This is a genomic window from Lentzea sp. NBRC 102530 (assembly GCF_030269365.1).
Classification (GTDB): domain Bacteria; phylum Actinomycetota; class Actinomycetes; order Mycobacteriales; family Pseudonocardiaceae; genus Lentzea.
Map to the genome: position 1 here is coordinate 395,876 of NZ_BSTF01000001.1, position 55,864 is coordinate 451,739.

Genomic DNA, 55,864 nt, shown 5'->3' on the forward strand with positions numbered 1-55,864 from the left:
ATCAGGGTTGAATGGTGCGATGGGGATCGGCAGGGCGAGGCGCATCGCACGGCGGGCACACCGGGGACAGCTCACCCGCGGGGGTGGGCTGTTCCTGGAGGAGCTGGAGCAGGTCGTCCGCCGGGTCGAGGAGAACGGCGGCGGCAGGCTGGCAGTCCAGGCGGCCTGGCTGCACGCCGCTCCGGCCGCCGGGGTGGACCTGGAGAGCGAGGGCGTGTCCCTGCGGGTCCGGCAGGTGGTGAAGTCGCTGCGCACGGCGCCCGGACGGTCCCGGCCCGAGTCGGCCGGGGTGGCGCGCGCCAGTGAACTGGTGCGTGCCGCGATCGTCGCGCAATGGCGTGTTGTCGCGCAGGCCCAGGGGGACGACACCCCGGCCGCGACGTTAGTGGAACTGCTCGACCGGTACCGGGCTCAGCCGGAGCCGGAGGTCAGGCAGGCGATCCACGCCCTGGTCGAAGAACTGGACGGGCCGGCGACCCCCGTCGTGGCCGGGCTCGTCGAACGGTGGTGGGACTCCGAGGACTCGTGGGAGGCCATGGTCGCGGTGATGGCGGCGCGCCGGGTCGGCCTGCTGGACCGGGAACGCCTGCTGCGCAAGGTGGCCGACGGTCCGCTCTGGGTGGCGGCTGAGGCGGTCAAGGCGGTGAGCGGGGGCGGCGAGGCCGAGATCGCGGCGCTGCGCACGGCCTTGCTCAGGCCGGGGGACGACGGCCGCTGGGTGCGCCGCGAAGCCCGGTCGCGGCTGCTGGCGATCGGCGGCCCCGCGGCGGAGACCGCGTTGGACGACTGGTTCTTCCACCCCATGGACGTGCCGTGGGGTTACGACAGGCGCTGGTTGAGCCGGAACGCGAGCAGCGTCGTTCCCCGGCTGATCGAGGCGCTGGGTGACCCGGCCTGGCGATACGAGGCTCCGCGGGCCCTGGGGTCGCTGAAGGTCGAGGAGGCCGTGGGGCCATTGTGCGACCAGGCGCGTGCCGCCGAGGACCCGATCCCGTTCCTCCAGGCGCTGGGTTCGATCGGTTCTCCCGCCGCGGGCCCGGCCCTGGCGCAACTCGCCGGTCACGCCGAGGCGGAGGTGCGCGTGGCCGCGCTGCGGGCGCTCGGCAGAACCGGCGGCGCCGACGTGACCGCGGTGGCCTTGGCCGCGTGCGACGACCCGGACGTGCACGTGCGTTACCGGGCCGCTCGCGTGCTGGCCGAGCTCGGCGACGAACGTGCGGTGATCACGCTGATCCGCCTGTGCGACACCGAACACGCGGCCGTCGCGGCGGACGCGCTGGCCCGCATCGGCGACCAGCGGGCGGTGCCGACGCTCTGGCACCTGTTCAACCACCACCCCGAGCGGGCGGCCAGGCACGCCGCCGGGCGGGGCCTCGCGCGCATCGACTGCGAGGAGCGGTGGCCCAGGCCCGAACCGGTGATCGAGCGCGCGTACGTCTGGCTGCTCGGGCACAAGCCGGAATGGTCCCGGTTCTACCTGGAGACAGGCACCCGCAACGCCGACGCCATGGTGCGCGTCCGTGCCGTCGAAGCGTTCGGGCGTCTGCGTGATCCCGGTGGCATCCCGCACATCCGCCCACTGGTCACCGACCCCGACCCGCGGGTCCGGGCGGCCGCGCGGAACGTGCTGGAGTTCCTCGAAGACATCGCTTGACCTTGACCCTGGGTCAAGGTTCGAGGGTGTGGGCATGGACAACGACTTCCTCGCCCGCACCGCCGCCCGCTTCGCCGTCCCCGGCGCCGCCGCGGGCGTCTTCCACGACGGCCGCGCGCACTACTTCACCCACGGCGTGACCAGCGTCGAGAACCCGTTGCCGGTCACCGAGGACACGCTCTTCCTGCTCGGCTCGATCACCAAGACCTACACCGCCACCGCGATCATGCGGCTGGTGGCGCGGGGCCGGGTGGAGCTGGACGCCCCGGTGCGGACGTACGTGCCGGAGCTGGAGCTGCTGGACGACCGCGAGTTCACCGTCCGGCAGCTGCTCAACCACACGTCCGGCCTCGACTGGGGCACGCTCGTGGACACCGGTGAGGGCGACGACGCGCTGCGCCGGCACGTAGGCGAACTGGCGACGCTCAAGCTCGTCGGCGAGGTGGGGGAGCGGCCGTCCTACAGCCAGTCCGGGTTCAACCTGGCCGGGCGGATCATCGAGAACGTCACCGGCCAGACCTACGAGCAGGCCGTGGCGTCGTTGCTGCTGGAGCCGCTCGGGCTCGGCGACACCCACTTCGACCGGGACGCCGTGATGACCCGGCGGTTCGCCGTCGGGCACGAGAAGGGCGAGGTGGCGCGGCCGTGGCGGCACTGGCGCGCCAACAACCCCGGTGGCGGCATCGCGGCGTCGGTCGCGGACCTGCTGGCGTGGGCCCGGTTCCACCTCGGTGACGGCGACGGGATCGACCTCGCGGCGATGCGCGAACCCACGGCGGTGTTGCGCGGCAGCAACCTCGGCGACGCGATCGGCGTCGGCTGGTTCCTGCGCGAGATCGACGGCGTGCGGGCGTTCGGGCACGGCGGCTCGTCGAACGGGCAGTTCGCCGAACTGCTGGTCGTGCCGTCGCTCGGGTTCGCGGTGGCGTCGATCGCGAACCAGGGGCCGGACGGCATCCCGTTCAACCAGGCCGTGGTGCGGCAGGCGCTGGAGGACCACGCGGGGCTGCTCGACCGCGACCCCGAACCGCTGCCGTACGACTCCACCAAGGCCGCCGAGGTCGTCGGCGGGTACGGCAACGACGCGATGGTGATGTCCATTGAGGACTCATCGGACGGGCTGGTGCTGGAGGTGCTGATCCGGCCGGAGATCCGGGCGTCCGCCGAGGTGGAGCTGCCGGCCGACCACGCGCCGTTCCCGCTGGGTCTGCTGCCGCGCGACGAGTACGTGATCACCGGTGGCGCGTTCAGCGGCCAGCGCGGGTTCTTCACGCGGGACGCTCAGGACGTGATCGTCGGCGTCGATCTCGCCGGACGCGTGTTCGGCCGGGTGCGATGATGCCGCGGTGATCACGATCGGCCAGCTCGCCCGGTACGCCGGCGTGACGATCAAGGCGGTGCGGCACTACCACAAGGTGGGACTGCTGCCCGAACCCGGGCGCGACCGCTCCGGCTACCGTCGCTACGCGGCCCAGGACGCGGTCGACCTGGTGAAGATCCGCACGCTCGCCGAGGCCGGGGTGCCGCTCGCCCGCGTGAAGGAGTTGCTGACCGCCGGGGCCGCCGAGTTCGCCGCGGCGATCGGCGAGATCGACGAGGCGTTGCGCCGCCGCGAGGAGGAGATCCGGCAGGCGCGGCAACGGGTCGTGCGGCTGCGGGCGGGGGACGCGCTGGTCGTCGGCCCGCAGGCCACCGCGATGCTGGACCTGCTGCGGGAACTGGGGGTCAGCGACCGCGGCGTGCGGCTGGAACGCGAGGTCTGGGTGCTGATGCAGGCCGTCGCCCCGGACGAGGCCGCGATCTGGCTGGCCGACAAGGTGGACTCGTTGGCGGACCCCGAGTTCCAGCAGATCTACCTGGCCCACGACGAGGCCTTCGAGTTCGCGCCGGACGACCCGCGGCTGCCCGCGCTGGCGAGGCGGGCGGCCGCGTGGCTCGCGGGCAGGCCGCAGATGCCGGTGGCGGACCCGGAGATCACCGCGCTGGCGATGGCCGCGGCCGGTGCCACCTCACCGGCCTGGGACGCGCTCAGCAAAGCGTCCGCATGAACGCCGGGCCGCCCTCCTCGTCGTTGCGGCCCTTCTCCACGAACGCGATGTTGTGGTGGAACGTGATCCCGCTGATGTTGCGTTCCAGATAGGTCCCTTCGCCGCGCGGATCACCCACCTCCGCCCGGTTCAGGCCATCCACAAAGGACTTCAGCAGGCCCATCGACGTGCCGGCGGTCGCCTTCGGGTGGCCGCCCCAGCGCGGCCAGTACGCGGTCTGCAGGTCCTCCACGACGTAGAGGCCGCCGGAGCGGACGTGCGGGAACAGGGCGTGCAGCGACGTCCGCACGTGCTCGTTGAAGTGGCTGCCGTCGTCGATGACCACGTCGAACGGCCCGAGCTCGCGGCCCAGCCGGTCGAGGAACGCCGCGTCGGACTGGTCGCCCTGGATCGCCGTGATCCGCGGGCCGGTGACGGTCTTGGGCACGATGTCCAGCCCGTGGATCAGGCCGCGCCGGAAGTACCGCTGCCACATCCGCAACGAGCCGCCGCCGCTGTCCGGGGCGTCCCAGCCGCCGATGCCGATCTCCAGCACCTTCACCGGCTCGTCGCGCAGCCGGGCGAAGTGCCGTTCGTAGTGCTGCGTGTACCAGTGCAGGTCGCCCCACTTGTCCGAGCCGAACTCGACGGCCAGCTCACCGAGGTCACGGGGGCCGGGTCGCAGCGCGGACAGCAGCTGCTGCACGGAGTCCGCGAGCCCCTTGCGGCTGTGGAACCAGCCCGCGACGCCGCGCTCGTCCAGGCCGGGGTCGGGCGTGCTGACGGCGAGGCTCGGCCACGGCCGTTCGCCGGTGCCGTAGAGGCCGCGCACGGCGTCGGCCAAGTCGAGCCGGACCACCACGTCCGCGTCGGTGCGCAGGTGGGAGGTGGTGCGGTCGGCGAAGGTGAGGTCGAGGCAGACGTCGTGGTCGTCGCCGATCTCGGCCAGCAGGCAGTCCGCGACGGCGTCCTGGCCGAGCCGGCGGATCGTGTCGTCGAGCAGGTCGCGGCCCGCGGTGACGGCCTGGAGCAGCGGAGCGAGAACCGTCCACCGTGCGGCGTTGACCACCAAGTCCCCCTCGTCCGGCTTGAGTCCGGCTTGAGCGCGTTGTTTTTACGATCGAATCTATGGGGATCCGACGTGTTGCTTGCCTGATCTTGGCTCTAGTTCTGGTTGTGTCGGGTGCGGGTCCGGCACAGGCGGGAGAACGGCAGTTGTTGTACTACAACCACGCATGGGGAACGTACGACCGCGCCACGGCGGACGCGGTGGAGCACTCCAGCTACCTCAAGGAGTTCGCGGACTTCGAGGTGCGCACCACGACCGGCGCCGACGGCAGGTCGTGGACGGGGCGCTACCTGCGTGGCCACCTGGGCTACATGGAGGTCTTCGGACCCGGTGACGTGCCCGGCAAGGACGGCGAGCCCGGTGGCGCGGGGCTCGCGCTCTCGACGGACCACGACGGGGACGTCGAGAAGCTCCAGGCGAAGCTGACGGCGGCCGGGTCGAACCCGATCGAGTTCACCCAGACCCGCGACTTCGGCGACGGCGTGCACGTGCCCTGGTTCGACGCGCTGTTCCTGCACGAGTCGTACGAGCGGTTCGGCACCTGGGCGATGGAGTACCGCGACGAGTACCTCGAGGACCCGCGCGCGCGGGTGGGTCCGCCGAAGTTCCGCGGCGACGTCAGCCGCGAGCGCTACCTGCCGGACACCTACAAGCGCAAGCTGATGCGCGACATCACTTTCCTGCAGTTCGCCGTCACCGGGTCCGACCTGCGCGACACCATGCCGTTCCTGCGCGTCGGCGGCTTCTCGGTGCGCACCGAAGGCGACTCGGTCGTGGCGTCGCGCGGTGGCACGACGCTGCGGTTCGACGAGGTGCCGGCGGCGCGGACCGGGTTGAAGCGCGTCGAGTTCGAACTCAACCGCCCGGTGGCGCGGCACGTCGAGCAGCTCGGCACGTCGACGCTGGTCGTGGGGCCGGGCAAGCGCGCGGTGTGGACGTTCTGACACCCTGGTCCCAACGGACCAACGAACGGGGTGTCGGGGTGCTCGTCGGGCGGGAGCGGGAACGGGAACGGCTGGCCGCGCTGTCGCGCTCGGGCGGTTCGCTGCTGGTCGTCGGCGAACCGGGGGTGGGCAAGTCGGCGCTGCTGGCCACGCTCGACGGCCACCTGGTCACCGGTGTGGAGGCCGAGCACGACCTGCCGCACGCGGGCCTGCACCAGGTTCTGCACCCGTTCCTCGAGCTGTCCACCGTGCCCGGTGCGCGGCGCGAGGCCCTGGAAGTCGTGTTCGGACTCTCCGACGGTCCCGCGCCGCCGCCGCACCTGGTCGGACTCGCCGCGCTCGACGTGCTCTCGGCCGCGCGGTGCGTGGTGCTGGTGGACGACGCGCACTGGCTGGATCCCGCGAGCCAGGACGTGCTCGGTTTCGTGGCCCGGCGGCTGACCGGTTCGGTGCTGGTCGTGGCAGCGCGGACGCCGGTGTTCGCGGGGGTGCCGACGCTGGCGCTGGAACCGCTCTCACCCGCGGACGCCCGGTCGTTGCTGGACGAGGTCGCTCCCACGTTGAGCACCGGACGCCGGGCGTCGGTGCTCGCGCAGGCGGACGGGAACCCGTTGGCGCTCACCGAACTCCCGTTCGGCGGCGACACCCTGGAAGAGGCGTTCGCCGCCCGGTGCGCGGCCCTGCCCGCTGAATCGCGCTCCGCCCTGCTGTCCCTGGCGCTGGGCGGCGCTCCGTGCCCGGAACTCGCGCCCGCGGTCGAGGCCAGGCTGGTCGACCGCGCCGGCGCGTTCCGGCACCCGCTGATCAGGACGGCGGTCGTGCGCGCCGCAGACGAGTCCGAGGTGCGGGACACCCACCGCCGCCTCGCCTTCGCGGTCGAGGAACCCGACCGCCGCGCGTGGCACCTGGCGGAGGCTTCTCCTGGCGCCGACGAGAACGTGGCCTGCCTGCTGGAGAAGACCGCCGACCGGGCGTTGGCCCGAGGTGGCGCGGTCGCGGCCGTGCGCGCGTTGGAACGCGCCGCGGCGCTGGGTTCCGCCGACTGGCGGGTGCGCCGTTCGTTGCGGGCGGCCGAACTCGCCGCCGAGGCGGGCCGGCGGGACGACGTCGACCGCATCCTCTCCGCGCTGCGCGGCCTGGACCTGACCGCCCGTGAACGCGCTCTCGTGACGTGGCTGCCCACGGCGTTCGACGACGGCGTGGGCGTGGCGGGCCCGGCCGAACTGGTCGGCCTGGCCGAAGCCGTGGCGGCCGACGACGTGGAACTGGGCCTGCGGATCTTCTGGAGCGTCGCGATGCGCTGCTTCTGGGTCGAACCCGGCGCGGCCGTCCGCGACCGCATCGCCGCCATCGCCCGCCGGCTGCCGATCGACCCCGGTGATCCCCGCATGCTGGCGATGGCCGCCTACGTGTGCCCGGTGCGGCAGAGCGACGCGGTGGTGGCGGGCCTGCGCGCGGCCACCGGGGTGGGAACCGGCGCGAGCCTCCCCGCCGACGGCACCGCCGCTCTCCGCTCCGCCGGCGACCCGGCGACGCTGAGGTTGCTCGGCAGCGCCGCACTCCAGGTGGGTGCGTTCGCCGACTCGGTCCGCCTCTCGCACGCCGCCGGTCTCGGGTTCCGGGCCCAGGGCCGGTTCGGGCTCCTCGCCCGCGCGTTGGCCGTGGAAGCCTGGAGCCGCACCCGCCTGGGCGACATCGCCGTCGCCGCTCCGCTCGCTGACGAGGCCGCGCTGCTGGCCGAGGAGACCAGCCAGCCGTACATGCACGGCCTGGCCGTGGCCGTGCAAGCCGAGATCGCCGCACTCCAGGGCTGCTACGAGCGTTCCGCGGACCTCGCCGCCCTGGCGGAACGGATCGGCCTCGCCGCCGGTGCCCGCCCGGTGCTGGCCACGGTTCAACTGGCGAGGAGCCTCGCGGCGCTGGGCGAGGGCCGCTACGCCGACGCGTACGCCGCGGTCCTGCGGGTCCACGACCCGGCCGACCCGGCGTACCAGCTGGCGCTGCGCCGCTACGTGCTGCCGGAACTGGCCGAGGCCGCCATCCGCAGCGGCAACGCCGACGAGGCCCGCAAGATCGTCGAGGAACTGGACACCGCCACCACCTCACCCGCACTGGCCTCCGGACTCCGCCACGCGCGAGCACTCCTGGCACCGGAACCCGAGGCGTTGTTCGAGGCGGCCCTGGACGCCGAGAGCTCGCCGTGGGAGCGCGCTCGGGTGCGCCTGGCGTTCGGGGAGTGGCTGCGCCGGCAGCGGCGGATCGCCCAGGCCCGCCCGCACCTGAAGGCGGCGGCGGAGGCGTTCGAGGCGTTCGGCACGGTGGACTGGGCGGAGCGGGCGCGGGAGGAGCTGCGCGCGTCCGGGGAGTCGCGCGGGGTCGCGGGCGAACTGACCGAGCACGAACTGACGATCGCGCGGCTGGCGGCGGACGGGCTGACCAACAAGGAGATCGGCGAACGCCTGCACCTCTCGCACCGCACGGTCAGCACGCACCTGCACCGCATCTTCCCGAAGCTCGGGGTGACGGCCCGGGCGGAGCTCAAGGAAGCGCTGGCGGAGGCCCGCACGGGCGAGTGACGGCTCGGCCGGAACGGCGGCCAGGGGCGATGGTGGAGCCGTGACGTACTCGGCCACCGTCACCTGACGCTCGCGACCCCACCCTCCCCGCCCCTACCGTCGCCCGCATGATCAGCAGGCGACAGTTCTCCCAGGCACTAGCCGTGGCCGGCCTGGCCACACCCCTCGTCACCACCGCCACGGCCCACGCCACCCCGAGCTGGGGTCCGATCAGGCAGATCAGGGCCGGCCTGCTCGACATCGGCTACGCGGAGATGGGCCCCGCCGACGGCCCGGTCACGATCCTGCTGCACGGCTGGCCCTACGACATCCACAGCTACGTCGACGTCGCCCCGGCACTGGCCGCGCAGGGCCGCCGCGTGCTCATTCCGTACCTGCGCGGCTACGGCCCGACCAGGTTCCTCCGCGCGAGCACCACCCGCAACGGCCAGCAGTCCGCGCTGGCGGCCGACGTGATCGCGTTCATGGACGCCCTGAAGATCCGCAAGGCCACCGTCGCAGGCTTCGACTGGGGCGCCCGGACGGCCTGCATCACCGCCGCCCTGTGGCCCGAGCGGGTCAACGCGCTCGTGTCGGTCAGCGGCTACCTGGTCGTGAACCTCAAGCAGAACCAGGAACCGCTGTCCCCGCAGGCCGAACTCGGCTGGTGGTACCAGTACTACTTCGCCACCGAACGCGGCGTGAAGGGCTACGAGCAGAACTCCTACGAGTTCAACAAGCTCATCTGGAAGCTGGCCTCCCCGCAGTGGAACTTCGACGAAGCCACCTACGCCCAGAGCGCCACGGCCTGGCAGAACCCCGACCACGTCGCGATCGTCATCCACAACTACCGCTGGCGCCTGCAACTCGCGCAGGGCGAGCACCGCTACGACGCCCTGGAACGCAAGCTGCAGGCCAAGCCCGTGATCAGCGTGCCGACGATCACGATCGCCAGCGACTTCGACGGACCGAACTCCGACGGAGCCGCGTACCGCAAGCAGTTCAGCGGCCGCTACGAGCACCGCGTCCTCGACGGCATCGGCCACAACGTGCCGCAGGAGGCCCCCGAGGCGTTCACGAAGGCGGTCCTCGACGTCGGCTAGGGCGTCAGGATCCCGCCGGCCTCGCGGCGGATCCGCAACGACGACGCCCGCGCGTCCCTGACGATCCGGCCGACGTCGTGCACCAACCGCCCGCCGCGCTTGATGATCCGCCCGTCGGAGAACACCGTGTCGACGTTGGCCGTGCTCGCCTGCACCGCCGTCGTCTCGACCAAGCCGCCCGGTGCGAGGTTGATGTCGTCGGCACGCAGCAGGATCACGTCCGCGCGCTTGCCGACGGTGATCGACCCGGTGACGTCGCCGAGCCCCAGCGCGCGGGCGCCGTTCAACGTCGCCATCTCCAGGACGTCGCGGAACCCCACCTCGGGCAGGAGCCGCATGGTCTCGAACACGTCCGACGGCGCGATCGACGTGGCGTCCGAGGACAGCGACACCGGCACCCCGGCCTGCCGGAACCTCAGCAACGCCGACCGCGGATCACCGGCTGCGCCGAGCAGGAACTCCGAGTGCGGTGCCCACGAGAACTTCGTGCCGGTGCGCGCGACGATCTCGACGTCGCTGTCCAACGCCGTGACGTAGTGGCACAGCAGGGTTTTCGGGCCGAGCCACCCGCGCCGTTCGAAGTCGGCGGCGTCCACGATCCGCGGTGGTGCCTGCCCGGCGTGGATCGAGACGGGCAGGCCGCGGCCGACGGCCGCGTCCATGTCCGCGACGAACGCCGCTTCTGTGCTCTGCGACGGCCCGCGCACCGCCACCCCGAAGTGCACCAGCCCGGACGAACCGTCCGCGAAGTACTGCTGCCGCACGCGGTCCACGTCCGTGAAGTCCATCGGCACGTCCCGCGGCATCTGGTCGACGTGGCCGTAGGAGAACCGGGCGCGCAGGAACCCGTCGCGGTGCGCGCGCAGCTCGGCGTCGGCGTGCTCGGGCGTGCGGGTGTTGTTGGACCAGTTGTGGACGGTCGTGACGCCCGCGTTCGCGAGTTCGGCGAGCCCGAGCAGCACGCTCCGGTACACGTCGACCGCGGTGTACAACGTGGACGTGGCCCGCTTGGCGGCGAAGTAGGGGAATCCGTCGGCCACGAAGTTGCGGCCCAGCGCACTCCACATGTGGTGGTGGGTGTTGACGAAACCGGGCAGGACGATCATGTCGGTGGCGTCCACGACCTGCGCGCCCCGCGCGGCCAGGTCGGGTCCGACCGCGACGATCCGGCCGTCGTCGATCAGCACGTCCGCGCGCGGCAGCACCCCGAGCACCGGGTCGACGGTGACCACGGCGCCGTCGCGGATCAGGTAACGGCGCCGGCCCGTGTCCGCGGTGGCGGTGCCGGGCACGGCGGACACGGCCAGTGCCGCGCCCAGGGACTTCGTGAGGGTCCTTCGGTCGATCATGCGGCCTCCTCAGGCAGGGAGACCCGTCATGCTCGCCCGGTGGTCAGCGGTGTGTCACGGACGGGGAAAGCGGTTGCTCCGCCCGGCTCAGCGCGCACGCCCGAGTCGCGGCAAGCGGTAGCCCGCGCCGATCACCGCGCCCGGCCCAGACAGCCGGCCTCTGCCCCGGTCACCGCGCCGGGCTCGGTCGCCCGCCCGCGCCCGGCCCGGGCGGCCGTCCACCCCGGTCACCGCGCCTGGTCCAGCGGCCGCACGTGCTCGGCCGAGCCGATCAGCTCGTCGATCTTCGGCCGGGCCGCGGCCAGCCTGCTCTCCTCACTCGCCTGCCGCCGCACCACCTCGTCCACGTTGGACGCCTGCACCAGCAGCCCCGGCGCGACCAGCCACCCCTCGGGCAACGCCCGCCCCTTCGCGTGCTCAGCGAGCAACCACCCCGCCACCGCGCCCTTCAGGAAGTGCTCCGCCGACACCGTCGCGAACAGGTGCCCGTCCCGCACCCCCTGCAACGCCTTCGCGTCCAGGCTGAACGCCCCCGCCAGCCACGTCGCGCCCTTCTCGGCGTGCACGGCGGCCAGGTTGATCGCGTCCACGTCACCGGCGCCGAGCAACGCCACCGCGTCCGGGTTCGCCTGCGCCAGCCACCGCCACGTGTTGAGGTTCGCCCCGAGGTCCCGCCCGGTGTCCAACGGCCCGATCACCTGCAGCTTCGGCAACCGCTCCGCCAGCCGTTCGCGCAACCCGAGCGACCGGGCGTCCAGCGCGGGCATCGCGGGGGAGTTGCTGCCGATCACGACCTTGCCCGCGGAGTCGGCGGGCAGGCGTTCCGCCGTCGCGTCCGCGAGCACGCGGCCGAGTTCGTAGTTGTCGTTCTCGATCAGCAACCGCACGCCGCTGCCCGGCGCGACCTGCCCACCCGCCACCGCGATCACCGGCACGCCCTGCTCGACGACCTGCGCCATCGGCTCGGCCACGAGTTCGGGTGCCACGGCGGACAGTCCGATGCCGCCCTTCGCGCGCGTGGCGAGGTCGCGCAGCAACGTCGCCTGCTTCAGCCCGTCGTGGGTGTCCGGTCCCGTCGTCTCCGTCCGCACGCCCCCGGAGATGGCCGCGCCCGCCCGGAACCCCTCGCTCATCTCCTTCGAGAAGTCGCGGCTGGTGTTCTGCGACACGAACCCGATCGTCGGTGGGTCATCGGACGACTGTTCGGCACCGCACCCCGCCATCAGCAAAACCGCAGGCAGGATCACGAGAGCGGAACGGAACACGGTCAAGCCCCATCAGTCGGCCGGTGAAAGCCGAGGACGTTATCGCACAGCACGCCGAGGTGTCGGCTTGCGTGCGGTCCTTTGGCTGCGTACCAATAGCTACTTCGCAGGGAAGGCGGCACCGATGCTGTCCAACTGGGTCGAGGCCCGCACCACCGTGCAGACGACGGTCGTCAGTCTGACGGTCGGTCTCGCCGCGCTGGCCGGCCTCGCCCTGTGGACGAGCCTGAGCATGCAGCAGGCGGCCACGCACCTGCACGAACTCAACGAGGTCAGCGACCGCTGGGGAGTCGTCGTGCAGAACGTCGACGTCGCCGACCACGCGCTCACCGACTACGTCCGCTCCGGCACGCCGATCATGAGCCAGCCCGTCGCGACCGCCGCCGGTGCCGCCGACGAAAGCCTGCGCTGGCTCCAGGAGCACGGCACCCCCGCCGACGTCCGCGCCGCCACGATCGCCCGCGACCTCTACGACGACTACACGGTGCTGCTGCGCGAGACCGTCATCGCCGCGGATCCCGTCACGACCCTGCAGAAGGCCGACCAGGCCGAGCTCACGCTGGCGTCGTTGCGCAAACAGCTCTCCACGGTCGTGCAGCTCAAACGCCTGGAGACCACGGAATACCTGCGTTCGGCGGAACTGCGGAACGGCAACCTGCGCACCGCCGCGCTCGTCGCGTTCATCGTCGACCTGGGGCTCGTCGGGTTGTGCGGCGTCGTCCTGCTCGGACACCGCCGCAAGATCCTGCGCCAGGCCGCCAAGAGCGAGCACGAGGCGATGCACGACGCGTTGACGGGCCTGGCCAACCGCACGTTGCTCACCCAGCACACCGCGCAGGCCATCCGCCGCAGCAACCAGACCGGTGATCCGCTCGGGTTGTTCCTGATCGACCTCAACCGCTTCAAGCCGATCAACGACACCCTCGGTCACGCGTTCGGTGACCGGCTGCTGCAACTCGTCGCCACGCGGTTGACGAGCGCCGTCCGCGAGGTCGACACGGTCGCCCGGCTCGGCGGGGACGAGTTCGCCGTGCTGCTGCCGTCGGTGAGCACGGCCGCGAACGCCCTGGTCGTCGCCCAGCGCGTGCACAAGGCGCTGGACGAAGCCGTCGACCTGGACGGACTCTCGGTCGACGTGGGGTGCAGCATCGGCGTCGCGCTCTACCCGACGGACTCCGCCGACGCGCACGAACTGCTCAAGCACGCCGACATCGCGATGTACGCGGCCAAGCGCGCCCGCCTCGGCACCGCCGTCTACGAGCCGGGCCTCGACGAGCACAGCGCCGCCCAGCTCACCGTGATCAGCGACCTGCGCCGCGCCCTCGACCAGGCCGAACTCGTCCTGCACTACCAGCCGAAGGCCGACCTGCGCAGCGGCACGGTCTGCGGCGCCGAGGTGCTGTGCCGCTGGCAGCACCCGCGGCACGGCCTGCTCGGGCCGGACCGGTTCATCCCGGCCGCCGAGGAGACCGGGCTCATCGAGCCGCTCACCCGGTACGTCCTCGACCACGCGCTGGCCCAGCACCGCGCCTGGCACCTCGACGGCCGGGACGTGCCGATCTCGGTCAACGTCGGCGCGCAGTGCCTGCACGATCGGACGTTCCCCGAGCAGGTCGCCGCGTCGCTGGAACGCCACCACGTCCCGGCGGGCGTGCTGACGCTGGAGATCACCGAGAGCGCGATCATCGCCGACCCGCACCGGGCGAGCGACGTCCTGACGCGGTTGCGCGACCTCGGCGTGCGGCTCTCGATCGACGACTTCGGCACCGGCTACTCGTCCATCGCCTACCTGCGCACGATGCCGGTGCACGAGATGAAGATCGACCGCTCGTTCACGACGAACATGCGCACGGACCCGTCCAGCGGCGCGATCACCCGCTCGTTGCTGGGACTCGCGCACAACCTGGAGCTGGAGGTCGTGGCCGAGGGCGTCGAGGACGAGGAGACGTGGAACGTCCTCGCCGCCCTCGGCTGCGACATCGTGCAGGGCTACTGCCTGAGCAGACCGCTGCCCGCCGACGAGTTCGCCGTCTGGTTGCGGGACCGGTCTGTGAAGGAACTGATCACTACCTCTGACTAGCGAGGCGGTAGGCGGCCGCGCCGATCAGCTCCAGCGAGACCTGCAACCGTTCCAGGCTCACGTTGTCCCGGATCGTGTCCTCGGGCGTGTGGTAGATCGGTTCCAGGTTCGCCGGACCGGCCTCGCCGCGCCAGCTGAAGTTCGCCGACGCCATGCCCTTCTCGTGGAACGGCACGTGATCGCTCGACCCGCGCGCCACCGGCCCGTGCACCCGCGGGTCGTAGCCGAGTCGTTGCGCCGCCGCCCTCACCGCCGCCGTGGTCGCGTTGTCGGCACCGTCGACCGACAGCAACCAGTACGCGGTCGCGGGGGAGTGGCTGGTGGCGACCATGTCGTTCTGGAACACGCCCTTGATCCGCGCGATCTCCTCGGGCGGCAACTGCGAGACGTAATGGCGCGAGCCGAGCAGCCCCTGTTCCTCCGAGCCCCACAACGCGAACCGCAGCGCCTTGTGCGTCGGCAGGTACCGCAGGACACGTGCGAGTTCCAGGCACAGGACCGTACCGCTGCCGTCGTCGTTGGCACCCGGCGAACCCGGCACGCTGTCGTAGTGCGCGGAGACCATCACGACCCCGTTGTCGCGCCACGGGAACGTCGCCGGCCGGTCCGCGATCACGTTGTAGGACGTCAGGTTCGGGTGGTGCGTCGTCTTGATCGTCAGCTCACCGGTGCCCTGCGCGCGCAGCTTCTCGGTGTGCACCTGGGCGAGCCCGATCACCGGCACGGTGACGGTGCGGTCCAGTGTGGGGGAGAAGGCACTGGACTTGCTCGCGGTGGCGGAGATCCGGCCGAGCACCACGGCCACGGCGCCGCGTTCGATCGCCGCGTGCGTGGGCGCGGAGCCGGTCGGGGCGTTGACGTAGAAGGCGATCTTGCCGGTCAGGTCCGGCAGGGCGCCGTCGGTGACCTCGACGAACGGCGCCCTGACCGTGACGCCGAGCGTGCCGAAGCGCGAGGCGCCGGCCTGCCACCTGCCGTTGACGTCGGCGAGGTACTTGTCCGGCACGGTGAACGGCTGGGTCGTCACCTGGTACCGCAACGACTTCAGCTCGCGCACCAGGTAGTCGCGCGCCCGGTGCTCGGACTCGGTGCCGCCGATCCGCGGGCCGATCTTCTCGCTGAGCACCTTGAGGTGTTCGAGGGCGGAGCGGGCGCGCACCCGTGCCACGACGGGGAAGTCGCCGAGGTTCAGGTCCGGCGGGTGCGAGGCGCCCGGCCGCTGCTCGGTGGCCGCGAGCGCGCTCGCGGGATTGGCCACGACAGCGGCCACTCCGGCCGCCGCTGCGAAGAAGTCACGTCTGCGCAAGTCGTCCCCCATCTCCCGAAGTTCTCAGGGAAACGTAGGCAGGACTTCAACTCTTCGACAACCGACTAGTGGCTGGCTTTCACCAGCTGGTCATCGGCGTGCTCCAGGACGAGGTCCTCCACTTGGCGGCGTGCGTTCGCGCGGGCTTTCTGCACGCACGCCATCAGTTGCGCGGCGAGGACCTCCGGTTCGAGGTCGCGGACCTCGGGGCTCAGGTCGATGCCGGTCGTGAGCCCGTTCGAGTCGACCGTGACGGTGATGCCGCCGCGGGTCGCCTCGCCGCTGACCGCCGCGAGCAGGGAGACCAGGTCGAGGTAACGGCGCTGCTCGCGTTCGGCGGCCGCGTCCCTGCGCTCCTCCCACCAGCTGATCCGGCGGCACAGCAACGCCTGCGCGCCCTCGGGATCGGCCACCGGGACCGTCCAGGACCCCGACGCGGTGTGCAGCGCGATGGCGTTCGCGTGCGCCGAGACGCGGAGGATGCGGGCGAACGAGACCCCGGCGTCCACGCGCCCGCCGTGCCGGGTGGTCCAGTCGACGCGGTCGGTGCCGATCAGGACCCGCGTGCCGTGGCCGTCGAGCACGAGCGGGAACGCCGTGGAGCCGAGTTCCAGCACGGGTGCGGAGAGCAACGACCGGTGGGCCATCCGCGCGAGCGCGGTGGCCGAGCCCGCGCCGAGGAAACCGGCCGCGCACAACGCTTTCACCGCGATCGCGGCGCCGGGGCTGAGCCGCAGCGCGATGCCGGAGCCCGGCAGCACGCCGAGCACCAGCTGCGCGCCGGTCATCAGGGTGGTGGCGGGCAGCCACGAGTGCGGGTCGCTCAACCCGTTGCGGCGCAACCAGGTCAGCAACGCCCATGCGCAGGCCGCCGCGGCGACGGCCGGGATCGCCACCCACCACGGCATGATCCGCTGGCCCGCCGAGGTCATCCCGGCGAGCACGACGCAGACGATGCCGATGGCGACGGGCAGGACCCCGGCGGAGAGCAGGAGCAACGTCCTCGTGCGGCGCCAGCGCGCCGCGAGCGCGTGGACGACCTGGGGATCGTTGATCAGAGGGATGGCGTGAGGAATGAGTGTCATGTGGGCACCCCTCGTCAGCTCTCCGCCGCCACCTGCGTGTGACGTGCGGGCCGACCAGACTTCCCGGCTCACCTGCCCGTTAATATGCCGTAAATGTCCAGATCAGGCAAGCCTCGTCCTCAGTGGACGGTCTGGGTCTCCGCTGCTTTCGCTTTCCTGCCAAGGAGAACGTCGACGAGCAAGAAAGCCAGAAGGCTGATCCCAAGCAGCGGAGCGAACCACCCCGCGAGCAGTGCCGCCGCCCCGAGGCCGATCAACGCCTCGCGCGGCGCCTTGCGCCACTGACCGCGCGGGGTCGGCCGCCCGAAGCCGCTGGTCGGCCTGCGCTTCCACCACATGCGGTAACCGAGCACGACCAAAGCGACCAGTCCGCCGCCGATCAGCAACAGCACCAGCTGGTTGGGCCAGCCGAACAGCACGCCCATGTGCGCGTCGATGCCCCACCGCGTCAGCTTCGCGCCGAGCGGGAAGTCGGCGAACCGGAGCTCACCGACGACGTTGCCGCCCTGGACCGCGACGGAATCGCCCTGCGACGGCAGGCCCTTCTCGATCTCGGCGACCTTCCAGGGGCCACCGGCCGCGGCGGGCAGGCTGATCTCGACGCCGTTCGCGTCGAGGCCCGCGCCCTTCGCGGCGCCGAACACCTCGTCGATCTCGCCGTGCCCGCCGGCGGAGGGGGCGGGGGTGCTCGTGCCGTGGTCGCCGTGGCCCTCGCCGGAGCCGGTGATCTTCAGCGTGGGCGTGCTCCAGCCGACGGCCGTGCGCAGCAGCGCGACGTTCTCACCGGCGTAGGCGGACCAGGTGAGACCGGTGGCGGACAGGAACAACGCGCCCGCGAGCGTCCAGACCCCGATCAGACCGTGCACCTTGACGCGCTTGCTCTTGCGGGCGCGGGAGAACCACAGGACCAGACCGCCCAGCGCGACCACCCACAGCCAGGAGGCGGCGAGTTCGCTGTAGAGGCGGCCGGGTTCGCCGAGCATCAGGTTGCGGTGCAACTGGTCCAGCGTCGTGCGCAGCGGTAGCACGCCGCTCGACCCGTAGACCACGAGATCACCGGTGACGCGTCCGGTGCCGGGGTCGACGAAGACCGCGCGCCGTTCGGACTCGCCCAGCCCCTCCTCGGCGAACAGGACCCGCGTGGTGGCACCGGGTTCGGGGGCGGGACGGACGGCGACGAGTTCGCCCTTCGGGGACGTTGCGAGCGCGGCGTCGACCTGGGTGGACAGCGGAAGTTGTTGTGCGGTGGCGGGAACGCGCAGCTGGTCGGAGTAGATCCACGACTCCAGCTGCGGGGTCAGGGCGTACAGGACGCCGGTCAGCGCGGCGATCAGGATGAACGGGCCGACGAGCACGCCGGCGTAGAAGTGCAGGCGCATCAGGAGTCCCCGCCACGCGAACGACGTGCGTGACGGAGCGGCTGTGGTGGTCATGGCGCTCCAAAGTGGGCGTGAACAGGGGCAGGACCGCTCGTGCGAGCGGACCTGTGAAGGGGACCTCAGACCTGTTCAGCCGGTGGGCCGCGCCACGACAGCACGTGCAGGACGACCGCGGTGCGCGCGATCGACGGCGTGGCGACGCCCAGGGGAGCGCTGGCGGGCAGCGCGGGGAGCCTGCGGGGGAGCACGGCCGCGATGGCGCGGGCGAGCGCCAGCACCGTGCGTTCGGAGGCCGCGAGCACGGTGACCGTCACGACCGTGGCGGCGACGTGGGCCGTGAGCATGCGCGCCGGTTCGGCCTCGTGGACGTGCCGGAACGCGGCGAGCGACACCAGGACGTGCATCGCGAGCTGGCCGCCGCCGATCAGCAGGAACAGCCGCTGCCACGTCAGTTCGTGCCGCGCGAACCCCGCCGTGGCCCACGTCAGCAGCGCCACCAGGGAGAACACGAGTCCGGCGTCGGGTAACCGACCGTCCGCGCCGGAGTGCGCCAAGACCGCGAGCGAGCCGTTGACCACGCCGACGGCAGCACTGCGCGCACGGCGCAGCGGAGCGGTCGGCAAGGGCATGGCCAGGAGCTTAACCGCAGAACCGGCCAGAAAATCCGCTACGCAATCGGCGCCGGGTTGGTTCAATGCGGCGTGATCTCCTACAGCACCGATGTCAGCGGACTGACCGAGGCCGATCTCGCCGGGTTCTTCGTGGGCTGGCCCACCGCGCCCTCACCCGCGCAGCACCTCGCCGTGCTGCGCGGCAGCTACCGGGTGGTGCTCGCCCTGTCCGGCGCGGAGGTCGCCGGGTTCGTGCACATGATCAGCGACGGCGTGCTCACGGCGTTCGTGCCGTGGCTGGAGGTGCGGCCGTCGTTCCAGGGGCAGGGGATCGGCACCGAGCTGATGCGGCGGATCGTGGCCGAGGCCGCCCACATGTACTCGGTGGACCTCATCTGCGACGAGGACCTGCGGCCGTTCTACGAGCGGCTCGGCATGACCGCGCTGACCGGGATGGTGCTGCGCAACCGTTCGGCCCTCTAGATGCCTTCGAGGTCCAGGGTCTGCTGGTGCGGGCCGCCGGTGAACGAGCTGGTGAGCAGTCCGGCGCTGCGGCACCGCCCGCACGTCACCGGTGAGGTCGTCGCCTTGAACCGGGTGAAGTCCCAGCTGCCCGTGCCGACGTGGCAGCCGGGACCGGGCACCTCGAGGCCCAGCCAGCCCTGCAACCGCACCGCGTGCACGACGTCCGAGCCGTCGAGGTAGCCGTTGAGCCGCCCCGCGAACCGGTTGCGCGCTTCCTGCGCGGGCGCGCTCAGTGCCTCCTGCAAGACCGAGATGCCGTTCATGAACCCGATTCAACCTCACGTGGGCGCGTCGAGGCGGGCACCACGCCGCTCCAGCACGGTGAGGCTCTTGGCACACCAGCGCACGTTGTCCCGTTCGAAGGACAGACCCCGCAACAGCGTCAGGTACGGGCCGACCCGCTCCGCGGTGGCCAGGAAGTCGTCCTCGGTCCGGCCGTCGAGGAGCTTGGCCCGGAGGCGTTCGTAACGCTCGACCTTCGCCTCGGCCCACTGCCTGCGTTCCCTGATCGAGGCTTTGACGGCCTCCAGGTCGCCGTGGTCCGCGGCCAGCACGGCGACGAGCAGTTCGTCGCGGATGGCGGTGGGCTTGTGCTGTTGTGCGGTGAAGGCCGTGAGTTCTTCCGCGCCTTTGGCGGTGAGCGTGAACAACCGCTTGTTCGGCCTGCGTTGCTGCTCGACGGTCCTGGCCGTGATCAGTCCGTCGGCCTCCATCCGGTCGAGCTCCCGGTAGAGCTGCTGCGGGGTGCAGATCCAGAAGTTCGCCACGGCCGCGTCGAAGGTCTTGGCGAGGTCGTAACCGGACGCCCCGCCGTCGAGCAGGGCGGCCATCACGGCGTTGCGCAGCGACATACCAGCAGGTTACGGTGCCCTGACCTAGTCAACAAGTTGAGTATGTGAGGGTGTCGCCGTGAACGCATTCCGCAAGGCAGTCGAGGCACGCGACACCGAGGCGATGGCCGCGTGCCTCGCCGACGACGTGGTCTTCACCAGCCCCGTCGCGTTCGCGCCGTACCCCGGCAAGGCCCTGACCGCCGCGATCCTGCGCGGCGTGATGCGGGTGTTCGAGAACTTCCGCTACGAGCGCGAGATCGTCGACGGCGCCAACCACGCGCTGGTGTTCCGGACCGAGGTGAACGGCAAGGAGATCCAGGGCTGCGACTTCCTGCACCTCAACGCCGACGGGCTGATCGACGAGTTCACCGTGATGGTGCGGCCGCTGTCCGGCGCCCAGGCCCTGTCCGAGGCGATGGCCGCCCAGTTCGAGCAGATCAAGGCCGAGGCGATCGCGGCTTCCTAAGCCCTCTCGTACACGCTGACGTGCCGCGCGCTGTCGGCGGCGAACGGTTCGTCCAGCCAGCCCGCGTGCCTTTGTCGTAGTTTCAGACCGGCGATGCGGGCCATGAGGTCGAACTCGCTCGGGTACGACAGCCGTTGCCTGATCGCACCGAACCGGATGCCGTCCGCGCCGATGTGCACGTGGTTCTCGTCGAGGATCTGGGTGACCGGGTCGTAGCGGTTGACGTCGAGGTCCACGTGGTCGACCTCGATCCGTTCCACGTCGATGAACTGGTGCCGCTGCCGGGCGGCCCAGCTCGGCACCCCGCACTCGATCACGAACACGCCGTCCTCGGTGAGGTGGCGCGCGGCGTTCTCGAAGCAGCGGACCTGGTCGTCCTGGGTGAGCAGGTTCGTGATGGTGTTGAACACCAGGTACACCAGCGGATACGTGCGGCCGGTGCCCTCCGTGGCCATGTCGCCGACGACGACCTCGACGTCGTTCCCGCCTGGTTTCTCGCGCATCCGGGCGACCATGTCGGGGGAGAGCTCGACGCCGTCGACGTGGACGCCGGATTCCTTGAGCGGCAACGCGATGCGGCCGGTGCCGATCGCGAACTCCAGCGCCCGGTCACCGAACCGCCGGAGGAACCGGACCGTGTCGGCCTCGTCGCCTCTGAGGTTGTCGTCGTAGGTCTTCGCTGTTTCAGGGCCGAAACTCGGGTTGAATCCCTTCACGCCTTCGACGCTAGGACCCCGCGCCACCGATTATTCCGTGCAGCAGCGCCAGGTCGTGCAGATCCCGGTCGCGCGGCTCGTAACCCTGGTGGAAGCGCAGCTGCTGTGCCGCGGACAGGCACCGCACCTCCGTGCCGAGGATCGTGCCGGTGACGAAGCACTCGGCGGGGTAGCGGAACGGCTCTCCCGGCGTCAGCGAGGACTGCTCGGCGCTGCCGTCCGCCGCGAACCGCAACGGGTGCAGGTCGATCTCGCGCGGCCCGGGACCGGTGAGCACGAACCGGGCCGGGCGCCAGGAAAGCGTTTCCACGAACCCCCTGGCGTGGAGTGCCGCGAGGATCTGGGGTTCCTGCTCCTCGCGGTGCATGAGGTCGAGGTCGGCGTGCGGTCGCGTCTGCCTGCCCGCCAACGCGTCCACGCCCCAGCCGCCGCCGACGTGGACGTCGAAGCCGTCGAGCGCGTTCAGGATCTCCAGCACGTCTTCCCCGGTCACGTGCACCAGCGTGCAAGTGGGGCTCGCGCGCCGCCACCGAGTTTCGCTAGGTTGGGGTTCGTGCCGGACTTCAAGCTGCCGCTCTACGGCGCTGACACCGAACGCGGCGACCTCGCTCCCTGAGTCGTCCCCGTCTCCCGCACACCATTCGCCTCTTCATCGGGGAGTTCCGCCATGCGTTCGTTCATCCACGCCCTTCCCAAGGTCGAACTGCACGTCCACCTCGTCGGTTCGGCCGGTCTCGACACGGTGCTCGAACTCGCGCGCCGCCACCCGTCGGCCGGCGTGCCCACCGACCGCGCCTCGCTCGAGCGCTTCTACGCGTTCCGGGACTTCGACCACTTCCTGAAGGTGTTCTGGGCCGTCCAGTCGATGCTGAAGGGCCGCGCCGACATCCACACCCTCGTCGTCGGCCTGGCACACGAACTGGCGCGCCAGAACGTGCGGTACGCCGAGGTCACCGTGACGCCGTACAACCACCTGACCGACGGCATGCCGGCCGACGAACTCCTCGAAGGCCTCGCCAGTGGCCGCGCCGAAGCACTGGCCCTGGGCGTCGACCTGGCCTGGTGCTTCGACATCCCCGGCGAGAAGGGCCTGGTCGCCGCCCGCGAGACGCTGGCCTTCGCCCTGTCGTCCCGCCCGGACGGCCTCGTCTCCTTCGGGCTCGGCGGCCCCGAACAGGGCGTCGGCCGCGCCCAGTTCGCGCCCTTCTTCGCCACCGCAGGGGAAGCGGGCCTGCACAGCGTTCCGCACGCGGGCGAGACGTCCGGCCCGGAGACGATCTGGTCGGCGTTGCGCGACCTGCACGCCGAGCGCATCGGCCACGGCACCAGCTGCTCCGAGGACCCCGCCCTGCTGGAACACCTGGCGTTGCGGGGAATCCCGCTGGAGGTCTGCCCGACGTCCAACGTGCGCACCCGGCAGGTCGCGTCGATCGAGGCGCACCCGGTGCGGCAGATGCTCGACGCGGGCGTCGTCGTGACGCTGAACACCGACGACCCGCCGTTCTTCGGCGCGACCCTGGAAGGCGAGTACCTGGCCGTGGCCACGGCTCTGGGTCTCGATCACGTGCAGGTGGGCCGCCTGGCCGAGAACGCCGTGCTGGCGTCGTTCCTGCCGAACGCCCGCAAAACCGCGCTGCTGGAGGAGATCGCCTCGGTGTCCGATCGGCACGGCAGGCCCGATGTTGTCGCCCCGTTGCCGAAACCCTGACGTCACAGCGTTGGTCGTCATGGTCGACTCCTCGCCTCGGGCACCGGAGCGGGGTCCTGTCAAGACGGTACCGCCGGCACCTGCTGGCGCAGCAACAACTCCTGCGGCGAACAGGTCACCACCCGCCTGCGCGCCCAGAGCCGCCTGCGCGCCCAGGGCCGCCTGGGCAGCTTCACCAACGTGAGCTGCAGCGGCGTCGAGACCCAGGAGCTCGCGGCCCCGTTCAAGGGCTGGCCCTCCCAGTACGACGCCCTGAAACGCGACACGAACGCGGTGCTGATCACCATCGGCACCAGCAACCTGCGGTTCGCCCAGTACGGCGGCCTCTGCATCCAGTCGGACTGCACCGGCGCGCCCACCGAGGCGATGCCGGCGAAGCTCCCCCCGGATGGGCAGCGACGTCACCGGCGTCCTCACCGTGATCGAGAAGCGCAGCCCGCACGCGCGGATCGTGCTCGTGGGCCACGGCCGCCAGGTGTCCACGAAGCCCAACCCGGCGGGCGCCACCCTCGACCCGGTCTGCGGCGACGGCATCCTCGCCACCGAGGAACGCGTCCAGGGCAACGAGGTCGCGGACGGCATCGACGCCACCCTGCGTGCGGCGGCGAAGAGGGCCAGGAGGCCGTGTTCCACCCGAACCAGCTGGGCCAGACCGCTCTCGCCTCGCTCGTCCGGATCTGATCGGCGCGGTGGCGGAACGTCCTGCAGGGGCACGGGACAGGGCGTTCCGCACACCGTCCGACCCGCTGGAATCGATCGTTCGGCCGGTGGACACCGCCCGGCGCGGCGAGGATCGTGCAGCACGTGGAAGCGGTCGTCGAGGTGACGGACTTGGACGCGGCGCACGAGGTGCTGACCACGGCGTACGCGAAGTTGCGCTTCAGCAGCGGGGATCGGGGCTCCTCGTTGCGCTTCGCCTCCGGGGCGCTCGGCCCCGTGCGGTTCGACCGGTTGAGCGGCCACATCGGGTTCGAGGCCACCGGTGAACCCATGGGCGAGTACATCTTCGGCCACCTGACGTCCGGACGGATCCGCTACAGCTCCGATGGCGAGGACCGGTTCGTGTCGCCGGGCGAGGTCTTTCTGACCGTTCCGCCCGGCCGGCCCTTCACGGCGGGCACGCGGGACCCGCGGGCGTCGATGATCGTGTTCACGCAGGCCGTGGTGGACGACGTGGCTGACGGCGTGCGATTCGCTGCGTGCCGTCCTCTCTCGTCACGCGCGGGGGCCGCGTGGAAGTCGATGTGCGTCCATCTGCAGGACGAGGTCTTACCGACGTTCGGCGACAACCCGTTGGTCGTGGCGAACGCGGCGCGTCTGCTCGTGTCGACCACACTGGCGACGTTCCCCCACATCGCGTTGGACGACACGGCTTGGCGGCGTGACGCGCATCCACAGACCGTGAAGCGCGCAATCGCGTTCATCGAGGCCAAGGCTGCGAAGGACATCACGGCCGCAGACATCGCACGGGCCGCACGCGTGTCGATCCGTGCGTTGCAACTCGCGTTCAGGCGCCACCTCGACACGACTCCGATGAAGTACCTGCGTGGCGTGCGGCTGTCGTTCGCGCATGCGGACCTACGTGCCGCCAACGGCACGGTGACGGCCATCGCCGCACGCTGGGGTTACGCGCGGCCGAGCGTTTTCGCCGCCCACTACCGCACCGCCTATGGACGTTCACCGTCGCAGACGCTTCGTTTTTCGAGTTGACCGTGCGTTCCCGCTGCTATCGTTCGGGCCGGTCGGTGCGCTGAAGTGGATCGATGACCAGCCCGTTCGCCGTGCGGACGCAACGCTCCGGAGCCCGCTTCGTCGCCACCTGCCGCGGCGAGATGGACATGACGACCTGTGAGCAGCTGTTCGCCGCCGTGCTGCCCGGCGTCACCGACACCACCACCGACCGCGTGACGATCGACCTGGCCGACGTGACGTTCCTGTCCGCGAGCGGCCTGCGCACGCTCCTCCTGCTGCTGTGCGCGGCGCACCACAACGGCAAGTCGTTCAGCCTGCACCGCACCCAGCCGCAGGTGCGCCGGGTGCTCGACCTGTTCGGCTTCACCACCTTCAAGGCGGGCCTTGTGTGGCAGGCAACCATGTCGCCGGACGGCCACCACAACTAGCTTGACCAGCTATGTTGCTTCCGCTGGTACTGGTACTCGCGCTGACGCCGCCGACCGCGGCGATGAAGGTCCCCGGCGCCGAACACCACGAGCTGGCCCGCCTCGCCGACCTCACCACCACGGGCCTCGTCGCCACCGGCCACACCGACCCGGCCGACTGGGCAGGCCTCACCAGCGCCGCGCTCCCGGTCCCCGCCGCCGTCCCCGGCATCCAGATCGACGGCTACTTCCCGGACACCTCCCGCACCAACACCAACAACGGCCGGCACGACTCGCAGTTCGTCATCAGACTCCCGGACCGCTGGAACGGCGGCCTCGTCGTCACCGGCGCCCCCGGCGTCCGCGAGCAGTACGCCAACGACAGGGCCATCTCCGACTGGGTCCTGTCCCGCGGCTACGCCTTCGCCTCCACCGACAAGGGCAACACCGGCGCCCAGTTCTACCAGGACGGCAACGCCATGCAGGAGTGGAACCGCCGCTTCACGGAACTCACGATCGCCGCCAAGTCCGTTGTCTCCCAACGCTACGGCCGAACCCCACGCCGCACCATCGCCACCGGCATCTCCAACGGCGGCTACCTCGTCCGCTGGCAACTGGAGAACCGCCCGCACCTCTACGACGGCGGCGTCGACTGGGAGGGGACGCTGTGGACGGTCCGCGGCCCCAACCCGCTCACCTTCCTGCCGCCCGTCCTGCGCGCCTACCCGCGCTACCTCGCCGGCGAACCGGGCGCACACGAGGAGATGGTGGCGGCGGGCTTCCCGGCCGGCACCGAGTTCCTGTGGGACTACCACTACCGCTACTACTGGGACCTGACCCAGCGCATCTACCGCGAGGAGTTCGACCCGGGCTTCGACGGGTCTTTGGAGGCGGGCGTGCCGTTCTGCGCGTCCGGCACCCCTGATTGCGACGCCGACTACTCCTACGCCGCACGGCGCAAGGTGGCCGGCCCCGCCGTGTCGCGGGTCGCGTTGACGGGCAAGGTGAAGCGGCCACTGCTGACCGTGCACGGCACGTACGACGTGTTGTTGCCGATCAGCCAGGACTCGGACGTGTACGCGGCCATGACGCCGGACCGGCTGCACCGGTACTACCGGGTGGAGCAGGGCACGCACGTCGACGGGCTGGTGGACGCGTACCCGGACCGGCTGCGGCCGCTCGCGCCGTGCCACCGGTCGGCGTTCGTGGCGCTGGAACGGTGGCTCGACGGGGTGCAACCGCCGCCCTCGGCCACGCTGCCCAGGCCAGCCGACGTGGCCACCTGCCCGCTCTCGTGATCCAATCAAAGGCGTGGCCACCATCGAGCACGTCCTCGGCGACATCACCGAGCAGGACACCGACGCGATCGTGAACGCCGCCAACTCCTCCCTGCTGGGCGGCGGGGGAGTGGACGGCGCGATCCACCGCAAGGGCGGCCCGGAGATCCTCGACGCCTGCCGGAAACTCCGCGCGGGCCATCACGGCGGCGGCCTCAAGACCGGCCAGGCCGTCGCCACGACCGCAGGCAGGCTCAAGGCCACCTGGGTCATCCACACCGTCGGCCCGGTCTGGTCGGCCACCGAGGACCGCTCCCAACTCCTCGCCGACTGCCACCACAACGCCCTGAAGGTGGCGAAAGACCTCGGCGCCCGCTCCATCGCGTTCCCCGCGATCTCCACCGGCATCTACCGCTGGCCGGTCGAGGACGCCGCCCGCATCGCGAGAGCAGCCACCGAGAACGCCGATATCGAGCTGATCAGGTTCGTGCTGTTCGACGAGAAGACCCTGGCCGCCTACCGCCCGTAGTCCGCGATCTCCATCGCCCAGCGGTACACCTCGCCGAGGTCCCCCAGAGACGAAGTCAGAGCCGCAGGCACCAGGGTCCCGCTCAACGCGTCCAACAGGTCGTACAACCCCAGGTGCGCCCACTCCCACAGCATGCTGTCGAGGTTGTAGGCCTCCATCAACGGCCTCACCCGAGCCCGGATCGAGTCCACATCGGACTGTGTCAGCCCCACCCCGCGCAGCCGCGCATCGGTGGCGGCGACGTGCGCGGCGTCGAACGACGTGTCGAGGAACGGCTCCAACAGGTTCCCCCACACGTCGAACCGCGCCACCTCAGGAACCGAATGCCGCAGGCAGAACGCCTTCAAGCCGGCCGAGTCCCCGGTCAGGAACAACGTCTCACCCGAAACAGTCCGGATCTCGAACGGTGAAAACCCCGAAGACACGTCCCGCACGTCAGCAGCCCGCAGCACCCCGTGCGGCGCAACAGAAGCCCACGGGAACCGGTAGGACGCGAACACGATCCTGTCCGGACCGAACGTCACCGTCACCGAGCCACGGTGCTTTCCCGGACCTGCAACGAGAACGGCGTCTCGACGTCGGCCAGCAACTCACCTGTCTCGACCCGTTGGTGCAGCAGGTCGACGGCCGCACGGGCAATGGCCGACTTGTCGGGCGCGACCGACGTCAACGACGGCGAGCTGTACACGCTCTCCTCGTTGTTGTCGAAGCCGACCACGGCGAGCTGGGAGGGCACCCGCACCTGGCGTTCGGCCGCCGCCCGCATCGCACCGATGGCGAGCAGGTCGTTGAAGCAGAACACCGCGTCGGGCGGCGAAGGCAGGTCGAGCAACGACCTCATCGCCGCCGCCCCATCAGCGCGGTGGTAGTTCAGCGCCGGAATGACCAGCTCGTCGACGAACGGCAGTGAAGCCTCGGCCAAGGCTGCCCGATACCCCTCCAAGCGCAGAGCCGCAGTACCACGGTGCGGGTGCGCGCCGATGGCCGCGATCCGCTGGTGCCCCAACGAGATCAGGTGCCGGACGGCGGCCTGCGCGGCGGCCACGTTGTCGATGCCCACGCGCGAGATCGGCACGTCCACCGCATGCTCACCCAGCAGCACCGCGGGCACCGAGAGCTGGAAGTCATCCGCCTCCAGCGCCTCGGGCGACAAGATCGCCGCGTCCACCAGGTGCGGCCCCAGCGAAGCGAGTGCCGAGCGTTCGCCGGCCAGGGTGCCGAAGGTCTGCTCGATGAGCACGTTCCACTCGTGCTCCTGGGCGGCGGCGATCACCAGGCCCGCCAGTTCGGCGAAGTACGGAATGGAGAGTTCGGGCAGGACCAGGGCGATGAAGCCCGTGCGGCCGCGGCGCAGGTTGCGGGCTCCGAGGTTCGGGCGGTAGCCGGTCGCTTCGAGGGCCTCCTCGACGCGCCGGCGGTTGTCCGGTTTCACGAACGAGTAGCCGTTGACCACGTTCGACACGGTCTTCACCGAGACTCCCGCCAGCCGGGCGACGTCCTTGAGCGTGGCCAACACAGCCTCCTGAGAAGTACCGAGAAAAAAACCGGGAGGGTCCCGGGTCTTTACATCGTTGGAACAACGATGCAAATCTAACGCCTGAGAGCGCGTCCACGCCAAGCCCGCCGTGTAGGAGCCAACGATGTCTCGCATGTTGCTCATCGCCGTCGCCGCCTTGCTCGTGACGGGGTGCACAGCCAGAGAAGCCTCGAACACAGCCAGTAACGAGGGACCCGCCGCGTCCGCCGCGCAGAACCAAAGTGCAGGACCCGGCTGTGCGCGCGGCAAGACCGGGTACCCGCAGGTGGAGCTCAAGGGTGCGATGGTCGGCTTCTCCCAGTCGGAGAAGGAGGCCAACCCGTTCCGCACCGCGGAGACGCAGTCGATCAGGGACGAGGCCGCGAAGCGCGGGGCCGAACTGCTCTACACGAACGCCCAGAGCGACCTGAACAAGCAGATCAGCGACATCAAGTCGCTGATCGACCGCGGTGTGAAGCTGCTCATCGTCGCGCCGCTCAACTCCGACGGCCTGCAGCCCGCGTTCGACGCGGCGAAGGCCAAGCAGGTGCCGGTCGTGACGATCGACCGCAAGGTCACCTCGCAGCCCTGCGCCGACTACCTGACCTTCATCGGTTCCGACTTCGTCAAGCAGGGCGAACGCGCCGCGCAGCAGATGATCAAGGCGACCGGCGGCAACGGCAAGGTCGCGATCCTGCTCGGCGCCTCGGGCAACAACGTCACGGTCGACCGCACCAAGGGCTTCAAGGACGGCATCAAGGGCACGCCGGGCCTCACGGTCGTCGCCGAGCAGACCGGTGAGTTCGACAGGTCCAAGGGCCAGGCCGTGATGGAGCAGCTCATCCAGAGCAACCCCGACATCACCGCCGTCTACGCCGAGAACGACGAGATGGGCGTCGGCGCCGTCACCGCGCTCAAGGCCGCGGGCAAGCAGCCGGGCAAGGACGTCAAGGTCGTCTCCATCGACGGCACGCGCAACGCCGTGCAGCTCATCGCGGACGGCAGCTACACCGCGGTCGTCGAGTCCAACCCGCGCTTCGGCCCGCTCGCGTTCGACACGCTGGAGAAGTTCGGCAAGGGCGACGAGATCCCGGCGACCATCGTGATCTCCGACGACGAGTACGACACCACGAACGCGGCGCAGAAGCTCGGCAATGCCTACTGATCCCGTCATCGAGGTCGCCGGCGTGACGAAGACGTTCGCCGGCGTCCGGGCACTCTCCGACGTCGACTTCACGCTCCAGCGCGGCGAGATCCACGCGCTGGTCGGGGAGAACGGCGCCGGCAAGTCGACGCTGATCAAGGTGCTGACCGGCATCCACACCCCGGACGCCGGCTCCATCACCCGCAACGGGAACATCTCCACGATCTACCAGGAGGTGAACCTCGTCCCGTTGATGAGCGTCTCGGCGAACCTGTTCCTCGGCCGCGAGCCGCGCAACCGGTTCGGGCTGATCGACCGGGCACGCAGGGACGCCGACGCCGCGGAGCTGTTGCGCGGCTACGGGATCACGGCGGACGTGAGCAGTCCACTCGGGACGCTCGCGGTCGGCGAGCAGCAGATGGTCGCGCTCGCGCGGGCCGTCGACGCCGAGGCGGACGTCGTGATCATGGACGAGCCCACGTCGTCGCTGGAACCGCGCGAGGTCGAGACGCTGCTCGGCGTGGTGCGCAAGCTGCACGACGAGGGCATCGCGATCATCTACGTCAGCCACCGCATGGACGAGCTGTACCGGATCTGCGACACCGTGACCGTGCTCAGGGACGGTGTGAACGTGCACAGCGGCCCCCTGAAGGAACTTCCGCGCATCGAGCTCGTGTCGTTGATGCTCGGCAGGTCGGTGAAGGAGATCGAACGCGACGGCACCACGGCGTTCGGCGAGGACCACCACGCCGACGCGCAACCGGTGCTCGAAGCGCGGGACCTCACCAGCACGCCGCGCATCAACGGCGTGAACGTGTCCATCAGGCCGGGCGAGGTCGTGGGCCTCGCCGGCCTGCTCGGCTCGGGCCGCACCGAGACCGCGAAGGCGATCATCGGCGCGCTCCCGCTGAACAGCGGCACGGTGCTGGTCGCGGGCAAGCCCGTGGCGCACACCGTGAAGGCGGCCACCAGGGCGGGCATCAGCATGCTCGCCGAGGACCGCAAGACCGAGGGGATCATCCCGAACCTGTCGGTGCGCGAGAACATCGTGCTCGCGGCGTTGCCGCGGCTGAGCCGGTTCGGCGTGGTCAGCAGGTCCAAACAGGACAGGATCGTCGACACCTTCGTGAGGCGCTTGCGCATCAAGGTGTCGAGCCCGGAGCAGAAGGTCGCGGAGCTCTCCGGCGGCAACCAGCAGAAGGTGCTGCTCGCCCGGTGGCTCTGCACCGAACCGAAGATCCTGCTGCTCGACGAACCGACGCGCGGCATCGACGTCGGCGCCAAGGCCGAGGTGCAGGCGCTGATCGACGAGCTCGCGCGGGAAGGCCTGGCGGTGCTGCTGATCAGCTCCGAACTGGACGAACTGCTCGACGGGTCGGACCGGATCGTCGTCCTGCGCGACGGCGCGGTCGCCGGTGAACTCGAAGGAGACCAGCTCACCCGTGAGCACGTGCTCAACGCGATCGCCGCGGAGGTGATGGATGACGCTGACAGCCTCTAGGACAGCCGCGAGGACGCGGTGGTTGCAGGACAACGGTGTCTACGTCGCCGTGGCCGCGCTGCTGCTGTTCAACGCCCTGTTCACGGCCAACTTCCTGACGGTCGGCAACTTCACCACCCAGCTGGTGCAGGCCGCGCCGGTGCTGATCGTCGCGCTCGGCATGGCGCTGGTGATCGGCACCGAGGGCGTCGACCTGAGCGTCGGTGCGGTGATGGCGCTCGCCGCCGCGATCATCCCGCTCTACCTGGGTGCCGGGCCGTTCATGGCGATCACGATGGCACTCGTGGTCGGCGCGCTCGCCGGGGTGTTCAACGGGTTCCTGGTCGCCAAGGTCGGCATCCAGCCGATCGTCGCCACGCTCGCGTTGCTGGTGGGCGGCCGGGGCCTGGCACTGGTGATCGCGGACGGCCAGCTCGTGCAGCTGCACGACCCCGCGTTCCTCGCGCTCGGCACCGACGACGTGCTGGGCGTCCCGATCAGCGTGCTGATCGCGGGGTTGCTGGCGCTCGTCATCGCCGGTGTCACCAACCGCACCACGTTCGGCCGTCAGCTCGTCGCGATCGGCGGCAACCGCAAGGCCGCCACGCTCGCGGGCCTGCCGGTCAACCGGGTGCTGGTCGGCGTCTACGCGATCTGCGGCGTGCTCGCGGCGATCGCCGGTGTCCTGGCGACGTCGCGGCTGTCCGCGAGCGACCCGGCCGACATGGGCCTGCTCATGGAGCTGTCCGCGATCACCGCGGTGGTCGTCGGCGGCACCCCGCTGACCGGCGGCAAGGTCCGCGTGCTCGGCACGGTGTTCGGCGTGATCCTGATGCAGCTCGTCCGGGCCACCCTGATCAAGCACAACCTGCCCGACTCGATCGCGCAGATGATCCAGGCCGCGATCATCGTCGCCGCCGTCTACGTGGCTCGGGAGCGCCGATGACGACGACACTGACCAAGTCGGGGCCGACACCGACCAAGGCCGCGCGGACGAAGGTCCTGCAACGCCAGGGCGCCGCCGTCGCGCTCGTGCTGATGGTGGCGGTGTCGTGGCTGGTGTTCCCGCGCTTCGGCAGCCTCGACAACCTGCGGGACCTCGCGTTGCAGGGTTCGTTCCTGGCGATCATCGCGATCGGCATGACGTTCGTGATCATCACGGGCGGCATCGACCTGTCAGTCGGGTCGCTCTACGCGCTCGGCGGTGTGCTCGCGGCCTGGGGTTCGCAGTACGGGTTCCTGGCGGCGCTGGCGCTGCCGCTGGTGGTGTGCGGGCTGATCGGCCTGGTCAACGGCCTGCTGATCGCCAAGACGAACATGGCGCCGTTCATCGTCACCCTGGCGTCGCTGCTGTTCGCCCGCGGCCTCCTGCTCGCGATCACCGACGAGGGAGCCAACACCTACAAGATCGACGGGGACAGCGCGTTCGTCGAACTCGGCCGCGGCACCGTGGCGGGCTTCGGCTACCCGATCTTCGTCGCGGCCGTGCTCGCCGTCCTCGGCGGCATGGTGCTGAACCGCACCAACTTCGGCCAGAACGTGTTCGCCACCGGAGGCGCCGAGCAGTCGGCGGTCCTGCTGGGCGTTCCCGTCGCCAAGACCAAGGTCCTCGTCTACACGATGAGCGGCACGCTGGCGGGACTCGCCGGCGCCCTCACCGCCGCCTATCTCCAGTCGGGCGTCACGGTCATCGGCGTCGGCCTCGAACTGGACGCCATCGCGGTCGTCGTCATCGGCGGAACCCTGCTGACCGGTGGCATGGGCACGATCCTCGGCACCGTGATCGGCGTGGGCCTGATCAAGGTCATCCAGAACGTCATCAACCAGATCGGCACGCTCGACAGCAACTACCAGTCAGTGGTGAGCGGGGTGTTCCTGCTCGTCGTCGTCGTCCTGCAACGCATATTGCGAAGATAGGAGAGCCATGACCAGACGCGTCCTGGGCGTATTGGTCGGAATCCTCATCACAGCAACCTTTCTGACACCGACAGCGGCGCAGGCGGCGGAATGGGTACCCAAGACCCCTCCGCTCGCCACGCCGTGGACCTCGCAGGTGTCCCCGACGAACGCACTGCCCGAGTACCCGCGCCCGCAACTCGTGCGCACGGAGTGGCAGAACCTCAACGGCGTCTGGGAGTTCGCGGGCGCCCCCAACCTCAACTCGCCGCCCTTCGGCAGGCCGCTGGCCGAGGGCGTGCTCGTGCCGTACCCGATCGAATCCGCGCTGTCGGGGATCAAACGGCACGAGGACAACATGTTCTACCGCCGCACCTTCACCGTCCCGGCCGGCTGGAACGGCCGCCAGGTCAAGCTGAACTTCGGCGCCGTGACCTGGGAAACGCGCGTGTGGGTCAACGGCAGGCAGGTCGGCACGCACACCGGCGGGTTCGACGCGTTCTCGTTCGACATCACCTCAGCGCTCAACGGCGGCACCAACGAGATCATCGTCGGTGTCACCTCGACGGTCGACGGCAGCCGCTACCCGATCGGCAAGCAACGCCGGAACCCGAGCGGCATCTTCTACACCGCCGCGTCCGGCATCTGGCAGACCGTGTGGCTGGAACCGGTGCGGGCAGCGAACATCACCCGCCTCGACACGACCCCGAACGTGCCCGCGAGCGCACTCGACCTCGTCGTGCAGGGCACCGCCGGTCAGGCCGTCACCGCGGAAGTCCTGAGCGGCGGCCAGGTCGTCGGCAGGCAGACCGGCACGACCGGGACGTCGTTGCGCGTCCCCGTGCCGAACGCCCGGCTGTGGTCGCCCGACGACCCGTTCCTCTACGACCTGCGCGTGACGCTGGGCAGTGGAGACGCCGTCACCGGTTACTTCGGCATGCGCTCGCTCGGCAAGGCGGTGGTCGGCGGCGTCATGAGGCCGTTGCTCAACGGCAAGTTCGTCTTCCAGAGCGGCACGCTGGACCAGGGCTACTGGCCCGACGGCATCTACACCGCGCCGACCGACGAGGCGCTGCGGTTCGACCTCGAACGCCAGAAGGCGCTGGGGTTCAACATGGTCCGCAAGCACATCAAGGTGGAACCGGCGCGCTGGTTCTACCACGCCGACCGGCTCGGCCTGATGGTCTGGCAGGACATGCCGTCCGTCGACGCGATCGACGAGGCGCCGAACTCGCACGCCAACTACGAGTCCGAGCTGCGCCGGATGATCGACCAGCTCAAGGGCATCACGTCGATCGTGCAGTGGGTGCCGTTCAACGAGGGCTGGGGCGAGTACGACGCGGGCCGGATCGTGAACCTGATCCGCTCGATCGACAACACCCGCCTGATCAACCACAACTCGGGGTCCAACTGCTGCGTCTCGGACCCCGATCCCGGCAACGGCGACGTGATCGACGACCACCACTACCAGGTCTCCGCCAACACCAGGCAACCCGACGCCAACCGGGTCGCGATGCTCGGCGAGTTCGGTGGCCTGGGCCGCCGGGTCGTCGGCCACGAGTACCAGCCGGGCGCCGGATTCGCCTACGGCGCTTTGTATCCGGACGAGGCGTCGCTGACCAAACGCTACGAGGAGGTCATCAAACAGGTCCAGCGGCTGATCCACACCCGCGGGTTGTCCGCGATGGTCTACACCGAGCCGTACGACGTGGAGAACGAGGTCAACGGCTTCTACACCTACGACCGGCGCGTGCTGAAGATGACCGAGTCGCGCGTGCGGGCGGTGAACCTCGGCGTGCTCGCGGTCGCCCGCGGTACCGCCGTGAGCCCGGACGACGTGGTGTCGTTGCGCGTCACCACTTCCGGCTACACCGACCGCTACCTGCGACACCAGTCCTCGCTGGCCCGCACGGACGTGATCGGCACCGATCTGGGCCGGTTGGACGCCACGTTCAACCTCCGTCCCGGCCTGGCCGACGCGGCCTGCTTCTCGTTCGAGTCGCGGAACTTCCCCGGCCAGTTCCTCCGGCACAGCAACGGACGCATCCGCCTCGACGTGAACAACGGCTCGATCGCGGCCGACGCCACGTTCTGCGCCCGCGAGGGGTCCGGCGGCACCGCGCTGGAGTCGTTCAACGTGCGCGGCTCCTTCGTGAGGCACTACAACGAGGGCGTCTACCTGGCACGATCCGGCGGCCCGAACCCCTGGGACAGCGCCGGTTCCTTCGCCGCGGACACCACGTGGGCGGTCGGCACCGGCCTGTGGCGCAGCGGCGCGGACCTGCCGCTGGACCAGGCCCGTTCGTTCCGCGTGACCACCCCGGGCTTCACGGACCGCTACCTGCGGCACCGGGAGTCCTTGGCTCGCACCGACGTCGTGACCAGCACCTCGGACGCCCTGACCAAGGCGGACGCGACGTTCGTCGTCCGGCGCGGACTCGCCGAGCCCACCTGCTACTCGTTCGAGTCCCGCAACATCCCCGGCCAGTTCCTGCGGCACGCGGACTTCCGCGTCCGGCTCGGCACCAACGACAACACCGACCTGTTCCGCCGCGACGCGACGTTCTGCGCGCAGCAGGGCAGCGGCGGCGTGCGGCTGGAGTCGATCAACGAGCTCGGCACCAGCATCAGGCACTACGCGGAGGAGGTCTGGGTCGCCTCGAACGGCGGCGCGCACACGTACGACAACCCTGCCTCGTACAACCAGGACGTGAGCTGGGCCGTGAGCTCACCCTGGGCGCCCTAGGAGACAACCATGTTGCTACGCATAGCTTCCGTGTCCGCGATCGTGCTGAGCACGATCACCATCCCTGCCGTGGCGGCGTCCGCTGACGTCGTCGACGCGATGAGCCGCGACTTCGGCATCACCCAGGCCGAAGCGCTGAACCGCGTCCGTGCCGAGAAGGTGGCCCTGAAGATCGCCCCGGCCGCCGAACAGGCCGCCGCCAGCGCGTACGGCGGCAGCTGGTACGCCGACGGCAAGCTGCAGGTCGCCGTCACCGACCCAGCCCGAGTCGACGCCGTCCGCGCCACCGGCGCCCAGCCGGTGCTGCGAACGAAGTCCCTGGCTTCGCTGAACGCGGTGAAGTCGCGCATCGACGGACTGTCCAAGGCCGGGGCCGTACCGGAGGGCGTCGCCGGGTGGCGGGTCGACGTCCAGCGCGGCGCCGTCGTCGTAGACGCCCAGCCGGGTACCGATGTTTCTTCGTTGCCCAAGGATGTCGTCGTCAACACCGCCGGCGTGCAGAAGCCGCAGACGTACGCGGCCGGCACGGTCGGCGGCGATCCGTTCTACACCGGCAACGTGCGCTGCTCCATCGGCTTCTCGGTGCACGGCGGCTACGTCACCGCAGGCCACTGCAACGTCGGCGCCTGGAACGTCTACGGGTGGGACCGCTCCTGGCAGGGCGAGTTCGTGGGCTCGTCGTTCCCCGGCAACGACCACGGCTGGGTACGCACGGGCGGGGGCTGGTGGAACGTGCCCGTCGTGCTCGGCTGGGGCCAGACCAGCGACGCCCTGGTGCGCGGCTCGTGGGAGGCCCCGCCCGGCACGTCCGTGTGCCGCTCGGGCTCGACCACGCACTGGCACTGCGGCGTCATCCAGGGCCGCAACGAGACCGTGAACTACCAGCAGGGCGCGGTCTACGAGATGGTCGGCACGTCCGTGTGCGCCGAGGGCGGCGACTCCGGTGGCTCGTTCATCACCGGTGACCAGGCCCAAGGCGTGACGTCCGGCGGGTACGGCAACTGCTCCAGCGGCGGCCGCACGTGGTTCCAGCCGGTCAACGAAATCCTGCGCACGTACGGGTTGACGCTCCTGACCGCCTGACCTGGGTTCCGCCGGGACGCGAACGCGCATTTCCGCACGTCCGCGTCCCGGAGGTCGCCTTGCCGGCAGCCGGCTTGGTCCTGGCAGTACTCGCGAACGGCGCCCCGCTCAATCCCAGCGAGCCCGGCGAGCACTCGGTGCTCTACCGCGCCGAGGCCGGCTGAATCATGGCCACCCGACGGGGAGACCACCAGCCAGTAGGGGGTCTCCCTTACCTCTTAGGTCTACCGGCAGGTCAGACCACGGGCCGATGTGCGCGTAGAGCCCGTCCTTGTGAACTGTCCCCGACTTCTGACGTTCCTCTGGGGAGAGTTCATGTCCTTCCTGACCGATGCCCTCGAAGGCCTGGCCGGCCTGCCGCAACCCGCCGTGCTCGCCGTGACGGGCGCGTTGACGCTGGCGGAGTGCACGCTCGGCATCGGCTTCCTGGCACCGGGCGAAAGCGCCCTCCTGCTGGCCTCGACGACGGTGACGAGCGCACCCAGGTTCCTCGTCATGTGGCTGGTGGTCACGGTGTGCGCGATCGCCGGCGACAGCATCGGCTACTACCTGGGCCGCCGCTACGGCGATCGGTTGCGCGACAGCAGGATCGTCCGCAAGGTCGGGCAGCAGCACTGGGACAAGGCGGGTGACCTGCTGCGCCGCCGGGGCGCGTGGGCGGTGTTCGTGGCCAGGTTCATGCCGGTCGTGCGGACCCTGGTGCCGGCGTCGGCGGGGGCGTCGAAGCTCGAGTACCGGAGGTTCCTGCCGGCCTCGGTCGCGGGTGCGGCGTGCTGGTCCGCGTTGCACATCGGCATCGGCGCGACCGCCGGTGCGTCAGCCAAGTACATCGAGTCCGTCTTCAACGGCGCCATGTGGATCGTGCTGGGCGTCGCGCTCGTGGTCGGTGCGATCGTCGTGCTGCGCCGCCGCAGGAAGACCGCCGTGCCCGAGTTCGAGGAGGTCGGCTGACTGTCTACGGATCGTCACGCCGCTCTGCCGATCCACGAGGCACTCCGGATGCCCGAAGCCGCCCTTGCACACCAACGACTCGACGGCATGACCGGCTGAGGGGAAAGCGTTTGCCCATCAGGCTTTGTTGACACTCCGGCTCTTCGTGTCGACCATACGGTGGCGTATGTTCCGGTGGGCGGAGGGGGAAGAGCAATGCCACGTACGTTTCTGCTCGGTTCGTGGGCGTGGATCGCGACCGGGCTCGGACACCTGGCGCTCATGGGGGTCATGGCGTCGGGGGACGCCGATCCCGCCGCTGAGCGCGCGACCGCGGCGGCCAAGCAGGTCACGTTCGCGGTCGGAGGGGTGCAACGCTCGCTGTACGAGGTCGACCTGGGGATCAACTTCGTGATGTCCGTGGCGCTGGTCTTCGGCGGGCTGGCCTGCCTGGTCGTGGCGAAGGCGGGACCGGTGCCGCGGGCGCTCGCGGGGCTCGGGTGCGCCACGTCGCTGGTGCTGCTCGCGGTGGCGCTGGTCCTGCTGCCGTCGCCGCCGATCCTGCTGTTCGCGGTGGCCGCGCTCGCCTTCGGGCACGCGTTCGCCGTCGTCGGACGACGAGGAGCGGTGGGCGCGGCCGGGTGACCATGACTGCCGTGCGACCATCTCACTCCGCGCCGGAAGCCAGGCGCGGGACATGGGGGAACAAGTGAGAACCAGGTTCGCGGCCGCCTTGACGGCGGTTGTGCTCATGACCACGACCGCGTGCGGCACGGACGTGCCCGCCGGCCTCGCCGACAAGGTCGAGTCGGGGTGCCCCGGCCTGCTGAAGCCCGAACCGCTCGCGGTCATCACCAAGGGCTTCGTGGTGTCGGAGGTGAACACCGTGGACGTCAACGGTTGCCAGGTCTTCGTCTCGACCGGACGCCAGGTGCTCAACGTGGGGCTCGTCGCCTACGCGAGCCCGGAAGAGTCGGAACGGCTGACGCCGATGCTCTGCGAGAGCGGCGAGTTGGACGCGAACACCAAGTCGTGCGCGGAGGACAAGGCCGACGGCGGGTACACGGTGCGTGCCACCGCCGGCAAGTGGAGCATCGTGGCGTCGGTGTACGAGGTGCCGGTGAACGATGAAGTGAAGGCGGCGATGCTGCAGGTCGTCGAGGACCTCAGGGCCTCCGGCAAGACCAGCGGCTAGTTGAACAGGATCTTCTTCGCCGCGGCCTTGCCCGGTGTCGTGCGCAGCAGGCCGAACGCGAGTTCGGCGACGTTCGGGCCGCGCACGAGGGACAGGCCGCGGCGGAGTTGGGAGCGCAGCAGGTAGCGGCGGCGCATGGCCGCGACGTCGTAGTGCTCCAGCACGTACCTGTTGCCGCTGCGCAGGTAGTCGGACGCGACCTCGGCGGCGAGTTCGGACATCCGCAAGCACGGGTCGAGCCCGCCTGCTGTGAGCGGTGAGACGGCGCCGGCCGCGTCGCCGACCAGCAGCCCTTGTGGCGACACGATGCGGCGCAGCAGGCCGCCGACCGGGATCGGGCCGCCGCGCCGCTTCACCGGGCCGGTCGGCTCCGGGGTGGGGAAGCTGTCGCGGAAGCGTTGCAGGAGTTGGGGGAGCGGTGCGGTGAACCGGTCGGCGCGGCCCGCGAGGCCCACGTGCGCGTGCTCGCCGTCGTCGATGACCCAGGCGATGTAGCCGGGGGCGAGCCGAGGGTCGACGACGCAGTGGAACGTCGGCGTGGAGCCGGTTCTCACCGGGTAGACCTCCTCGATGCCGGTGATCATGCGCCGGTTGACGTCGAGGCCGAGGTTCTTCGCGACCGTGGACCTGGCGCCGTCCGCGCCGATGGTGAAGCGCGCCTTCGTGGACTTCGCTGGATAGCTGGAGTTCAGGTTGACCTGCGCGCCCGCGCGTTCGGCTTCTTCGACGGCGGTGGTGTAGATGCTCTCCATGTCGCCGACGCGGAACTCGTCGCGGTCGCTGGTCAGCTCCACCGGATTTTCGCCGGACGGCGGGTAGAGCAGCACGCGCCGGACCGCCGGGCCGAGGTGCGGCAGGTCGTAGTCGTCGAGTGTGCGGCGGACGAAGATGCCCGTCGTGCGGATGCCCGTCTCGAGGCTCGTCCTGCGTTCGCACACGGCCACGTCCAGCCCTGATTCGGCCAGCAGCCGCGCGGTGTTGAGCCCGGCCAGCCCGGCGCCGACGACGAGCACGTCCACGGTGTCCATGCCGCGACGCTAGATCGGATCACCGGACCGCTTCGGCTTCGCGGCGACACCTTCACGGGATCTGCACCGTTTCTCCACAGATGTGAGCGCTTGACATGCCGGAGGCGGTTCGCGGAAGGTGTGCACACCGCTGCCTCGAATCCCTGGTTCGAGGAGGAACATCGATGGAGTTGTTCAACCGCCGCACCGCGTTGCGAGGCGCTCTCGCCGTCGCGGCCACGCCACTGGCCGCGGGTGTGGCATCGGCTGAGGCAGGCGCGCCGGCGTTCGTGCAGAAGTGGGCCCCGAACCCCGGCTCGGTGGGGCTGAACGCGTTCGTCGGCATCGAGGACGACCGCTCGGACTCGCACCCGTCCGCCACGCACATCTTCGCCGAGAGCAACCAGTACCGGTTCGTGATGCACAAGTCCGACCGGGACGGTTCTGACCGGCAGCGCAACGAGGTGCGCGCCATCCGGACCGGCAGCACCCGTCACGACATGAAGAAGGGCGAGACCTGGCGCTACAACTACCAGATGTACGTGCCGTCGTCGTTGAAGGGCACCACCAGCTTCACGCACGTCTTCCAGGTCAAGCACACCGGCGTGGACTCGCCCGTGGTCACGATGTCGTTGTTCCGCTCGGGTTCTCTCGAGACCGTCGAGATGAGACTGTTCGGCGCCGGCCAGGCGAAACTCGGCAGCACGCCGCTCGCCCCGTTGCGCAACAGGTGGATCGACGTCGAGATCGAGATCAAGGTCGCCGACTCCGGCAGCCTGCGCTACTCGCTGAAGGACGCCGGCACCACGGTCGTCAACGCCTCGCGGTCCGGCTTCGACACGTGGCTGGGCGGTGACCAGGCGCATCCGAAGTGGGGCATCTACCGCGGCCTCGGCGACTCCGCGCAACTGCAGGACACCTACCTGTTGCTGCGCAACATGAAGGCGTACCGGAACGAATAGAGGGTGTTCCCACAGAGGCTTCCGAGGGTCAGAATCACTCTTGTGGGGGATCTTCACGGACGAACCGTCGAGAGCAGGGCCGGGGTGGCCGCCTTCCTGGCAGGCGTGTGGCTGATCGCCGCACCCCCGGTCCTGCACTTCGGCGCGTCGCTGCACGCCTTTCGCCCGTACTGGGTGTCCATGGGCCTGGCCGTGGTGATCATGCTCCTGGGCATGGTGCGCGCGATGGCACCCCTGGACGTGCCGTTCATCCGGCACCTGACGATCGTCCTGGCGCTGTCGCTGGTCGTCGTCGCGCTGCTGCGAACGGACGGCGGCATTGCCACCGTCTGGCTCAACCAGCTGGTGGTCGGCGCACTCGTGGCCCTGTCAGCGGGCATCGCGTTGCTGGTCGGTCTGCGCAGATGAGCGGCACCTGGTCCGACCTCTGCCTGATCTGCAAGGGCCAGCAGGACTTCGTGGTGAACGTTCACGAGGCGGGCCCGTATGAACGTTCACACGACTACACCCGCGTTCTCTATTGCCGTTCGTGCGAGGTGGGCGAGCTGCGCGCGTTCAGCTACGACGGCTTCGTCGTCTTCGGCGAGGAGGACGACACCATGGTCTGGTCGTCGGTGCTGTCTCGCGACGACGTCTCGCTGCTCCGCTCGGCCTTCACCTGCGCCGTGCCGCTGGCGGGCATCTGCGAGTGCTCCCAACACGTCCGCCTGTACGACACCAGCGTTCGTGCCAACAAAACCCGCCTGCCCGAACACGGTCCCGACCGTCACAGCCCGGCCGGCCGCACCACCGTCACGGTCGCGGTGGTGGACGGCCTGCCGGAGTTCCGCTGACCCGGTCGACCACCTCTCAACCGACCACAGCTCAGTCGACCACCGCGATGGCCTCGACCTCGACGAGGTGTTCCGGTACGTCGAGACTCGCCACCCCGATCAACGTGGCCGGCGGCGTGGCCGTCTCGTTCAACTTCGCCTTCGCGTTCTCGATGCCCTTGAGCAGCTCCGGCATCATCTCCGGCTTCCAGCCCACGACGTACACCCTGACCCTGACGAGGTCGTTGAAGCTCGCGTTCGCCGCCTTGAGCGCGGTGTGCACGTTGGTGTACGCCTGCTCGGTCTGCAGGGCGAGGTCGGGTTCCGAGTCCCAGGCCACCTGCCCGGCCAGGTAGATGGTCCTGCTCCCGCTGGCCACCGCGACGTGGTGGTACACGTCGACCTGCGGCAGCCCGTCGGGGTTGATGAGCGTGACAGCCATGTTCGTTCCTCTCTTGCAGTTACTCGCTCACCGTAGGAGAGTGAATGCTGACCTGGAAGAACGCACTTTTCTGAGAGTGGGGCACCACAAGGTGAGTAAGCAGCTCAGCGGCGACCTGGCCCGCGCGGACTCGCTGGCCCGCGAGATCTTCTCCGACATCGCCAACAAGTGGGCGCTGCTCATCGTCGAGACCATCGGGGACGCCACGAAGCGCTTCACCGAGCTCAAGACCGAGGTGGACGGCATCAGCCACAAGATGCTGACCCAGAACCTGCGGTTGCTGGAGCGCAACGGCCTCGTCACCCGGCACGTCCACCCGACCGTGCCGCTGCGGGTCGACTACACCCTGACCGAGCCCGGTCAGGCGCTCCGCGCGACGGTCGACGCCATGTGCGCCTGGACGTCCCGCTACCTCACCGACATCGAAGAGGCCCGAACCCGCTTCGACGCCTAACCCCAATGCCGGGAAGTTAGGGAGCGGGCGGTGTTGTCAACCAGCTGAGTGAGGCAACGGGGTCCCTGCTAGAACAACGTCGACCAAGAGCGTTGAACAGCAGGAACCCCGTTGGAACACCAGTCTGTCATCACCCGCTGTATCCGTGTGGCCCAGGGCCGTTTCGCGCCTGGCCATCTCGGTGAATTGACCCGTCTCATCCCGTTCGAGATGGTCGACGACGCGCTGGCCTCGACCGGAACAACCCAGCGGCGGCTGCGAGAGCTGCCGTCCCGTGTGGTCGTCTATCTGCTCATCGCCGCAGGCCTGTTCGCCGAGTTGGGCTACTGCCAGGTGTGGGCGCGGCTGGTCGCCGGGCTGGACGGCATCGCGGTCGCGGTCCCGAGTTCCTCGGCGCTGGCCCAGGCCCGCCGCCGGATCGGGCCGGCTCCGCTGGCGGCGGTGTTCGGGCTGTTGGCCGGTCCCGCTGCCGGCGCGGTCCGGTGGCGGTCGCTGCTGGTATGCGCGATCGACAGCACCACCCTGTTCGTCCCGGACAGTGACGCCAACCTGACCCGTTTCCCTTACCAGGGTGGAGGAAACGGCCCGTCCGGATATCCGATGCTGCGGTTAATGGCCGTGGTCGCCTGCGGCACCCGCACCGTCATCGATATCGCGTTCGGATCGTGGCGCATCGGCGAAACCAGCATGGCGCCACGACTGCTGGGCTGTCTGCGACCCGGGATGCTGCTGCTGGCCGACCGCAACTTCGCCATGGCCGACCTGATCGGGCGCATCGCCTCCACCGGAGCGGAGCTGCTCATCCGCGCCAAGGCCAACCGGGTCCTGCCCGCGATCGCCCGGCTGCCCGACGGGTCCTGGCTGACCGTGCTGGGCGGAATCGAGGTCCGGGTGATCGAGGCCGAGATCACCGCCACCCTCGGCGGACAAAAACAGCACACCGGCCACTACCGGCTGCTCACCACCCTCACCGACCACCGCCGCTACCCCGCGGCCGAGGTCGTCGACCTCTACCACCAGCGCTGGGAGATCGAGACCACGTTCCTGGAGATGAAATCCACCCTGCTGGGCGGACGGGTCCTGCGCGCACAGACCCCGGCCGGGATCGATCAGGAGATCTACGCCCTGCTCTGCGGCTATCAAGCACTACGGCTCGCGATGGCCGACGCCCTGCTCGGACACGAGACCGCACCCGACCGGGCCGGGTTCACCATCGCCCTCAACGCGGCACGTGACCAACTCGTCCTGGCCGCGGGAGTCATCACCGACACCGTCATCGACCTCGTCGGCGCGATCGGGCGAGCAGTCCAAGCCGGACTGCTCGCCCGCCGCCGCACCCGCGTCTGCCCACGAGTAGTCAAACGCGCCATCTCCAAACACCGCCCGCTCCCTAACTTCCCGGCATTGCGCCTAACCCTCCGCGATCTCCCGCAGCCTTTCCGCGTCGGGTTCGTCGTCAGCGCTCAGCGCCAGCACGCGCCCGCGCAGGTAGGCCTTTGCGAGGCGCGTCTTCTGCGGAGCGAGATCCGGGTAGCGGAACCTGTTGATCACGGCCAAGATGATCTGCGGGCTGACGCAGTCGGCGGCGTCGTGGGCGATCGTGCCGAGGGCGCTGAGCAGATGCCTGGTGAGTCTCGGCTCCGGCGTCCGCGGCGCCGCCAGGTACTCGAAGGTTTCGACGGGCAGGTAGACGTTCGTGAAGCTGTCCAGGTGGGGCGTGGCGGCTTGTACGACCGAGCTCGCGAATTCCCTGAATGCGTCGTCGTCTCCGCCGTGAGGGAAACTCATCCTGTGCCACACGAGGACAACGCAACCGAACGCCACCTCGCCTCGGGCGGCGAACATCTGGGCCAACGTTCCGGTGGAGATCCGGCTTTCCTTCGTGAGATCGGTGTGCGAGCACAGAACGGACACCAACTCGAACGGGTTGTGGATGTATGAGCCGAAAGGGTTCTGCTCTGTTCGGGGAACCAGATGTGTCAGCGCGCGACCCACGATGGTGATGGGGAGTCTTGGGGCCATTCGGGCCAGCATGGTGCACAGGTGGGCGCGTGTGGCGTCGTTCATTCGAGCGCCGGTGTCGAGTTCGTGCAGGATCTGGGTCAAGCTGAAGATGTCGACGGGCAGCGCGTGCACGTTGCTTCCCGATCCCGGGGTCGACAGCAGCCAGGTCGCGAACCTGGAGATGAGTTCTTGTTCTTGTGGGTTCGAGGTCGTGTCCGGGCTGGCGAAACGAGCGCCGACGCGCACGGTCGTCTCCAGGTAGGGGTCGCCGAGCAGGCGCGCTTCCCGCAGCAGAGGCAGACCGCCGCCGGCAGGTGTGACGCGGTGCCGATCGGTTCCGGAGAGCGCGATCGTGCTGGTGACCGCGTTCCAGCCCTCGGCGTCCAGACCGGACTTCCACAGGTGGACGGTCGCCCGCCAACTCTGCACCGTGGCGAACAGGTCGGCGACGAGAGGGGGTGCGTTCGAGTCCAGCAGCGCGCGGAGGCACACGAGGTTGACCGAGTAGTGGGCGATGCGGGAGATGATCGTGGACGAAGTGGGCTGGTACGCCTGGTAGGCGTCGCTCGCGGAGCGGTGCTGGCACGTGCGGATCAGATCGTCGATCATGTGGATCACGTCGGCGCGCTCCTCGTCTTCGAGGGAGCCGAACAGTCCGCAGGCGAACTCGATGATCGTCTTTCGTTTGACGAACGGCTGGTGCGAGATCAGGGCGTACAGCTGGGAGTCGTCCGGGGGCGCTGACGCCTGGAAGGGGTTGGCACTCGGCACCGCCTGCGTGGCGGCCAGCTGGCACAACAGCTTCATGGTCACCTCGGCCACGAGGTACTCGCCGAACGTGGCGTGCAGGAACTCGTAGGTGCGCAGCTCCGCGGCCGTGCCGTCGTTGCGCGTCGGCGAGTGGATGAAGAAGAAGTTCTCGACCGTGCGGTCCGCTTCGTCGATGGGGATGTCGAAAGTCGAGTTCGATTTCACGGACGTGCTCGGCGCGAACACGGCGAGGTCGTCGTTCAGCTCTGGTGCGGTGACGTACTGGTGGCCGCGGTTGAACATGGCGAACGCGGCGATGCCGAGGCGCCAGGAGCTCTGCGTGGCGGCCTGGGTGACGACCGCCGGCGCCGGCCTGTCCGATCCCTTCTGCCCGGCCTGCCGCTCGACGAACATGGTGATGAGGCGCTTGTACAACTCGGCGTTGGACAGCGTCGCGTCATCCAGTGACGGGTGGTCCGAATCGGTCGCGTAGATCGCGAGCATCAGGAGCAGCAGTGGTTGCCGGGCCAGCTCCAGGTGGCGGCCCAGCGCGACGAGTTCCAGCGGCTGAAAGCCCGCCGTGCTCCGGTTCGTGGAGTTCCAGGTGTGCAGCCAGCGCGCGATGCGGTCGTCGTCGAACTCGTCCAGCTTCACGATCGGCACGTCGGCGGGAATGCGCGCCCGGTCGGCGACGAGCACGCGCGACGTGACCACGACGGCGACCGGTCGACCGAGAAGTGCTTGCTGCCGCTGGAACTCCTGGACGTCGTGGAGGTAGTTCGACTGCTGGACGCCGCTGGCCTGGACGAGTTCGTCGAAGCCGTCGAGCAGGACCACGGGAACGCTGTCGCCGCACAACTGGGCGAGTTGCTCCCACACGACGGTCGTCCCGAGGAGTTGGAACAGGGCGGTCTCGACCTGTTCCTGGACGCGGTCTTCGGCCCGCACTTTGCGCAGCGGCACGATGACGGTGGTGAACTGGCTCTCCGGCAGCCTGGCGGCCAGCACCTCCACCAACAGCGACTTGCCGGCGCCGGGGTTGCCGAGGACCAGCAGGGGGCGTGTCACGCACTCCGGTCCCGTGAAGTGGGCGGCGAGGAACACGTCGAGGTCGCTGCGCACCTCCGTTCTCTCGAGCCACCAGGACTCCGACGACGCCACGGTGTCGAAGCGCTGGTGCGTGACGCGGTAGCCGGGAGCGACGAAGCCGTCTTCGACCGTCGGGAAGCTGGCCTTGATCGACGACGGATCGAGCGTGGACCCGATGATCGGTCGCGTCAGCGTCGACTCGGCGAAGCTCTTGAGGTTGGTGCGATGCGTCTGCGCGGGAGAAGGCGGAAGTGACGGGATCCGGGCCAGCAGCTGTGTGAACAGTTCAAGTGATTCTGTGGCAGTGCCGTCCGTTGTGGTCTGTTTTCCGAGCAGGGGCCAGATCGTGAACTCTGGAACGTCGGCGGACGCCCGGTCGGTGCGGCGTTTGTTGATCGACAGGGCGTCGGCGGTGATTCTGGATATCGTCCGGGTCGCGGCCACCGGAGTGTTCACGCGGTTGTGCAGGAAGCGGTCTATCTCCATGTTGGCCTGCAGGAAGAAGGAAGCCGACAGCCTTTGCTCGTTCTCGTGACCGGTGTACGTGTGGATTGGCGTCGGCACTGTCGACGAGGTGACCAGCGGAAGGCTGAAGAGGTCGTCTTCCTGTTCGGTGGTGACGACGTCCTGTGCTGACGCTTTGTCCTGGTTGTTGCTGAAAGCTTCGAGGAGCGAAACGAGGGCGATGATGGTGTGGGCGGCGGCCACCAGGTCGTGGCGCTTGGTGCCGAACGTGGTCATCAGGATGTCGCTGACGCCGTCGAGGACCTTGCAGAGGCCGGCGGACACCTCGCCCTTCGAGTTGATCAGGGTGAGGACGGACGGTTCGGTGGCGCCCTCGGCAAGGAGGCTGACGCCGGGGAACGTGTCGGTGCGGTCCAGCCAGCGGCGGTCGTGCTCGCGGAGGGTCTCGAGGGCGTCGACGTACGAGTTCTTGGCCGGGCGCGACATCCGTGAGACCTCCGCAGGGTGACTGGAAGCCCTATCGCGGGGTGTGTGGTGCGGGTTACATCCAAACGAGTTCGTCCATGCGTCCGATAGTCATTTTTGATGACTATGTTGTGGAGGCGTGAGCGAGAAGAAGATCATTGCTGTGGTGGGGGCTACCGGCGAGCAGGGTGGGGCGGTGGCTCGGGGCCCTGCTGGCCGGCGGCGAGTTCGCGGTGCGGGCGTTCAGCCGGGGCACCGAGTCGGCGGCGGCCCGGAGGCTCGCGGCGTTGGGGCCGAGGTGGTGGCGGCTGACCTGTACGACGTCGAGAGCCTGCGGAAGGCGTTCGACGGGGCGTACGGCGCTCATCTGGTCACGCCGTTCTTCACGCACATGTCGGCTGCCAAGGAGTTGGAGGAGGCCACCAACCTCGTGGCCGCCGCCGAAGGGCTTCAGCACGTCGTGTGGTCGACGTTGGAGGACACGCGTGAGGTGATCGCGCTCGACGACGACCGGATGCCGACGCTGGACGAGTACAAGGTGCCGCACTTCGACGTGAAGGGCGGGGAGGCGGACGCGTTGTTCGCGGAGGCCGGGCTGCCCACCACCTACGTGCGGATGTCGTTCTGCTGGAACAACCTGCTCAAGGGCGTGGCGCCGCATCGTGCCGAGGACGGGTCGTTGAAGCTGTCGTTGCCGATGGGGGAGAGCCGGATCTCGGCATCGCGGCCGAGGACATCGGCAAGGCGATCGTGAGCGTGCTCAAGAACCCCGCGAAGACCATCGGGGAGACGATCGGGCTAGGGGTCGCGCACCTCACCGGCGACGAGGTGGCTGCGGCGTTCAGCGCGGTGCTCGGCCAGGAGGTGACCTACGAACCGCTGTCGCACAACGAGTTCCGGGCGCTCAGGTTCCGGGAGTTCCTGGAGGCGCACCGGGACGACGTCGTGATCGGTTAGAAGGTCTTCGAGATCTCCTCGAAGACCTGCTTGAACTCGGTGAAGCGGTCGGCGCCCACGACGGCGGCGAGGCGGTCCTCGATCTCGGTGATGATGCGCTTGGCCTGGACCATCTGGTCCTTGCCGAGGTCGGTGGGCACGACGAGTTTCGCCCTGCGGTCGGCCGGGTCCGGCTGGCGGGTGACGTAGCCGAGGCGTTCCAGTTCGTCGATCAGGGTGCCGACGACCTGCTTGTGCTGGCCGGAGCGTTCGGAGAGCTCGCTGGCCCTGGTGCCCGTGGTGGCGATGTAGGCCATGACGGCGCCGTGGCGCGGGCGCAGGTTCTCGTGGCCCGCCTCGGCCAGGCGGGCGAAGAGTTCCTTCTGGAACCCCGAGAGCAGGTGCGCGGAAAGGACGCCGACGTCAGGCATGGTGATGATGTTAACCCGGCGGTGGCCCGGTCCGAAGAGGACGGACGAAGAGCGGTGGCCCGCCCGGCGGACGGGCCGCCGGGATCAGGACAGTGGTTCGTACAGGCTGAACGGGGTGCCCTGGTCGTCCACGCAGTGCGCGATGCGGCCCGTGTCGGGCACGGTGAGCACCTCGTCGTTCTTGCCGCCCAGTTCGGCGACCTTGCGCACGGACGCCTCGATGTCCGTGGTGTGGAAGTAGATCCGCGGCTGGGTGTGCCCGGCGTCCCTGGGCGCGATGGCGCCGGCCGCGCCGTTCGTGATCACGTGGTAGTCCTCGCCCATCAGGCTGGTCTCCCAGCCGAAGACGCCCGCGTAGAACGCTCGCGCCCGTGCGGTGTCGTCGGCGGGGATTTCGAACCAGTTGGCGTGTCCGGACATGTCGATCGCTCCTCGTGTTCGTGGTGAACTGACGAGCAGAGGACGAACGAGACCTGGGGAACTCGACATCGGTCACCGAAGGTTTTCTGCGCCGGGCGAATCGTTGTGGCACTTGGCCTCCAGGGACCGCATGCGTCCGGCGAGGAATCGGCGGTCGGCGGGCGATACCGCCAGGTCGTGGGCCAGTCGGTACGCGGCAACGGCTTCGGGGCGCCGGTCGAGGCGGCGCAGCAGGTCGGCGCGCGCGGAGTGGAGCAGGTGGTACGAGTCGAGCCCGGCGATCCCGTCGATCAACGCCAGCCCCGCCTCGGGCCCGTCCACCATGGCGACGGCGACCGCGTGGTTGAGTTCGACCACCGGGGTCGGGGCCACCGCGAGGAGTTCGGCGTACAGGGCGGCCACCCGCGACCAGTCGACCGGGTCCTGCACGTGCAGCGCGGCGATCACGGCGTGCAGCACGTACGGGCCGGGCGAGCCGAACCGCAGCGCGCGGTCCAGCAACGCCATGCCCTCGGCGATCTCGCCGGTGTTCCACAGCGACCGGTCCTGGTCGTCGAGGAGCACCAGTTCGCCGTCGGACGTGAACCGCGCGGCGCTGCGCGAGTCGTGCAGCAGCATCAACGCCACGAGCCCGTGGGCCTCCGGCTCGTCCGGCATCAGGGCGGCCACGAGCTTGCCCAGCCGCAACGCCTCCTGCCGCAGCGAGGCGTCCGGCACCGTGTAGCCGCGGGTGAAGATCAGGTAGAGGACGCCGAGCACGCCCCGCAGCCGTTCGGGCAGCAGGTGGTCGGCGGGCACCTCGAACGTGATCCCGGCGTCGCGGATCTTGCGCTTCGCCCTGACCAGCCGCTGGGCCAGTGCGGTCTCGGCGACCAGGAACGTCCGCGCGATCTGTGCGGCGGTGAAGCCCGCGACCGCCTGGAGCGTCAGCGCCGACCGGGCGTCCTCGGCCAGGGCCGGGTGGCAACACGTGAAGATCAGCGACAGCCGTTCGTCACCGAGGTCGACGAGCTGCTTCTCGCTCATCACGGTCGTCTCGGGCGGGGGAGCGGGCAGCTTGGCGCGCGCCATCCGGGCGTGCCGGAGGCGGTCCAGGGCGTGGTTGCGGGCGACGGTGAGCAGCCACGCGAACGGGTCGTCGGGCACCTGGGAACGTGGCCATTTCCGCAACGCCTGCGAGCACGCCTCCTGCAACGCGTCCTCGGCCAGCTCGAAGTCGCCCAACGCGCGCACCAGTGCCGCGAGCATCCGGGTGCGGTGCTGGCGGTAGACCTGCTCGACCGCGGCCGACGCCAGGTCGCTCATGCCACCCCGTGGTTCAGCCCGGGGATGTGGTCGACCGGCCGCACCTCGATCGTTGCGCCGTAATGCGCCTGCGGGACCATCTCCGCGAGCTCCAGCGCCTCGTCGAGGTCGCGGCAGTTCAGCAGGTAGTAGCCGCCGAGGTGCTCGTGCGTCTCGGCGAACGGCCCGTCGGTCAGCACCGGCTTGCCGTCGCGCACCCGCACCGTCGTCGCGGTGCTGACGGGCTTCAACGGGTCGCCCGCCACGAACGCACCGCGCCGCCGGCACTCGTCGGCGAACGCGTTGACCCTCGTCAGGATCTCCTCGAACCGCTGGTCACCGTGCTGCGGGCGGTCCTCGCAGTTGTAGATCAAAAACATGTAGTGCATCGCGTGCCCTCCAGTCGTCGTCCGGAGGACGAACGAGACCTCTGGAAGTCGACATTCGACCACGCACCGTTTCTCGGAGCGCGGCGAACGGCGTTCGGTGGGAATGGCGCCGTGACCGTCGCCGAGTGGGGCGACCTGCCTCTCGGAGGCGTCGAACGAGGCTCCGATCCGCAAAACTTGTGGTTACCAAAAAAATTGGGTTACTCTACTGAACATGCGGCGAGAACCTGGGCTCCGGGAGTTGAAGAAGGCGCAGATGCGTGAGCACATCGCGGATGTGGCGGCGCGCCTGTTCGCCGAGCGCGGGTACGACGGCGTCTCGATGATCGAGGTGGCGCGGGCGGCCGCCGTGTCGGAGCAGACGGTGTACAACTACTTCCCGGCCAAGCAGGACCTCGTCCTCGACCGGGCCGACGAGATCACCGAGCAGTACCGCCAGGCCGTCTCGGGTCGCCCGGCCGGCACCAGCCCCGCAGCGGCGCTGCGCCCGCTGACCGTCGCGATCATCGACCACTTCCGCGATGAGGAGCCGGCGCTCGCTCGTGGTGAGTTCGCGGCACAGTGCCTGGTCAGCCCAGCCTTGCGCCGGTTCGCGCTGGAACTCCGCGAGCGGCAGGCGCGGACCATCGCCACCGCGATGCTCGGGACCGATCCGGGCATTCCCGAAGTCGTCGCGCGCGCCCATGCCGCCGCACTGGTCGCGGTCGTCCAGGGCGTCACCGACGAGATCGGCGCGCACGTCCTCGCCGAGGACATCACCGACGAGGCTGCTGACCGCATGCGCCAGAACGCGACCCTCGCCTTCGACCACCTCGACCGCGTCTTCCACTCCGCCACCGCGGTGTCACCAGGAGAACCACAATGATCAACAAGCGCGTTCTGGTCTCGGGAGCGAGCGTCGGCGGTCCGGCGCTGGCCTACTGGCTGCACCGGTACGGCTTCGACGTCACCGTCGTCGAGAAGGCCCACGGGATCCGCCGCGGTGGGCAGGCCGTCGACTTCAAGGGCCCGATCCACCGCCGCGTGCTCAGCGAAATGGGCGTCCTCGACGAGGTCCGGGCCGCCCACGTCGTCGACACCGACTCCCGCATCGTCAACGCCAAGGGCCGCACCGTCGGAGTCATCCCGGCGGCGTTCTCCGGCGGAGAGATCAACATCCCGCGTGGCGACCTCGCCCGCATCCTCTACGGCCTCACCTCGCAGACCTGCGAGTACGTCTTCGGCGACTCGATCACGTCGCTGACTCAGACGCACACCGGCGTCGACGTCACCTTCGCCCGCGGGGAACCCCGTGCCTTCGACCTCGTCATCGGGGCCGACGGCATGCACTCCAACGTCCGCAAGCTCGCCTTCGGGCCGGAAGCGGACCACGTGACCCACCTCGGCTACCACTACGTCCTGGCTGACCTCGGCACCGGCGATGAAAGCGTTGTCTACAACGAACCTGGACGCACGGTCGGACTCGGCGGCTCCAAAGCGCCCGCGTTCTTCGTCTTCGCCTCCGACCAGCTCCATGATCGCGACGACGTCGACACGCAGAAGGAGACGCTGGTGAACGCCTACCGCGACGGCCGGTGGCGCATCCCGGAGCTGCTCGCGAAGATCCCCGACGCCACCGACTTCTTCATGGACTCCATCAGCCGCGTGACCCTCGAACGCTACTCGACCGGCCGCGTCGCTCTCGTCGGTGACTCCGCCTGGGGCAACGCCCTGGGAGGCTTCGGCACGGGCCTCGCCGTGGTCGGCGCCTACGTCCTGGCCGGCGAACTGGCTGTGGCCGACGGCGACCACACCGTCGCCTTCCCCCGGTTCGAGGCCAAGTTCCGGGAGTACGCGTCCGTCTCGCAGAAGATCAACGCTGGTCGTCTGCTCGCACCGAGGAGCGGGCCCGGCATCGTCGGTCGCAACCTGCTCTTCACCGCCCTCAAGGTGTTCGGCCCCGCCGTGAAGATCCTCGAAGGTCCCGCGAAGAAGATCGAACTCGAGGGCTACCCGGCCCTCCGGACCGTCTGACGGAGTGCAGCCGCTGCACCGGAAGTTCAAGATCGACCATGTCGTCCATTGTGGACTTGGTTCGAACGGTGACTCGGAGGCACTTCCCTTCGCCAGGAGTCCCCCGGAGCACACTTCCACTTCAGTGCCGGAAATGCGGAGTTAAGGTCGTTCCAGGGCGCTGGCAGAAAGTCCTTCGCCGCGCGATTTCAGATCTTTACCGCACTCCTCCCGGGAGTTCGACGTGGTCGATCGTGTCCGGAAAGGTCTTTCCCGTTCTCCGCGCCAGGTCGGCCGGCCTCTCTCCCGCTTCGCGCCCCGATGGTCGAGAAGATCGAGGCCTGCGAGGGCGGCCACGTCTACGACCCGTCGGTGCGGTGGATCGCCGACACCGGGTGGATCGGGATGTCGGTTCCCCGCGAGTACGGGGGACAGGGCCTCGGGCACCTCGCCTGGATCGTCTCGATCGAGGAGACCTCGCGGCTCAACGCGGCGGCCGGCAACACGTTGCAGTCCGGTTCGCTGGGCACCGCGATGGTCGTTGGGCTTGGTGACGAGTCGCAGTGCGAACGCTGGCTGCCCGACTTCGCCCCCGCAATGGCCGGCGACCCTGTGGCTGCCGGGCGTCGTCGTGGTCGGTTCGGTTCCTCGATCAGGCGCGCCGCAGGTGTGCCCCCGGACTGCTGGTCCCCTTCAGCGAGGAGAGAACGAGGTACTCAGGGGCATGCGCGCGGAGCACGAAGCAGCCGTGGAGGCGTTCAACGGCGTGGTCGCGGCGCACAGCGGACCGAGCTGCACCGGTCGACCGGTGAACCCCAGACCCGCGTGATCCCGGACTGACCGGCGCGACCGCGGTCGCGTTCGTGGATGAACCTCCCCCACTTGGCGACCTGCCCTGTCTCGGCGTGTCCTCCGTTACATCCCAATGGGGGAATGTCGGGGAGTTCACGCCGGCGAGATCGAACCGGCCCGGCGGGCCCGGTACCCGCCCACCGCGAAGGAGTTCCCCGTGACCAGCCCGAAGCATCCGGCCAGACGCCGGCCCGGCGTTTCGCTGCGCGCGCACACGATCCGCGGCGGGCTCAGTCGCATCCTCCTGCTCGTGGTCGTCCTCGTGGTCGTCGTTGTCTCGGTCGACGTCACCAGGACGCTCCGCTCGTTCGCGCTGGCCCAGGACGTCAGGGAGTCGGTCGGTTTCGCCGCCGCCATCGGGAAGTTCGTCCGCGAGGTGCAGCTGGAACGGGGGTTGAGCGCGGGTGTCATCGGGCGCCTCACGCCGTTCGCCGAGCAGCTCAGTGGCCAGCGCGCGAAGACCGACGAAGCGCTGGGAGCGCTGGAGACCGCCGTCGCCGGGTCGTCGCTGCCCGAGATGGACGCGATGCGCGAGGCGTTGCGCGGGTTCGACCAGACAGCGAACGTCCGGCGGGCGGTCGACGCCGGGACCGCCGAGCTCCTGCCGACGTTCCAGCACTACTCGGACGTGATCCGGAACGTCCACGAGGTCAACCTGACCCTGGAGAACTCCGACGACCCGCGGCTGCTCAGCCTGAGCCACCCGCTGTACGTCATGGCGCTGGCCCAGGAGTCGGCGGCGGGCGAACGCGACCTGCTGACCGGTGTCTTCGCCCGCGGTGGCTTCGGGCCGGGCGAGTTCGCGGCGTACACCGCGTTGCGGGCCGACAAGTCCTCCGGCTTCGCCCTGTTCGAGCACGAGGCGACGCAGGAGCGCAGGGACGGACTGGCGCGGCTGCTCAAGTCGTCCGACGCCGCCGAGGCCGAGCGGCTGGCCGCCGTCGCGACCGACACCGCCGGTGCACGGCCGGTGCGCGGGGTCGACGTGACCGCCTGGTGGCAGCACATGTCGGTGGTGGTCAACGGGTCCTTCGTCCTGCTCGCCGCCACGGCGACGGAGATGCGCGACCGGGCCGCCGAGCTGGTGGGCGACGAGACCTGGATCCTGGTCGCCTACCTCGTAGGTGCTCTGCTCGCCATCGGTGCCGCCGTGCTGCTGGTCGTCTCCAGCGTCCGCACGATCATCCGCCCGTTGAAGCGGCTGGCGGACGAGGCCCAGGACATCTCGCTGCGCCGGTTGCCGGACGCGATCAGCCAGGACAACCTGGCGGCGCGCGAACCAGTGCCCCCGCGTCCTGTCGACGTTCCCGGCAACGCCGTGCGGGAGATCGTCGAGGCCGGTGCGGCCGTGAACAGCCTGCAGCAGACCGCGTTCGACCTGGCGGCCGAGCAGGTCGTGTTGCGGCACAACGCCACCGAGTCGCTCGCGAACCTGGCGCACCGCAGCCAGAACCTGTTGCGGCGCCAGCTGGGCTTCATCAGCGAGTTCGAACAGGACGAGCTGGACCCGGGAGCCCTGTCCAACCTCTTCGAGCTCGACCACCTCGCCACGCAGATGCGGCGCAACGCCGAGAGCCTCCTGGTGCTCGCCGGCCGCAGCAGCCCGCGCCGGTGGGCGGAACCGATGCCGGTGACCGACGTCGTCCGCGCGGGCCTGTCCGAGGTCGCCGACTACCGGCGGGTGGTCCTGCGCTGGGTCGACGACGCGAAGGTCGCCGGGTCCGCCGTGACCGAGCTGGCGCACATGATCGCGGAACTGGCGGAGAACGCGCTCGCGTTCTCCCCGCCGGACATCAACGTCGAGATCTACGGCAGGCGCAGCGCGGACGAGTACGTCCTGGCCGTCGTCGACCACGGCGTCGGGATGACCAGGGAGGACCTCGCCAGGGCGAACGCCCGGCTGTCGGGTGAGGAGGTGTTCCTCGTCGCGCCCACGAAGTCGTTGGGGCACTACGTGGTCGGTCAGCTGGCGCGGCGCCTGCAGGTCGGCGTCGAGCTGACCGTGTCACCCGTCGGCGGTGTGGTCGCCCGCATCACGGTCCCCGCCGAGCTGCTCACCAGCTCCGCGCCGCCACCGCGGGCGGCCGACGAGCCGATCGCCTGGCCGCAGGAGCAACCGGTGGAACAGCCGACGATCGACATCTCACCGGGCGTGCGCGGCCGGCGTCACCGGCAGGTCGAGGCCGACCGCGGTGAGTCGCCGGCCGGCCGCACCCGCAACGGCCTGACCAAACGCACCCGGTCCGCGGTCAAGGTGCCGGCCGCGCCGGCCCACCGGGCGGCGCCGGCGGTGCACCGCTCACCGGACGACGTCCGGTCGATGTTGTCGAACTTCCGCTCCGGGCACCAGCGCGGCGCGGGAACACCATCCCCGGTGCGGATCGTCACCGGGCAGGAGGGGGAAACGCAGTGAGCACCGATGTCCGGCGGAGTGCCGCACACACCTTCGACTTCCTGCTGGGCAACTTCGTCCGCGACACCCACGGGGTCCGCGACGCGGTGGCCGTGTCGTCGGACGGCTTGCTGATCGCGATGTCCGA

General features: G+C 69.9%; 56 protein-coding genes and 1 pseudogene (1 of these 57 only partly in view). 36 read left to right on the forward strand and 21 right to left on the reverse strand.

Features of this window, described 5'->3' with window-relative positions; genetic code table 11:
* The first annotated feature begins 19 nt into the window (after positions 1-19).
* From QSK25_RS01900 to QSK25_RS01910, 3 genes are read left to right on the forward strand one after another with little or no spacing between them, the layout of a single operon-like run.
* Positions 20-1,654 (forward strand): HEAT repeat domain-containing protein, encoded by a 1,635-nt coding sequence (locus QSK25_RS01900; protein WP_285631545.1) that lies wholly within the window; start codon positions 20-22, stop codon positions 1,652-1,654.
* A gap of 34 nt (positions 1,655-1,688) precedes the next feature.
* Positions 1,689-2,993 (forward strand): serine hydrolase domain-containing protein, encoded by a 1,305-nt coding sequence (locus QSK25_RS01905; RefSeq protein ID WP_285631548.1) that lies wholly within the window; start codon positions 1,689-1,691, stop codon positions 2,991-2,993.
* 7 nt (positions 2,994-3,000) lie between these two features.
* Positions 3,001-3,702 carry a MerR family transcriptional regulator gene (locus tag QSK25_RS01910; protein WP_285631551.1) on the forward strand — a complete coding sequence of 234 codons (702 nt, stop codon included), beginning with the start codon at positions 3,001-3,003 and terminating at the stop codon, positions 3,700-3,702.
* Here the strand turns inward: QSK25_RS01910 and QSK25_RS01915 are convergent.
* Positions 3,683-4,750: a class I SAM-dependent methyltransferase gene (locus tag QSK25_RS01915; protein ID WP_285631554.1), complete on the reverse strand. Its 1,068-nt coding sequence runs from the start codon at positions 4,748-4,750 to the stop codon at positions 3,683-3,685. The genes QSK25_RS01910 and QSK25_RS01915 overlap by 20 nt on opposite strands.
* A 107-nt stretch (positions 4,751-4,857) precedes the next feature.
* Here QSK25_RS01915 and QSK25_RS01920 point away from each other — a divergent pair, with 107 nt between their 5' ends.
* From QSK25_RS01920 to QSK25_RS01930, 3 genes are all read left to right on the forward strand, one after another.
* Positions 4,858-5,694 (forward strand): DUF5829 family protein, encoded by an 837-nt coding sequence (locus QSK25_RS01920; protein WP_285631557.1) that lies wholly within the window; start codon positions 4,858-4,860, stop codon positions 5,692-5,694.
* A 38-nt stretch (positions 5,695-5,732) separates the two neighbouring features.
* Positions 5,733-8,270 (forward strand): LuxR C-terminal-related transcriptional regulator, encoded by a 2,538-nt coding sequence (locus tag QSK25_RS01925; protein ID WP_285631560.1) that lies wholly within the window; start codon positions 5,733-5,735, stop codon positions 8,268-8,270.
* Positions 8,271-8,377: 107 nt separating this feature from the next.
* On the forward strand, positions 8,378-9,352 hold the full coding sequence (locus QSK25_RS01930) for an alpha/beta fold hydrolase (RefSeq protein ID WP_285631563.1): 975 nt from the start codon (positions 8,378-8,380) through the stop codon (positions 9,350-9,352).
* Here the strand turns inward: QSK25_RS01930 and QSK25_RS01935 are convergent.
* Complete coding sequence (locus QSK25_RS01935) at positions 9,349-10,701, reverse strand: amidohydrolase family protein (RefSeq protein WP_285631567.1); 1,353 nt, start codon at positions 10,699-10,701, stop codon at positions 9,349-9,351. The two genes, QSK25_RS01930 and QSK25_RS01935, sit on opposite strands and share 4 nt — an antisense overlap.
* A gap of 227 nt (positions 10,702-10,928) precedes the next feature.
* On the reverse strand, positions 10,929-11,870 hold the full coding sequence (locus QSK25_RS01940; protein WP_285631570.1) for a sugar ABC transporter substrate-binding protein: 942 nt from the start codon (positions 11,868-11,870) through the stop codon (positions 10,929-10,931).
* A gap of 220 nt (positions 11,871-12,090) precedes the next feature.
* Here QSK25_RS01940 and QSK25_RS01945 point away from each other — a divergent pair, with 220 nt between their 5' ends.
* Complete coding sequence (locus tag QSK25_RS01945; RefSeq protein WP_285631573.1) at positions 12,091-14,046, forward strand: putative bifunctional diguanylate cyclase/phosphodiesterase; 1,956 nt, start codon at positions 12,091-12,093, stop codon at positions 14,044-14,046.
* Here QSK25_RS01945 and QSK25_RS01950 read toward each other — a convergent pair.
* The 4 genes from QSK25_RS01950 to QSK25_RS01965 all read right to left on the reverse strand — a co-directional run bounded on the left by QSK25_RS01950 (position 14,033) and on the right by QSK25_RS01965 (position 18,445).
* Positions 14,033-15,364 carry a M28 family peptidase gene (locus QSK25_RS01950; RefSeq protein WP_285631576.1) on the reverse strand — a complete coding sequence of 444 codons (1,332 nt, stop codon included), beginning with the start codon at positions 15,362-15,364 and terminating at the stop codon, positions 14,033-14,035. The two genes, QSK25_RS01945 and QSK25_RS01950, sit on opposite strands and share 14 nt — an antisense overlap.
* 53 nt (positions 15,365-15,417) lie before the next feature.
* Positions 15,418-16,437, reverse strand: a complete 1,020-nt coding sequence (locus QSK25_RS01955; protein WP_285631579.1) for a YbaB/EbfC family nucleoid-associated protein — start codon at positions 16,435-16,437, stop codon at positions 15,418-15,420.
* 119 nt (positions 16,438-16,556) lie between these two features.
* The gene (locus QSK25_RS01960) at positions 16,557-17,870 is read right to left on the reverse strand and encodes a PepSY-associated TM helix domain-containing protein (protein ID WP_285631582.1); all 1,314 of its coding nucleotides are present in this window, start codon (positions 17,868-17,870) and stop codon (positions 16,557-16,559) included.
* 65 nt (positions 17,871-17,935) lie between these two features.
* Positions 17,936-18,445 carry a hypothetical protein gene (locus QSK25_RS01965; protein WP_285631585.1) on the reverse strand — a complete coding sequence of 170 codons (510 nt, stop codon included), beginning with the start codon at positions 18,443-18,445 and terminating at the stop codon, positions 17,936-17,938.
* 72 nt (positions 18,446-18,517) lie between these two features.
* Here QSK25_RS01965 and QSK25_RS01970 point away from each other — a divergent pair, with 72 nt between their 5' ends.
* Positions 18,518-18,910 carry a GNAT family N-acetyltransferase gene (locus QSK25_RS01970; protein ID WP_285631588.1) on the forward strand — a complete coding sequence of 131 codons (393 nt, stop codon included), beginning with the start codon at positions 18,518-18,520 and terminating at the stop codon, positions 18,908-18,910.
* Here the strand turns inward: QSK25_RS01970 and QSK25_RS01975 are convergent.
* Together QSK25_RS01975 and QSK25_RS01980 are read right to left on the reverse strand one after the other, a co-directional pair.
* Complete coding sequence (locus QSK25_RS01975; protein WP_285631591.1) at positions 18,907-19,215, reverse strand: hypothetical protein; 309 nt, start codon at positions 19,213-19,215, stop codon at positions 18,907-18,909. The two genes, QSK25_RS01970 and QSK25_RS01975, sit on opposite strands and share 4 nt — an antisense overlap.
* A gap of 15 nt (positions 19,216-19,230) precedes the next feature.
* Complete coding sequence (locus tag QSK25_RS01980; RefSeq protein ID WP_285631595.1) at positions 19,231-19,803, reverse strand: PadR family transcriptional regulator; 573 nt, start codon at positions 19,801-19,803, stop codon at positions 19,231-19,233.
* Positions 19,804-19,861: 58 nt separating this feature from the next.
* Here QSK25_RS01980 and QSK25_RS01985 point away from each other — a divergent pair, with 58 nt between their 5' ends.
* A complete protein-coding gene (locus tag QSK25_RS01985; RefSeq protein ID WP_285631598.1) occupies positions 19,862-20,251 on the forward strand; it encodes a nuclear transport factor 2 family protein in 390 nt (129 codons plus the stop codon).
* Here QSK25_RS01985 and QSK25_RS01990 read toward each other — a convergent pair.
* Together QSK25_RS01990 and QSK25_RS01995 are read right to left on the reverse strand one after the other, a co-directional pair.
* Positions 20,248-20,967 carry a class I SAM-dependent DNA methyltransferase gene (locus tag QSK25_RS01990; protein ID WP_285631601.1) on the reverse strand — a complete coding sequence of 240 codons (720 nt, stop codon included), beginning with the start codon at positions 20,965-20,967 and terminating at the stop codon, positions 20,248-20,250. The two genes, QSK25_RS01985 and QSK25_RS01990, sit on opposite strands and share 4 nt — an antisense overlap.
* Positions 20,968-20,977: 10 nt before the next feature.
* Positions 20,978-21,460, reverse strand: coding sequence for a nucleotidyltransferase domain-containing protein (locus tag QSK25_RS01995; RefSeq protein WP_285631604.1), 483 nt, complete (start codon positions 21,458-21,460; stop codon positions 20,978-20,980).
* Between the two features lie 174 nt (positions 21,461-21,634).
* Between QSK25_RS01995 and add the strand changes: the two genes are divergently transcribed.
* Positions 21,635-22,675, forward strand: coding sequence for an adenosine deaminase (add, locus tag QSK25_RS02000; RefSeq protein ID WP_285631607.1), 1,041 nt, complete (start codon positions 21,635-21,637; stop codon positions 22,673-22,675).
* 59 nt (positions 22,676-22,734) lie between these two features.
* On the opposite strand, the gene QSK25_RS02005 is transcribed toward add, so the two are convergent.
* The gene (locus QSK25_RS02005) at positions 22,735-23,034 is read right to left on the reverse strand and encodes a hypothetical protein (protein WP_285631610.1); all 300 of its coding nucleotides are present in this window, start codon (positions 23,032-23,034) and stop codon (positions 22,735-22,737) included.
* Between the two features lie 29 nt (positions 23,035-23,063).
* Here QSK25_RS02005 and QSK25_RS02010 point away from each other — a divergent pair, with 29 nt between their 5' ends.
* Genes QSK25_RS02010 through QSK25_RS02030 form a run of 5 tightly spaced genes read left to right on the forward strand, consistent with a single transcriptional unit; the run spans position 23,064 to position 26,580 of the window.
* On the forward strand, positions 23,064-23,501 hold the full coding sequence (locus QSK25_RS02010; RefSeq protein ID WP_285631613.1) for an SGNH/GDSL hydrolase family protein: 438 nt from the start codon (positions 23,064-23,066) through the stop codon (positions 23,499-23,501).
* Positions 23,480-24,385, forward strand: coding sequence for a helix-turn-helix transcriptional regulator (locus QSK25_RS02015; RefSeq protein WP_285631616.1), 906 nt, complete (start codon positions 23,480-23,482; stop codon positions 24,383-24,385). Before QSK25_RS02010 ends, QSK25_RS02015 begins: the two co-directional genes overlap by 22 nt.
* Before the next feature lie 53 nt (positions 24,386-24,438).
* Positions 24,439-24,795: an STAS domain-containing protein gene (locus QSK25_RS02020; RefSeq protein ID WP_285631619.1), complete on the forward strand. Its 357-nt coding sequence runs from the start codon at positions 24,439-24,441 to the stop codon at positions 24,793-24,795.
* 11 nt (positions 24,796-24,806) lie between these two features.
* Entirely contained in the window at positions 24,807-26,072 is a 1,266-nt protein-coding gene (locus tag QSK25_RS02025; RefSeq protein ID WP_285631624.1) for a prolyl oligopeptidase family serine peptidase, read from the forward strand.
* A gap of 13 nt (positions 26,073-26,085) precedes the next feature.
* Positions 26,086-26,580, forward strand: coding sequence for an O-acetyl-ADP-ribose deacetylase (locus QSK25_RS02030; protein WP_285631627.1), 495 nt, complete (start codon positions 26,086-26,088; stop codon positions 26,578-26,580).
* On the opposite strand, the gene QSK25_RS02035 is transcribed toward QSK25_RS02030, so the two are convergent.
* Together QSK25_RS02035 and QSK25_RS02040 are read right to left on the reverse strand one after the other, a co-directional pair.
* Complete coding sequence (locus QSK25_RS02035; RefSeq protein ID WP_285631629.1) at positions 26,568-27,110, reverse strand: hypothetical protein; 543 nt, start codon at positions 27,108-27,110, stop codon at positions 26,568-26,570. The genes QSK25_RS02030 and QSK25_RS02035 overlap by 13 nt on opposite strands.
* Positions 27,107-28,096, reverse strand: coding sequence for a LacI family DNA-binding transcriptional regulator (locus QSK25_RS02040; RefSeq protein WP_285631632.1), 990 nt, complete (start codon positions 28,094-28,096; stop codon positions 27,107-27,109). Before QSK25_RS02040 ends, QSK25_RS02035 begins: the two co-directional genes overlap by 4 nt.
* Before the next feature lie 124 nt (positions 28,097-28,220).
* Here QSK25_RS02040 and QSK25_RS02045 point away from each other — a divergent pair, with 124 nt between their 5' ends.
* The 9 genes from QSK25_RS02045 to QSK25_RS02085 all read left to right on the forward strand — a co-directional run bounded on the left by QSK25_RS02045 (position 28,221) and on the right by QSK25_RS02085 (position 38,570).
* Complete coding sequence (locus tag QSK25_RS02045; protein WP_285631635.1) at positions 28,221-29,261, forward strand: ABC transporter substrate-binding protein; 1,041 nt, start codon at positions 28,221-28,223, stop codon at positions 29,259-29,261.
* Complete coding sequence (locus tag QSK25_RS02050; RefSeq protein ID WP_285631637.1) at positions 29,251-30,741, forward strand: sugar ABC transporter ATP-binding protein; 1,491 nt, start codon at positions 29,251-29,253, stop codon at positions 30,739-30,741. The genes QSK25_RS02045 and QSK25_RS02050 overlap by 11 nt, the downstream gene beginning before the upstream one ends.
* Positions 30,722-31,666, forward strand: coding sequence for an ABC transporter permease (locus QSK25_RS02055; RefSeq protein ID WP_352235701.1), 945 nt, complete (start codon positions 30,722-30,724; stop codon positions 31,664-31,666). Before QSK25_RS02050 ends, QSK25_RS02055 begins: the two co-directional genes overlap by 20 nt.
* Positions 31,663-32,637 (forward strand): ABC transporter permease, encoded by a 975-nt coding sequence (locus QSK25_RS02060; RefSeq protein ID WP_285631643.1) that lies wholly within the window; start codon positions 31,663-31,665, stop codon positions 32,635-32,637. Before QSK25_RS02055 ends, QSK25_RS02060 begins: the two co-directional genes overlap by 4 nt.
* 7 nt (positions 32,638-32,644) lie before the next feature.
* Positions 32,645-35,362 (forward strand): AbfB domain-containing protein, encoded by a 2,718-nt coding sequence (locus QSK25_RS02065; protein WP_285631646.1) that lies wholly within the window; start codon positions 32,645-32,647, stop codon positions 35,360-35,362.
* A gap of 9 nt (positions 35,363-35,371) precedes the next feature.
* Positions 35,372-36,445, forward strand: a complete 1,074-nt coding sequence (locus QSK25_RS02070; protein ID WP_285631649.1) for a S1 family peptidase — start codon at positions 35,372-35,374, stop codon at positions 36,443-36,445.
* 315 nt (positions 36,446-36,760) lie between these two features.
* Entirely contained in the window at positions 36,761-37,396 is a 636-nt protein-coding gene (locus QSK25_RS02075; protein ID WP_285631652.1) for a DedA family protein, read from the forward strand.
* 195 nt (positions 37,397-37,591) lie between these two features.
* A complete protein-coding gene (locus tag QSK25_RS02080; protein WP_285631655.1) occupies positions 37,592-38,020 on the forward strand; it encodes an LIC_13387 family protein in 429 nt (142 codons plus the stop codon).
* Between the two features lie 106 nt (positions 38,021-38,126).
* Positions 38,127-38,570 carry a hypothetical protein gene (locus QSK25_RS02085; protein WP_285631658.1) on the forward strand — a complete coding sequence of 148 codons (444 nt, stop codon included), beginning with the start codon at positions 38,127-38,129 and terminating at the stop codon, positions 38,568-38,570.
* Here QSK25_RS02085 and QSK25_RS02090 read toward each other — a convergent pair.
* Complete coding sequence (locus QSK25_RS02090; RefSeq protein WP_285631661.1) at positions 38,567-39,598, reverse strand: FAD-dependent oxidoreductase; 1,032 nt, start codon at positions 39,596-39,598, stop codon at positions 38,567-38,569. The two genes, QSK25_RS02085 and QSK25_RS02090, sit on opposite strands and share 4 nt — an antisense overlap.
* Positions 39,599-39,762: 164 nt before the next feature.
* Here QSK25_RS02090 and QSK25_RS02095 point away from each other — a divergent pair, with 164 nt between their 5' ends.
* The 3 genes from QSK25_RS02095 to QSK25_RS02105 are packed head-to-tail and all read left to right on the forward strand — an operon-like array spanning position 39,763 to position 41,372.
* Entirely contained in the window at positions 39,763-40,539 is a 777-nt protein-coding gene (locus QSK25_RS02095) for a Tat pathway signal sequence domain protein (RefSeq protein WP_285631664.1), read from the forward strand.
* Positions 40,540-40,581: 42 nt separating this feature from the next.
* Positions 40,582-40,947 (forward strand): SPW repeat domain-containing protein, encoded by a 366-nt coding sequence (locus tag QSK25_RS02100; protein ID WP_285631667.1) that lies wholly within the window; start codon positions 40,582-40,584, stop codon positions 40,945-40,947.
* Positions 40,944-41,372, forward strand: a complete 429-nt coding sequence (locus QSK25_RS02105; protein ID WP_285631670.1) for a hypothetical protein — start codon at positions 40,944-40,946, stop codon at positions 41,370-41,372. Before QSK25_RS02100 ends, QSK25_RS02105 begins: the two co-directional genes overlap by 4 nt.
* A gap of 31 nt (positions 41,373-41,403) precedes the next feature.
* Here the strand turns inward: QSK25_RS02105 and QSK25_RS02110 are convergent, their stop codons facing one another.
* Positions 41,404-41,793 (reverse strand): RidA family protein, encoded by a 390-nt coding sequence (locus tag QSK25_RS02110; RefSeq protein ID WP_285631673.1) that lies wholly within the window; start codon positions 41,791-41,793, stop codon positions 41,404-41,406.
* Positions 41,794-41,884: 91 nt separating this feature from the next.
* On the opposite strand from QSK25_RS02110, the gene QSK25_RS02115 reads away from it, so the two are divergent.
* Both QSK25_RS02115 and QSK25_RS45555 read left to right on the forward strand, forming a co-directional pair.
* The gene (locus tag QSK25_RS02115; RefSeq protein ID WP_285631676.1) at positions 41,885-42,247 is read left to right on the forward strand and encodes a winged helix-turn-helix transcriptional regulator; all 363 of its coding nucleotides are present in this window, start codon (positions 41,885-41,887) and stop codon (positions 42,245-42,247) included.
* Positions 42,248-42,394: 147 nt separating this feature from the next.
* Positions 42,395-43,396 (forward strand): annotated as a pseudogene (locus tag QSK25_RS45555) (IS4 family transposase); the annotation flags it as partial.
* A 261-nt stretch (positions 43,397-43,657) separates the two neighbouring features.
* On the opposite strand, the gene QSK25_RS45560 reads toward QSK25_RS45555, so the two are convergent.
* Complete coding sequence (locus QSK25_RS45560; protein WP_502881794.1) at positions 43,658-47,041, reverse strand: NACHT domain-containing protein; 3,384 nt, start codon at positions 47,039-47,041, stop codon at positions 43,658-43,660.
* A 118-nt stretch (positions 47,042-47,159) separates the two neighbouring features.
* On the opposite strand from QSK25_RS45560, the gene QSK25_RS02125 reads away from it, so the two are divergent.
* A complete protein-coding gene (locus QSK25_RS02125; protein WP_502881795.1) occupies positions 47,160-47,774 on the forward strand; it encodes an NmrA family NAD(P)-binding protein in 615 nt (204 codons plus the stop codon).
* A complete protein-coding gene (locus tag QSK25_RS02130; protein WP_285631682.1) occupies positions 47,771-47,977 on the forward strand; it encodes a hypothetical protein in 207 nt (68 codons plus the stop codon). The genes QSK25_RS02125 and QSK25_RS02130 overlap by 4 nt, the downstream gene beginning before the upstream one ends.
* Here QSK25_RS02130 and QSK25_RS02135 read toward each other — a convergent pair.
* From QSK25_RS02135 to QSK25_RS02150, 4 genes are all read right to left on the reverse strand, one after another.
* Complete coding sequence (locus tag QSK25_RS02135) at positions 47,974-48,387, reverse strand: MarR family winged helix-turn-helix transcriptional regulator (RefSeq protein ID WP_285631685.1); 414 nt, start codon at positions 48,385-48,387, stop codon at positions 47,974-47,976. The two genes, QSK25_RS02130 and QSK25_RS02135, sit on opposite strands and share 4 nt — an antisense overlap.
* An 84-nt stretch (positions 48,388-48,471) precedes the next feature.
* Positions 48,472-48,807: a VOC family protein gene (locus QSK25_RS02140; protein ID WP_285631688.1), complete on the reverse strand. Its 336-nt coding sequence runs from the start codon at positions 48,805-48,807 to the stop codon at positions 48,472-48,474.
* Positions 48,808-48,879: 72 nt separating this feature from the next.
* Positions 48,880-50,112, reverse strand: a complete 1,233-nt coding sequence (locus QSK25_RS02145; RefSeq protein ID WP_285631691.1) for an RNA polymerase sigma factor — start codon at positions 50,110-50,112, stop codon at positions 48,880-48,882.
* A complete protein-coding gene (locus QSK25_RS02150; protein WP_285631694.1) occupies positions 50,109-50,480 on the reverse strand; it encodes a YciI family protein in 372 nt (123 codons plus the stop codon). The genes QSK25_RS02145 and QSK25_RS02150 overlap by 4 nt, the downstream gene beginning before the upstream one ends.
* A gap of 214 nt (positions 50,481-50,694) precedes the next feature.
* Here QSK25_RS02150 and QSK25_RS02155 point away from each other — a divergent pair, with 214 nt between their 5' ends.
* The 5 genes from QSK25_RS02155 to QSK25_RS02175 all read left to right on the forward strand — a co-directional run.
* Positions 50,695-51,345 (forward strand): TetR/AcrR family transcriptional regulator, encoded by a 651-nt coding sequence (locus tag QSK25_RS02155; protein WP_285631697.1) that lies wholly within the window; start codon positions 50,695-50,697, stop codon positions 51,343-51,345.
* Entirely contained in the window at positions 51,342-52,493 is a 1,152-nt protein-coding gene (locus QSK25_RS02160) for an FAD-dependent monooxygenase (RefSeq protein WP_285631700.1), read from the forward strand. Before QSK25_RS02155 ends, QSK25_RS02160 begins: the two co-directional genes overlap by 4 nt.
* 300 nt (positions 52,494-52,793) lie before the next feature.
* Positions 52,794-53,312 carry an acyl-CoA dehydrogenase family protein gene (locus QSK25_RS02165; protein ID WP_285631703.1) on the forward strand — a complete coding sequence of 173 codons (519 nt, stop codon included), beginning with the start codon at positions 52,794-52,796 and terminating at the stop codon, positions 53,310-53,312.
* Between the two features lie 169 nt (positions 53,313-53,481).
* Positions 53,482-55,737 carry a sensor histidine kinase gene (locus tag QSK25_RS02170; RefSeq protein ID WP_285631706.1) on the forward strand — a complete coding sequence of 752 codons (2,256 nt, stop codon included), beginning with the start codon at positions 53,482-53,484 and terminating at the stop codon, positions 55,735-55,737.
* On the forward strand, positions 55,734-55,864 hold the beginning of the coding sequence (locus QSK25_RS02175; RefSeq protein ID WP_285631709.1) for a roadblock/LC7 domain-containing protein. The gene runs 298 nt beyond the window's last position; only the first 131 of its 429 coding nucleotides appear in the window; it begins with the start codon at positions 55,734-55,736; its stop codon lies off the right edge, out of view. The genes QSK25_RS02170 and QSK25_RS02175 overlap by 4 nt, the downstream gene beginning before the upstream one ends.

Excerpts from the sequence above, each read along its gene's own strand:
- QSK25_RS02110 (WP_285631673.1), bottom strand. The coding sequence starts at position 41,793 with ATGGCTGTCACGCTCATCAACCCCGACGGGCTGCCGCAGGTCGACGTG.
- QSK25_RS01935 (WP_285631567.1), bottom strand. The coding sequence starts at position 10,701 with ATGATCGACCGAAGGACCCTCACGAAGTCCCTGGGCGCGGCACTGGCC.
- QSK25_RS02050 (WP_285631637.1), top strand. The coding sequence starts at position 29,251 with ATGCCTACTGATCCCGTCATCGAGGTCGCCGGCGTGACGAAGACGTTC.
- QSK25_RS02165 (WP_285631703.1), top strand. The coding sequence starts at position 52,794 with ATGGTCGAGAAGATCGAGGCCTGCGAGGGCGGCCACGTCTACGACCCG.
- QSK25_RS02075 (WP_285631652.1), top strand. The coding sequence starts at position 36,761 with ATGTCCTTCCTGACCGATGCCCTCGAAGGCCTGGCCGGCCTGCCGCAA.
- QSK25_RS02140 (WP_285631688.1), bottom strand. The coding sequence starts at position 48,807 with ATGTCCGGACACGCCAACTGGTTCGAAATCCCCGCCGACGACACCGCA.
- QSK25_RS02145 (WP_285631691.1), bottom strand. The coding sequence starts at position 50,112 with ATGAGCGACCTGGCGTCGGCCGCGGTCGAGCAGGTCTACCGCCAGCAC.
- QSK25_RS01965 (WP_285631585.1), bottom strand. The coding sequence starts at position 18,445 with ATGCCCTTGCCGACCGCTCCGCTGCGCCGTGCGCGCAGTGCTGCCGTC.
- QSK25_RS02065 (WP_285631646.1), top strand. The coding sequence starts at position 32,645 with ATGACCAGACGCGTCCTGGGCGTATTGGTCGGAATCCTCATCACAGCA.
- QSK25_RS02055 (WP_352235701.1), top strand. The coding sequence starts at position 30,722 with ATGACGCTGACAGCCTCTAGGACAGCCGCGAGGACGCGGTGGTTGCAG.
- add (WP_285631607.1), top strand. The coding sequence starts at position 21,635 with ATGCGTTCGTTCATCCACGCCCTTCCCAAGGTCGAACTGCACGTCCAC.
- QSK25_RS02025 (WP_285631624.1), top strand. The coding sequence starts at position 24,807 with ATGTTGCTTCCGCTGGTACTGGTACTCGCGCTGACGCCGCCGACCGCG.
- QSK25_RS02060 (WP_285631643.1), top strand. The coding sequence starts at position 31,663 with ATGACGACGACACTGACCAAGTCGGGGCCGACACCGACCAAGGCCGCG.
- QSK25_RS02160 (WP_285631700.1), top strand. The coding sequence starts at position 51,342 with ATGATCAACAAGCGCGTTCTGGTCTCGGGAGCGAGCGTCGGCGGTCCG.
- QSK25_RS01905 (WP_285631548.1), top strand. The coding sequence starts at position 1,689 with ATGGACAACGACTTCCTCGCCCGCACCGCCGCCCGCTTCGCCGTCCCC.
- QSK25_RS02135 (WP_285631685.1), bottom strand. The coding sequence starts at position 48,387 with ATGCCTGACGTCGGCGTCCTTTCCGCGCACCTGCTCTCGGGGTTCCAG.
- QSK25_RS01945 (WP_285631573.1), top strand. The coding sequence starts at position 12,091 with ATGCTGTCCAACTGGGTCGAGGCCCGCACCACCGTGCAGACGACGGTC.
- QSK25_RS01960 (WP_285631582.1), bottom strand. The coding sequence starts at position 17,870 with ATGACCACCACAGCCGCTCCGTCACGCACGTCGTTCGCGTGGCGGGGA.
- QSK25_RS01955 (WP_285631579.1), bottom strand. The coding sequence starts at position 16,437 with ATGACACTCATTCCTCACGCCATCCCTCTGATCAACGATCCCCAGGTC.
- QSK25_RS02085 (WP_285631658.1), top strand. The coding sequence starts at position 38,127 with ATGACCACGACCGCGTGCGGCACGGACGTGCCCGCCGGCCTCGCCGAC.
- QSK25_RS45560 (WP_502881794.1), bottom strand. The coding sequence starts at position 47,041 with ATGTCGCGCCCGGCCAAGAACTCGTACGTCGACGCCCTCGAGACCCTC.
- QSK25_RS02070 (WP_285631649.1), top strand. The coding sequence starts at position 35,372 with ATGTTGCTACGCATAGCTTCCGTGTCCGCGATCGTGCTGAGCACGATC.
- QSK25_RS01900 (WP_285631545.1), top strand. The coding sequence starts at position 20 with ATGGGGATCGGCAGGGCGAGGCGCATCGCACGGCGGGCACACCGGGGA.
- QSK25_RS02045 (WP_285631635.1), top strand. The coding sequence starts at position 28,221 with ATGTCTCGCATGTTGCTCATCGCCGTCGCCGCCTTGCTCGTGACGGGG.
- QSK25_RS02020 (WP_285631619.1), top strand. The coding sequence starts at position 24,439 with ATGACCAGCCCGTTCGCCGTGCGGACGCAACGCTCCGGAGCCCGCTTC.
- QSK25_RS01975 (WP_285631591.1), bottom strand. The coding sequence starts at position 19,215 with ATGAACGGCATCTCGGTCTTGCAGGAGGCACTGAGCGCGCCCGCGCAG.
- QSK25_RS02080 (WP_285631655.1), top strand. The coding sequence starts at position 37,592 with ATGCCACGTACGTTTCTGCTCGGTTCGTGGGCGTGGATCGCGACCGGG.
- QSK25_RS01930 (WP_285631563.1), top strand. The coding sequence starts at position 8,378 with ATGATCAGCAGGCGACAGTTCTCCCAGGCACTAGCCGTGGCCGGCCTG.
- QSK25_RS01980 (WP_285631595.1), bottom strand. The coding sequence starts at position 19,803 with ATGTCGCTGCGCAACGCCGTGATGGCCGCCCTGCTCGACGGCGGGGCG.
- QSK25_RS02105 (WP_285631670.1), top strand. The coding sequence starts at position 40,944 with ATGAGCGGCACCTGGTCCGACCTCTGCCTGATCTGCAAGGGCCAGCAG.
- QSK25_RS02155 (WP_285631697.1), top strand. The coding sequence starts at position 50,695 with ATGCGGCGAGAACCTGGGCTCCGGGAGTTGAAGAAGGCGCAGATGCGT.
- QSK25_RS02095 (WP_285631664.1), top strand. The coding sequence starts at position 39,763 with ATGGAGTTGTTCAACCGCCGCACCGCGTTGCGAGGCGCTCTCGCCGTC.
- QSK25_RS02150 (WP_285631694.1), bottom strand. The coding sequence starts at position 50,480 with ATGCACTACATGTTTTTGATCTACAACTGCGAGGACCGCCCGCAGCAC.
- QSK25_RS02010 (WP_285631613.1), top strand. The coding sequence starts at position 23,064 with ATGGGCAGCGACGTCACCGGCGTCCTCACCGTGATCGAGAAGCGCAGC.
- QSK25_RS02090 (WP_285631661.1), bottom strand. The coding sequence starts at position 39,598 with ATGGACACCGTGGACGTGCTCGTCGTCGGCGCCGGGCTGGCCGGGCTC.
- QSK25_RS01950 (WP_285631576.1), bottom strand. The coding sequence starts at position 15,364 with ATGGGGGACGACTTGCGCAGACGTGACTTCTTCGCAGCGGCGGCCGGA.